The organism is Vibrio sp. ECSMB14106 (genome assembly GCF_000972265.1).
GTDB lineage: Bacteria > Pseudomonadota > Gammaproteobacteria > Enterobacterales > Vibrionaceae > Vibrio > Vibrio kanaloae.
Map to the genome: position 1 here is coordinate 115,343 of NZ_LAUM01000013.1, position 57,671 is coordinate 173,013.

Here is a 57,671-nt window from a genome sequence, read left to right on the forward strand (position 1 = left end):
ACTTTGTTGTTGGTGCCCATTGTGATGCTCCTTTCATTATTTGTAATGAAGAACATCGTTTTATCGCAGCAGAACAAGTACGATCCGCTAATCTTCAACACAGTGGCATTCTGTTAGAGCCCATAGGTAGAAATACTGCGCCAGCTATCGCACTCGCCGCTCTACAAGCATTGAGCAAAAGCTCTGATTGTGCAGAAAAATATCGTGACCCGATCATACTAGTGCTTGCTGCCGACCACCACATAGCCAAAACTTCTCAATTTCAACAAGCCGTTAGCCGTGGTGTCGATTACGCGAAGCAAGGGAAGTTAGTGACATTTGGCATTACACCTAAAGCCCCAGAGACAGGCTATGGTTATGTTAAGCAGGGAAAGCCTCTTCTCCCTAGCACCCAAACGAGTACCATCGCAGAAGAACAGCGAGTCGCTCATGCTTACGCAATTGAGAGCTTCGTTGAGAAGCCTGATAAAAAAACGGCTGAAGACTATATTCGTTCAGGGCAATACTTGTGGAACAGCGGCATGTTCATGTTCACTGCGTCCCGCTATCTTGAAGAACTAGCCGAACATAGCCCAGAGATCTTAACCGCCTGCAAACTCGCACTTGAAAAACAAAATACTGACCTCGACTTTATCCGCATTGACACTGAAGCATTCAAAAACAGCCCGAGCGACTCCATCGACTATGCGGTGATGGAAAAAACTTCACACGCAGCGGTGATCCCTATGGATGTTGGTTGGAATGACATTGGTTCATGGTCTGCGATCTGGGATGTCAGTGATAAGGATGAGCACAACAACGTGATTGAAGGCGATGTGTTGACTGTAGACTCACAACACAACTACATTCATGCTGAAAATAAGCTGGTTGCGACTGTGGGGATCGAAAACCTGATTATTGTCGAAACCAAGGACGCTATATTGGTTGCGAATAAAGACAAAGTTCAGGGCGTGAAATCGATTGTTGAACAGCTTAATCAAGCAGGTCGAACCGAACATATACATCACCGAGAAGTCTTTAGGCCTTGGGGTAAATACGACGTCGTAGATCTTGGAAAGCGTGACAAAGTGAAGCGAATTACAGTAAATGCAGGGCAGAAATTGTCTTTGCAAATGCACCATCACAGAGCCGAACACTGGGTGGTCGTAGCTGGTATCGCGAAGGTGACCAATGATGAGAAAACTTACCTAGTCGAAGAAGACCAATCCACCTACATTCCATTAGGGCATGTTCATAGCTTAGAAAACCCAGGAGAGCTGCCACTCGAAATGATCGAAGTACAAACCGGCAGCCATTTAAGTGAAGACGACATAATACGATATCAAGATAGCTATGGGCGAGGCGTGACATACGAACAATCTGATTCATCTCAAATCAACAAATCGAAATAAAGCAGTGACCATCAAGTGAAATCAACATTAGACCTTAGCTGCTTTAAGAACAACGATGTCCGCGGCATCATTGGTGAACAAATCAATGAACATCTCGCCTTTCTGCTTGGAAAGGCATTTGGCGAACACGTACTTTTTGCTTCACCTGAAACGTCACTCGATGACTCAGCTCAGGTAGTGATTGGCCGTGATAACCGCGAAACTTCCATTTCATTACAAGACGCCATGACAAGAGGCTTAATCGAGTCTGGTATCACCGTCGTAAACTTAGGAGTGACAGGGACTGAAGAAGTCTATTTTGCTACCCGTCATCTTAATGCTATTGGCGGGGTGCAAATTACCGCAAGCCACAACCCAATCAATTACAACGGCATGAAATTGGTAGGAGCTGATGCGAGCCCAATCAGCAAACATAGTGGGTTAAATGCGATCAAACGGAGAGTTGAGGCTTTAGGTAAAACATGTAATAGCAATAACACTGATGGTAATGCACCTAATTACAGGTTCCAGGCTAACCTAGCACCTCAGCACTACACCGGCTCTAAATCGATAAGTATATTAGCTCCCTATGTAGATCACTTGCTCTCTTATATAAATCCTTTCGAACTCACACCAATGAAGATTGTGGTTAATGCAGGTAACGGTGTTGCAGGACATGTTATTGATGCGCTAGAAAGCCGTTTTATAAATCTTGGTGTCCCAATAAAGCTGATCAAGGTTAATCATAAACCAGACGCTAAGTTTCCTAATGGGATCCCTAATCCGTTAATAATTGAGAATCAAAACGCGACAAGAGAAGCGGTTTTAAAGCATGCCGCAGACATTGGTATCGCTTGGGATGGAGATTTCGATCGTTGTTTCTTCTTTGATGAAACAAGTCGCTACATAGAAGGCTATTATATTGTTGGCTTGCTAATCGAAGCATTCTTACTCAAAGAGCCTAATGCAACCGTGTTACACGATATGCGTTTAACATGGAACACGATTGAAGTGGCCAATAAACTTGATGGGAACGCTATCGCTGTTAAAGCTGGACACGCTCTTATCAAAGAAGCAATGCGTAATAAAAATGCGGTTTATGGCGGTGAAATGAGTGCTCATCATTACTTTCGTGACTTTGGATATTGCGACTCAGGCATGATTCCGTGGCTACTTATCATTGAGCTAATATCAAAATCAGGTCGATCTCTCTATCAACTCACCCAAGCAAGTATTAGTAACTTCCCATCGTCGGGTGAAATAAATCGTACAGTCTCAGCTCCAAAACAAGTCATCGAAAACGTGCTCAATCACTACAAGAATAGCGCGTTGACGATCAGTGATATCGATGGCATCAGTGTTGAAATGAGTAACTGGCGTTTCAATTTAAGGATGTCAAACACAGAACCATTAATGCGCTTGAACGTAGAATCCAGAAAGGATCCGAAATTGCTCGCTGAGAAAGTCGATGAATTGTTGTCTTTTCTCGTTTAAAAAAAGCAGATAGCTCAAACTAAAACAGCGTCCAATAAAAAGTAAGCCGCAGTAAAAAGCCCTCGTTTACATTCACGAGGGCTTTGTAATTTTTGGCCTACCTTTTGGCAACGAACCTACTTATTACGGCGAGCTTCCACTGCATCCGCTAACTGGCGAAGTACTGTTTCAGTATCTTCCCAACCGATACACGCATCAGTGATAGACTGACCATATGTCGGAGCTTTGCCGTCCACTAAGTCTTGGCGGCCTTCAACAAGATGAGATTCAATCATCACACCGAAAATTGCTTTGTCACCATTCGCAATTTGTGTGCTTACATCATCAGACACATTAATTTGACGTTGAAACTGCTTAGAGCTGTTCGCATGACTGAAATCGATCATGACCTTCTGTGGAAGACCTGATGCAGCTAGCTCTTCTTTTATTTTACTTACATGCTCAGCACTGTAGTTTGGCTCTTTACCGCCCCGTAAAATAATATGGCAGTCAGGATTGCCTGCCGTTTCAATAATTGCAGAATGACCGTACTTTGTTACTGATAGGAAGTGGTGTGAAGCACTTGCCGAACGAATCGCGTCTGTTGCAATTTTAATATTGCCGTCTGTACCATTTTTGAAACCAACTGGACAAGATAGACCTGAAGCAAGTTCACGGTGAACTTGAGATTCAGTAGTACGTGCACCAATTGCCCCCCAACTTATCAGGTCTGCCACATATTGAGGTGTGATCATGTCAAGAAATTCACTTGCTGTTGGCATACCAAGGTCCGTTAGGTCCAGCAGTAGCTTACGTCCGAGACGAAGACCGTCATTTAGCTTAAAAGTGTCATCCATGTATGGGTCGTTGATTAGGCCTTTCCAACCCACCGTTGTACGTGGTTTTTCAAAGTAAACACGCATCACGATTTCAAGCTTATCGCCAAGTTCGTCACGCAGTACTTTTAGACGCTTACCGTATTCAAGAGCCGCTTCTGGATCATGAATCGAGCATGGGCCAACAATCACCAACAGGCGATCATCACTTTCTTCTAGAATATCGTGAATGGCTTTACGGCTTTCAAAGGTTGTAGAAGAAGCAGTTTCTGTCGCTGGAAACTTCTCTAAAACAGCAACAGGGGGTAATAATTCTTTTACTTTGTTAATTCTTACATCATCAGTCTGAAACATTGCTTACTTCTTCCTATTTTCTATCCTTGAGCTGAATGTACGTCGTCTCACGTAACTTTCCATCAGCACTAATCTTCTTGTTCCCTGTAACTTAACTAGTAAAAACTCTAGTTTCAATCACTAATTAAAAAAAAAGGCAATTTTTTTTGTGTTTTAAATAAACAACACCACGTATAAATTAATTTACACCCTATAAATGACGAAACTTATATCAGGTAGGACCCACTATTTTTCAAACTCCGCCCTAGTCATAGAATATTTTGAAGCTGGATAATAAAAAAGCTCACGTTATTAGCATGAGCTTAGATTTATTCACATTTTTTCAATGGCTTGACGACACTATCAAGTCCTTCGATTTTCAAGGCCAGACACAATTTTAACAAGTCACCCAGCTCACCAGATGGGAAGCCCTTCTTAGCAAACCACAGCAAATATTCGTCAGGCAGGTCAATTAATATACGACCAGCGTATTTACCAAATGGCATTTGTATTCTGGCGAGCTTAATTAGATTCTCTTTCTCTAGCATTACAGGCTCTTTCTATGCTTCATTATGCTCTATAGAGTATCACCTAAACGTCGAACCCAATAGTTAGTGGTGCTTTGCGTCTTTCTGCGCATCAAAAGATCAATACTTGAACTGCTAACCTTGGTGGGTTGTGAAAATCGTCTGCCGATTTAATGCCAGTCGTAGTAAATGCTGGCTAGATTAAGGGAGATAAAGTTTAAAGGTTTTATAGTGCATTAGCTATGAGTGAAAACTCAAACGAGAATGACAAGCAATATAATAAAAGGTTGTAGATAAAGGAGTTAAAATTCGAAGCTAGTTTTAATATTAGTCATGTTGAACAGTGTGTGCATACTCTACGATCACCTGATTTCCTTCTATATAGGCATTTTGAATTTCCCCATCAACACTCATTCTACTTTTTAAATAGACAACTTTAGGCCCTGAATCTATGCCTTCTTTGAGAGAAGGAAACACATTTCTAGGCTCTAAATGCAGCAATCGACAAAAGTGACTGATGAATGACATGGTTAATGGGGTCTCCCCTTTTAGCACTCTTGAGAAATCAAGTTGATTCATTCCCAACTTCTTTGAAAACTCCATCTGGGTAATACGCATTCGAGACTTTTGAGACATCCACGTTTGATACAACGCATCTCTGTCTTGTTCGGTGAATTCCATAGTGACTCCTTTATAATTCATATCAATCAATTGTCCGTCTTTTCACACATAGCATGTCAGGGCTAGGTTAATGGAAACCAAAGGTTTAGTTTGTATAAGCGTACAATTTGGTTATAGGGACAAAGCATGATAGCTATAAAACAATCACTGCAAACAGCACCCCAGTACCAACTAAACGTTGCCCACATAGGCAAACTCTGACATTAAATGAATTGATTTCTAGAGCGCTTGCTTCAAAGATTCCACTTTTAACAGCTAAATATCTATTTTTAACAACTAGGTATATAGATAAAAACGGATGTCTAAGCATCCGTTTTCTTACTCAAAGAATACGTAGACTGGCGTTGTTTAGTGCAAGTAAGCGAAGTACATAATAATCAAAGCAGATAGTGATCAGCTAGAAGAGCAACAAACAAGATCATAAGATGATAGATAGAAAACTTAAAAGTCTTCATTGCCATATTAGGCTTGTCACAATACTTGAGTACCCAAGCGTGATACACAAACCCAATATTCAGTACCAATGAAGCACTTAAATATATCCAGCTACTCATACCGACCAATACTGGCAATACACACACAACGCTAAGCAAAAATGTATAAAGCAAAATAGACGTTTTGGTGTATTCGATCCCATGGGTCACAGGCAACATAGGAATGTTCACTTTGGCATATTCGTCACGACGATGAATCGCCAGTGCCCAAAAGTGCGGAGGTGTCCAAATAAAGATGATCATCACCAACAACCAAGCGTTTGAATGCAACTCATTGGTGACCGCTGTCCACCCCAGCAAAGGTGGCATCGCGCCTGCGATCCCAGCTATAACGATGTTCTGAGGCGTAGCTCGCTTCAAGTACATGGTATAAATCACCGCATAGCCCAATAAACTTGCAAAGGTTAGCCAAGCAGTGAGTTGATTGACCCATAGCACTAATGTAACAAAGCCAAGCAAACCAATACCAGCAGCGAAGCTGAACACACGCATGCTACTGAGCTCACCAGATGGTAAAGGACGTCGGCTTGTTCGAGACATTTGTCCATCGATCTTTTTATCAATCAAGTGATTAAACGCAGCTGCCGAGCCTGCCATCAACCCTATTCCAATCATTCCAAACAAAGTTTGTTGCAAAGGTAATCCATTGGGTACAGCCAAACACATACCTACCAATGCCGTGAGCAACATCAACGCTACCACCTTTGGTTTAGTCAGTGTTAAATAGACCTTCCAAGTGGCGTTGTTTTTCGAGGCCAACTCACTGTTTGAAGCAATTTCATTGTTGGCAGCAATCTCTTGACTTGAAGCTCTCTCTTGAACCACCAATTCATGTCGTGTTGACGTTCTACTGACCATGATTACCTCCTTGTAATACATTGTTCTTCACCAAGTATTCGCTCGGTTTTGGTTGCCAAACCACAAAATTCGTCACAACCATACTGATCAGCAACATCGCCGCTACTAGATTGTGCAAAACCGCGACAAAAATAGGTAGATGAAACCATACGTTGCTGACCCCTAGAGTGATTTGGGTAAACAACACTATCACTACAACCACACTCAGTTTTTGCTGAGGTACTTTGCCGTACTTCCACAGTTGGTACGCCACCATTAGCACGGTTAAAGTCGCGACGATAGCCCCAAACCTGTGCATGACATGTATGGTAAGCCTTGCGGGGTAATCCAACACACCAAACTCATAATTGTCATGACCGTGTTGGGTAAAGTCGAAAGCATTTTTGAAATCGAGATAACTTACCCAGTTCCCTTCACATATCGGTAGTTGCGTACACACCAAAGCGGCATAATTTGACGATGTCCAGCCACCAAGCAGTATCTGTCCCACCACAATTAATAATCCACACAGCGCCCAAGCTTTAAGTGATGATGTATACGTAGCGTCACCAAATCGACTTTGGAGTTGAGACAGACGGCAATAGAGCAAGCAAAGGAGAGATAACAATGTGAAGCCCCCCATCAAGTGCGCCATAACCACAACGGGCATCAACTTGAGCGTCACTGTCCACATGCCTAATAAAGCCTGAAAAATCACAGTGGCAGAAATAAGCAAGGGAAGTTCAACAGAGGTGATATTCTTTTTAATACACCAAGCCACAACGACAAAGATAAGAAGCCCTAAGAAACCAGCAAAGTAGCGATGTATCATCTCTATCCAAGCTTTTTCTGCTTCAAGCGCTCGTTCTGGAAACTGAATATTTGCTTCATTCACTGCTAGTGTATTGGAAGGTACGGTGATTTTTCCATAACAGCCCGGCCAATCCGGGCAACCAAGGCCAGCATCAGATAAACGAGTATAAGCGCCGAGTACGATTACTGTAAGGGTCAGTAAAATAGTCACTCTCATAGCAAACATGAGTAATTTCGGGGCTTTATTATGCATTTTGGTATCTCCCTATACTTAGTCACAGATCCTAGCAGCTAACTTCTGACACCCAGTAGCCAACCTTCCGCACTATCCTACTCGGGACAATTTAAGTAATTTTCTAAGATCATGAATCATGCCTTTAGACTGACCGACTAACTGCGACGGTTCAGAGACGCTTTTATATTCCATGACGAGCTGACCAAAAGGATCGATAATGATGATAGAAGCCGGTGCGAACTCGGTACTCAACTCATCACCACCAGCCATAAATGACAAATCCGATTTATTCAGCGCTGCTGGCAATGAGTTGCCCTCTGAGACAAAAACAACCGCCGTCACTCGCTCTTTATTTTTCCCTAACGCTAAGTAACTTTGATTCATATAGTAAAGCTGTTGTTCACACAAGCCTTCACACTCTGTTGGCGCTATGTACCCCACTAACCAGCCCTTAGCTTCCATCGGAGCCGTTAAGCCTAGGTCCTTTAACGTCATTCTTGGTTCAACTAATTCGCCCGAATTTGTCACACCGGATGTGTACCAGTTTTGCTCCAACACGGTTTTAGCGACAATTGCGGGCAAGGCAAAAATCAAAATCAGTCCAACGAGTACAAGACGACCACGAGATCGACGCTGCTTGAACGCAGCTAAATTAGCATCAGTACGCTCTTTGTTAGTTTGTGCTTGAAACTTATCCATCTTTATTCCCTGTGTTAGGTGCTGCTTCCTTTACGCTGTCGCAATCTCGACTTTCAATGTCTATAGTAGTTTTAAGTGCCTACTTCTGCTTCATGTACCTATATCCAACCAATAACATCAAAAATAGCAGTACCGCTGCCATGACGAACCATTGAAATGAGTAACCAAAGTGTTTCTCTGATTTCATTGCCGACGGTCGCCATAACATTTCATATGGCCATGAACCTAAGCTCTGTGGCTGAAATATAAAGGGCAGCACCTCTTGACCGGTGTACTGTGATAACGCTTGTATATTGATGTTCTGAATTCGTTTCGGTGTTGTGTTTTCTAATCCCAGTTCCTGACTTAGTGGGTTCACTGAACGTACATACAAACGTCCTGACATATTCGTTGGTAGTGTGATGCTTCCTAATTGAGGCAGTTTTCTTCTGTCGTTACTTGCCGCAACAAATCCAAGATCGATCAAGAGCTGCTTTCTTCCGTCCTGAGTTTGAGTTTCGCCCAACATGTAAATCACATACCCCACCATGCCTTGGTTTATCTGATTATCCAGCAAGAGGGTTAATCCACTCGGTTTCGCTAACTCAATATTGACCTTTAAACCATTTAAGGTTTGTGGACTCGATGGTTCTTTCGCTCGTAAATCTGTCCCTCTCCAATCAGAAAGCACAATATCCAATGCCCTAGAAGATTGTTGCGATCTTTCCAATAACTGCTGCTCATAACGTAGTTTCTCGTTACCACGATCGAGTTGCCACAAACCTAACTTGATTAAAGCGCCAACTGAAACCACAGTTAAAACAACCGCTATCCAAAAACCTTTACTGCGGAACTTGTGTTCATCATCAATCAATCGGTTTGGAGTTATCACTATGGCGTCATCTACCTTTGTTCTGTTATTTAAAGTCGTCTTGGTCGCTTTGCTGTTTTTTATCGCTTTCAATTTGATGAAAGGTCTAATCCAAATCGCCTCAGGCAAACACAATGGAAAAAGGCTCAGTCACTTCTTGGGGCGTCGTGTCATGTGGTCAGCCGTTGTCGTGCTACTTTTATTACTTGCTCTGGGATCAGGGGTGATAACTCCCAACCCTCGCCCCTATTAATCCCCTATAGGCTCAATCGTTAAAGCACATAAACAAACACAAACAGGCCTAACCAAACCACATCAACAAAGTGCCAATACCAACTGCCCGCTTGGAACGCAAAGTGGTCTTTCGGAGTGAAGTGGTCTTTCGCAACCCTTGCCAGCAACACAATCAAAAAGATCGTCCCTAAACAGACATGTAAGCCATGAAACCCAGTCAGCAAAAAGAAGGTATTACCGTAGATGCCTGACTGAAGTGTCAGCCCCATCTCTTGATAAGCGTGAAGATACTCTTCAACTTGGAAGAACAGGAAGAAGCCAGCCAGAACAATGGTTATCTCCAACCACACGATCAAAGCCATACGCTTATTTTGTTCAAGACTGATATGTGCCATGTGCAGCGTCACAGAGGAAAGCAGCAGAATAATGGTGTTCTTAAGCGGGATACCTTGCCAAGGCATGGCTTGTGCCGTTACGCCATCAGGTGTCGTCGTTAACGGCCATATTGATTGGAACATCGGCCACAATACTTCATGGGTCATTGCATTGTTGCCCGCACCGCCAATCCAAGGGACAGAAATCATTCGAGCATAGAAAAGCGCGCCAAAGAAAGCGCCAAAGAACATGATTTCGGAAAAAATAAACCAACTCATTCCTTGTTTAAAAGAACGAGAAATCTGCTCAGAATAGAGACCACTCAATGATTCTGTGATCACATTGCTAAACCAACCTGCAAGCATGTAAAGCAGCACAGCAAACCCGACTAACAACACCGCTTTGCCAAATACACCACCAGCGGCGTCGGTGTCCATGTTTTGCACCGTCAAGCCAGCGCCAACCGCGACCAAAAACAGTGCTACAGCACCCACTAATGGCCAGTGACTTTGATGTGGAACGAAATACACTTCCTTTTTAGAACTCATCGCTCAACTCCTTTTGTTGATTCTGGTTCTGTAATGTCTTAGTTACTTGCGAGTGTGCTCGATGTTGATGTGCTCACTTCAGGCTTACTTGCCTCTCCACTCACCTGATTCGTGATGTTAAACAACGTATAAGAGAGCGTAAGCGTATGTATTGATTCTGGGATGTCAGGCTCAATATAAAATATCAAACCCATTTCAGCGCTCTTATACCCGCCTAATGGTTGCTGATTAAAGCAAAAACACTCCATCTTATTGAAGTAGGTAGCCCCCATTCCCGGAGACACCGACGGCACGGCTTGTCCAACCAATGAAGCACCTGATAGGTTTTTAGCAAAATAATTCGTTTGAATGACCTGACCAGGGTGAACCTCTAATACACGCGCTTCGGGGGAAAATTGCCATGGCATATCTGGCTTAATGTGAGACATAAATTCAACTCGAATTGTACGAGAGTAGTCAGGCTGCATTCCTTGCGGTTGAACGGCAGAAACGGTATTGGTTTTGCCATTAATCCCCAAGGCTTCACACATGACATCGTAGAGCGGCACCAAAGCGAAGCCGAAGCCAAACATGCCTATCACGCTCAGTAACAAATAACCCGTCAGCTTCTTGGTTGAACGTCTTGGCTGCTCAGCGTTGCGGTTTTGGTTGCTTTGTCTGTTGTCCATATCTCATCTCCTCAATCTATTTTAGGGGGATGAGTAAAAGTATGGTGAGGGGCAGGACTTGCTACTGTCCATTCTAATCCTTCCGCTCTTTCCCACGGTTTGCTCGGTGCAGGCTCTCCGCCTCTTACACATTTGACGGCTAGCCATAAGAAAATCAACTGGGACAAACCGAATGCAAAGCCACCTATCGACACCACTTGGTTAACATCGGCAAACTGGATGGCGTAGTCTGGAATGCGACGCGGCATGCCTGCTAAACCTAAGAAGTGCATAGGAAAGAAAAGGACATTGACCGATATAACTGAGGTCCAAAAATGCCACAGACTGAGCTTGTGGTCGTACATATGTCCGGTCCATTTAGGCAACCAGTAGTACGCCGCCGCCATTATCGAGAACACGGCCCCCGTCACCAGAACGTAGTGGAAGTGAGCCACTACAAAATAGGTGTCGTGATATTGGAAATCAGCAGGCACGATGGCGAGCATCAGTCCAGATAGCCCACCAATCGTAAATAGAACGATAAAGGCGATAGCAAACAGCATTGGTGTTTCAAAGGTTAAAGCTCCTCGCCACATAGTAGCCACCCAGTTAAAGACTTTCACACCAGTAGGCACCGCAATCAACATGGTGCAGTACATGAAGAACAGTTCTGCAAATACTGGCATACCAGTAGTGAACATGTGATGTGCCCAAACCAAGAATGACAACAGAGCAATACTGCAGGTCGCGTACACCATGGAGTGATAGCCAAATAAGCGTTTACCACTGAATGTAGGAATGATCGCAGAGACAATACCAAACGACGGTAAGATCATAATGTACACTTCGGGGTGACCAAAGAACCAGAAAATGTGCTGGAACATCACCGGATCCCCACCACCAGCGGCGTCAAAGAAGCTCGTCCCAAAGTACTTGTCGGTGAGTACCATAGTTACAGCACCGGCGAGCACGGGCATCACAGCTATCAAAAGGAAAGCCGTGATTAACCAAGTCCATACGAACATAGGAAGCTTGAACCACGTCATACCCGGAGCTCTCATGTTGACGATAGTCACGATGACGTTGATAGCACCCATGATCGAGCTGATCCCCATGATATGAACAGAGAATACAAACAACGCCGTACTATCAGGGCCATAAGTCGTCGAGAGCGGTGCATAAAATGTCCAACCAAAATTTGGGCCGCCTCCCTCTGTAAACAAAGAGCCAATTAATATTAAGAAAGCAAAAGGTAAAATCCAGAAGCTAAGGTTGTTCATCCGCGGCAACGCCATATCCGGCGCACCGATCATCATCGGGATCATCCAGTTAGCTAAACCTGTGAAAGCAGGCATCACAGCACCAAACACCATAATTAAACCGTGGACGGTCGTCATTTGGTTAAAGAAATCCGGTTCAACGAGTTGTAACCCTGGTTGGAACAACTCGGCCCTAATCACCATCGCCATAGCACCACCAATTAAAAACATGGTGAAGCTAAACCACAAATAAAGTGTTCCTATATCTTTGTGGTTAGTCGAATACAACCAGCGAGCCCAACCCTTGGGCGCACCATGTAAATCATGGGCTTTGGCGTCAGCATCAGTACCATTCAATGTCCCTTCGCTAGTATCCAATGTATTTTCACTAGCATGAGAAACCGCCAGTTCTTCTGCAGGAGCCGATTTCACTGACTTATGGATTGGTGAACTCATAACTGCTCCTTAGCATTGTCTTGCACTTCATCCGTTGAGCTTTCAGTGCCACCTGATTGTTTGCTTTTGTAAGCGTTAATATCTGAAGCCTGCACAACATCGCCCGTATCATTACCCCATGCGTTTCTTTGGTAGGTGACGACTGCTGCGATCTCTTTCTCGGTTAACTGGTTATCGAATGCTTGCATTGCCGTGCCGCCACGACCGTAAACGATAGTATCGATATGCACGTCTACATCGCCAAGAGCAACAGGACTGCCTTTAATTGCAGGAAAAGCCCCCGGAATCCCTCCCCCATTGACTTGATGACAAACCGCACATCGATTTTTATAGACTTCTTCACCGAGCGAATTGAGTTCTTCTAAAGAGAGTGACGCATCTAATGCATCTTGTGCTGCTTGCTGTGTGGCTATCGCCAACTCTTTCTGCGTTGCTAGCCATGCATCAAAATCTTCTTCTTCCATAGCATGCACGACTATTGGCATAAACCCATGTGCTCGACCACATAATTCAGCACACTGGCCTCGATAAACACCAGGTTCATCTATTTTTGTCCACGCCTCGTTAATAAACCCAGGAATCGTGTCTTTTTTAACGGCAAAGGCTGGTACCCACCATGAGTGGATAACATCGTCGGAAGTCATTAAAAATCGAACTTTACGATCGATAGGGAGTACTAGCGGATTATCAACTTCCAACAAGTAATGCGCCCCTTTTACTTCGATGCCATCAATCTCTTTATCACTAGTTGCCAAAAGGCTAAAAAACTCAACATCTTCGCCAAAATAGCTGTAATGCCATTTCCATTGTGAACCAGTAATTTTTACGGTGAGGTCTGATTGGGAGGTGTCTTCCATCGCTATCAAGGTCTTAGTAGCTGGGATGGCCATAGCGATGAGAATAATGATTGGAATGATGGTCCAAAGGATTTCAACTTTAGTGCTTTCGTGAAAATGGGCAGCCACCGCTCCCTTCGACTTTCGGTGCCTCAAAATGGAATAAAACATTACACCAAAAACAACAAAGGCGATCGCACAGCAAATGTAGAAGATCAGCATATGAAGTTCATATACCTTACCACTGATCTCGGTGACGCCTTGTGTCATGTTGTATTCACTGCTTGCATTCACCAAAGGTGTTACTAAAACAACAACAAAACCATTCAAAAGCCACGCTAGCCTAACCAGTAATCTTTTCAAAAGATTTCTCCTTATCCTTCCTAGATTGGATACTTGCGACCTAAATATCGCTGTGAGTCGGATCACAGTCGTTGCTATTCCGAATACACATGAAAAGGCTGAACCTCAATCTACAACTCACGTAGCGACCTCCAAAAATCGACTGCTAGATTCTTATCAATCTATGAACTTACACAGCTCATAAGCATCGAAGGTTTTAACGAAAGATTCAAAAACGGCGAATTTGTTAAATTTTGTTATATTTATATGAAAGGCTAGTTAGTGATATCCAATTGTTCAAGATAAGTTTACTTGCATTATCTAAAGAGGCTTAATCTATACGCCTTTCTGTTGCCGTTGGAATTTATTTTATATTTAGTTTTACGATTGCCTTCATGGAAATGATAATCAATATCACTTAATTTAAACCCATAGGAAGTCATGCCGACATTATAAGGTTTAGTAATTATGCAAGATGCGATGAACTGGTTAACGAGAGACCCAGATCCAAGAACTCGTGAAGAGCTGCAACATCTCATCGATGAGGGAATGCACGACGAATTAGATGACCGCTTTACTCAACGCCTAGAATTCGGAACGGCGGGATTGCGGGGCAAAGTAGGATGTGGCCCGAATAGAATGAATCGCTTGGTCATACAAGAAACTGCAACAGGGCTTGGACATTACTTGATTAAACATGTTGCCAATACCGCTATCCGTGGAGTGATAGTTGGCTATGACGGCCGTTTGGATTCAAAGCAATTCGCAATGGATACCGCTTCTGTACTCACAGCTTTAGGTATTAAGGTTTACCTAACCGCTAATGTTGCGGCGACGCCTATCGTTGCTTTTGGTATCAAACATTTCAATGCTGCCGCTGCTGTTGTCGTGACTGCCAGCCACAACCCTCCGGAATATAATGGTTTCAAAGTGTACTGGGAAAATGGCGCTCAAATCATTCCCCCCCACGATGTGGGCATTGCCGCTGAAATCGACATAGCATCGACTAAGCCGATTCCTTTGATTAGCCTAAGTGATGCTGAACAACAAGGTAACTTAGTATGGCTAACCGAAGGCTACTACCAAACGTACCGTGCCGCCATTAGTCAAAGTCCGTATGTGAATAAAGGAATAGAATCGGCGAATACAACCATTGCCTACACTGCAATGCATGGTGTGGGAGCACAAATGGCAGAGGACCTTCTACACGATGCAGGGTTTCACAAAGTGTTCAGCGTAACGGAGCAAAGAGAGCCCGATGGCAACTTCCCGACCGTTAACTTCCCAAACCCAGAAGAAAAAGGGGCAATGGATCTTGTGGTCAACTTAGCGAAAAGTGTCGATGCCGACATTGCTTGCGCCAACGATCCAGATGCAGATCGGTTCGCCGTTGCTGTCCGAACTGAAGATGCCTCATACAAGATGCTAACGGGCGACCAAGTGGGTGTGTTATTCGCGCATTATTTGTTATCGAAGCCACACACAAAAAACCAGTTGGTTGGTAACAGTATCGTATCTTCAACCTTACTTGAAAAAGTAGCGCAATCTCATGGTGCTAGCTACTTCCAAACACTGACAGGCTTCAAATGGTTGGCCAATATTGGTATGCAGTTAGAAGATAAACAGAATGAGTTCTTATTCGCTTATGAAGAGGCTCTAGGTTACACAATTGGTACTCAAGTACGTGATAAAGATGGGCTGTCTGCTATCGTCATCTTTGCTCAATTGGTTGAGGAGCTAAAGTCTCAAGGTCGAACCGTTTGGGATCTTCTTGCGCAAATTTCGTTTGAACATGGCGTCTATACCAACGCACAACGAAGTATCGCGCTCGACCCAGATTCACCGTCCATTGGGTCTAAACTCCGAGCGGCACAACCTAAAGCCATCAACGGTGTTGCTATCTCTGTGATTGAAGATCTACAGTCGTCTTTGCGTTTTGTCATGGGTGGTCAGACCGAAGCGATTAACCTGCCTTCAAGTGATGTACTCATCTATCACCTTGAAGATGGCTCGCGCATTATCGTACGACCTTCAGGAACCGAGCCTAAAGTTAAGGTTTACTATGAAACGGTGACAAAGCTTGAAGGAACAGAAACGTACGATGACACTCGTCTGCGCGGTGAGGAATATATGAATAGACTGATTGAACGACACCAGCAAGAACTGAATTCTTAACTATTGGTATGTTCAACATATGACGGATAAAAACAAAAGATGGACGCTCTAAGCGTCCATCTTTCTCAGCGGTCAACCGCGATAATATGTTTGAGTTGGATGTTTACGAAGTAAAGAAAGAAGACAGCATCCACATGGCCAACACAATGAAAACTCCGCCCATCACTTTTTGTTGATAGTTACGAAACTGTGCGTTTTCCAAAAGAGATTTACCTATTGTCCCCACTAAAGCGACCAATAAAAAATTGAAGGTTAAGCCTAAAATATTCAACAACAAACCCAGTATGAGCATCTGTTCGCCCGAGGTAGCTTCAATATTCGTAGAGACAAATTGAGGTAAAAACATAACAAAGAAAACTAACGCTTTGGGATTAAGCAAATTGCTGATAAGTGCTCTTTGGTAATACGACTTGGCGGCAGAGTTATTGCTTAACTCAGGTGCATTCCCCTGCTCTGTTCGAAGGCAATCCCACCCCATTTTTAATAAGTAAGTACCACCTAACAAGTGCAGTACTTTCAAAGCTATTGGGCTCATTGCGATCAACGCAGAGACCCCCATAGCAGCTAATACGGTAAGAATAATTCCAGACGTCGCATTACCTAGGCTCGCGAACAAACCAACTTTACGTCCATAACTCATACTCGAGCTTGCGATAAGCAACATATCAGGGCCGGGCAAAAGCAGGAGGGCGACAACGGCTGTCAAGTAAACAGGTAAGATGGCTAAGTCGATCATGAGTTCTAATATTGATAAAAAATGGAGTCGAATTTTATATCAATTGCCAACACCCTTCCAGATCTAATCCATTGAGATCCTTCAGCTAGCTCGAATTAAAAACCAGGTTTTGGTCATTATGCAAATTTTACAACTAATTAAATATAACTGTTTAGTCCAATTAACAAAGTACCGCTTATGTTTAACTCGTTATCTGCTAGGAGACTCTGCCGTAAAACTTTAGCATCAACTTGCAACCCATTCGATCTCAATCAGAGTAGTTTCACCACACTTTAGACGGCCGAGGAATATATCATCTCGGTGCACTTCTCCGACACCTTTCGGTGTTCCTGTCATCACAACATCACCATCTAGCAAAGTTGTATAAGAAGATAACTCTTCAAGAATGGTCTGTGGGGAGTAAAGCATTTGCTCCACATGTCCTTTTTGCACGCGGACACAATTAATAAACAGCTCTAGATTTAAGTCAGACAAATCTAAATGTTCAGTTGGCACAAAACGACTCAACACAGCAGAGCCATCGAAGGCTTTGGCTCGTTCCCACGGTAAGCCTTTCGCTTTTAAGTTACTTTGTAACTCTCGTTTAGTCAGGTCTAATCCAAGTCCTACAGCAGAATACTGACCATTTTCAACAATAAAGCAGATTTCAGCTTCGTAATGCAACGCTTCTTGATGAAAAGAACATAAAGAAGAAGTCACGCTGGTACTCGGCTTGTTAAAAACCACCATTGCGTCAGGGATAGTATTGTTGAGCTCTTCAATGTGATCGACATAGTTACGCCCTACACACAAGACTTTAGTGGGTATTGCTGTTCGTTTCGAGTTCATCAATTGCTCCTGATTTATAACGCTGCTCATAGTTTATCCCTGAACTATTCTTGGGATACAAAGTTTACCGTATCAGAAGAAGAGAATCTTCGACAAGATGGTTACCAGTCTCTAAATTCTGATCTTTAACTCAATTCAATGATTTGAAATCTTTTATGCGGAGATCGCAGCAATGCGAAATAACAGTTCAAAACAGAAACCCAAAACAAAAGTTCAAAACGAAAAAAGCCCTCTCGAACCAGAAGGCTGAGAGGGCTTAGCATGGTGTCTAGGACAGTATCCTAAAAGGTAAACCTAAGGAGTAAACACTATGCTAAATAAGTCTGCGACTTATAGGTAGTAACGAGCACCAAGAAGCCATTGGTCGTCAGCTTTTTCTTTGTAAACGCCAGAACCTTGTAGGTCGAATTGGTAGCCAGCAAAGCCTACGAACTGAGACGTAAAGTTGTATTCAGCTTGTAGAGCAGTAGTAGCAAACACAGTTTCGCTCATCTTGTCGTCTTCTACTGCTTCGTAGTTGACACTTAGGTTAAGACTGTTAGATAGCGCGTAAGATGCCAGTAATTCCACAGCTACCGTTTCTTCAAGAGCAACACCAGCGCTTGAGTTCATGTAGTTGTTCATAGCGTAAACACCAGCTAAGAATAGACCTTCTGAACCATAAGAACCGTAAGTAGCACTTACTACATTTGAATCAGCAGTTTTAGAACCGCCGCCGATGTTACCAAACGTAACATCACCAGTGTTGTATGCGTAGTTTGCTGTGAAATCAGAGATAGCGTAGTTCAATGCGATTTGAGCACGGTTGCAATATTTATTCGAATCAGCGACTTTACGACCTTGCCATGCAACCCCTACGTTTAGAGAACCAGCGTTACCAAAATCGATAGCGTTACCGTAGCTAACCATCTCTTCACCACGACCAGTACCTAGGTTACCGTGATCGTCGTAGGATGAAATCATTCGCGAATGCGATTGGCATATCTGCAACACCAACAACGTTATAGTATGGTGCCCATTGAGTACTCACAACACCACGACCGAAGTCTTCATGAGTTAGACCTACGTAACCTAAACGTGTTGCGAATGATTCATCACCACCGTCTAACATATTTAGCGCCCACTCACCTTTGGCATCTGCTGTGAAGCCATTGCCAAGCTCATGAGTAGCATTGAAGTTAATACGTGGAGAAACAGCCTCTACGCCAATATCGTCTTCGCTGATACGGTCATCGCTATTTACATCACCAACTGCAACTGAAACATGGCCGCCAACTGAGAATGTTGTGCCATCTTCATTGTAAAGTTCTACTGCAACTGCCTGTGTACCAAATACCGCACCAGAAATCGCTAGCGCCAAAAGTTTCTTATTCATTGTCATATCCATTTGTAACTGGGTGAATTATTCACTAACAACCTCACATTGATAAGAGAAGTTGTTAACTACATTTAACAAGTAGGCAAACACTAATCGATGAATGACAAAAAGTTGCATTAAAATATATAAAATAAAAACAAATCTGCCATGAATAGAGAGGCTCTTTCTAGGAAACATTCTGTAATATTTAGAATCTTTTAATCGAAGGCAAAATCACAGAACCCGAAGCAAGCAATACATCGATATACCGCTGTTTATTGACAAAAGCGTTAGACATAAAAAAGGGCAACCAGTCGAAGACCAATTACCCTATCTGTCAGCTACATTGTTACTTCAAGCCCTTTCATAGCTAAACGGCTTAATCTACTATTTAAAACAAACTTCAGCCCAACGAGCCAAACCTGCAGTTACAGAACCGAAGTAGTTTCCACTTACAATAGGCACATTAGGCACTGCTTGTTGTACTGCTTCGCGAAGTATCGGTGAACGCGCTGAACCACCTGTCATGTAAATTACATCGGGCTTCTTCTGACCTTGTTGTATCGCCTCTGTCACCAACTCAATCATTTTTGATTTTGGTGTTTCAATGGCAGCAATCATCTGTGCAACAGAGATATCCACTTCAACCAGTTCAGACGCTACATTAATCGCTGCTCGATATTGAGAAGATTCTGCTAGTGCAATTTTGGCTTCTTCAGCTCTGCGTACAATGCCGTAACCTAAAGTATCGTGATAAACCTTCATCAAACGGTCTAGCTTTTGAGGCTCTGAAGCTTCTTTACGAAGTAACTTCAAGGCCGCCAGATTTTCGCGAGAATAGAAGTTCTTTTGAGCTTCGACATTATTAATCGCAATAGGGTTCCAGAATTGAGTCAAAGGCATATCAATGCCCGTTGTACCTTTGCTACCCATCCCAAAAGGTGACATTAACTGTTTAAACGCAAGGTAAATATCAAGGTCATTACCACCTACCCTTTGTCCACTGTGAGCTAATAAACTTTGAGTACGATCCGCTTTATTAGACCAACTTGGTCCCATTTCCAGCAATGAGCAATCCGTAGTACCACCACCAATATCGACAACCAATACGGTTTGATTTTCAGTCAAGGTACTTTCGTAATCAAGGCCCGCCGCCACAGGCTCAAATTGGAAAGCGATATCATGAAAACCTGCACGCTTCGCGGCACGAGCTAGTATATCTTCGGCTTGTCTATTTGCCTCTTCGCCACCTCGACCATGAAAGTTAATCGGTCTGCCGATAACGGCTTGTTTAATCTGTTCTTGAATCGTTAGTTCAGCTTGATTTTTAATATTCGCCATCATGGCGCACACTAAATCTTCGAAAAAACTCACCTGAACATCATGCAATCCACTCGCTCCAAGGAAAGACTTAGGAGATTTAACGTAGTAAACATCACGAGGGTCTTCCAAATATAGATCTAATGCAGCCTGACCAAATGCCATGTCTTCCGGCACCAAATCGATACTTTCTTCTCGGTTAAATGCAATAGCGCGTCGTAACACCTGCTCACCAACGGCATCGCTAGGCTTAATATTTAAATGGCGAAAGAGATGCTCGGAAACACTTTCACGAGTTGGAGCAAACACGGTTGAGGGAATATAGTGGTTTTTACCTTCTAGCGGTAATAGACTTGGCTCCCCATTTACCATTGCCGCAACAGAACAGTTCGCAGTCCCATAATCAAATCCGATAAACATAATATCCCCCACTCGACAAAAGGGACGAGATGCTACATGAAAATCCTCAAAATTACGAGGTCATTTGTTGATTTTACTAGGTCACTTCTTGGTTTATAAGGCTCTGCAAAGGAAAACAAATATGCTACATTTCAGCACAAATGAATCACGGGTCAAATAAATGAAAACACCTTGCCGAGCGGCTTGTAAAAATAATGGCGGTATATGCAGTGGGTGCCATCGAACAATGGATGAGATTATAGGCTGGAAAGGGTTATCTGAAGGCGAAAGAGAGTTGGTGATGAATAATCTGAGTGGCATTAACTCTACTCACCAATGCCCAGCATGCAATGAACCAGCACAATGCGATATCAGTGCAGGTAAAGAAACCTGTTGGTGCTTTGAGCTAGAAAAACGTGATACCGGCAATATCCCAAAGGCTGGAGTTTGCATGTGCCGTAAGTGTCTATCTGCCTTACCTATTCAGTAGTTTTTGTTCCTATGAACTTCCACTAGAACGCGAAGAGAAGCGAGATACCATTACCTCGCTTCAAGACACAATTAACTAAATGAGTGATTACTTAGCTTTTACAACCAGTGCTGGCTGAGAGAACTCTACTCCACTCCAACCATAAATCATGAAGTTTCGAATATTTTGATGGTCGGCATTATCAGGAAAACCTAGCACATCATTTCGATAAAACTGCCCAAAACAAGCCAATGTTTGCTCTGCTGAAAGTCCTAACGCTAGACCAAAGGCAAAAATCTTACATGAACCATTGTTCTGCCCTGCCGCATTGACCACATCGCCATTACTGAATTCAGTTACAGAGAAGTCATAATACCTGTCTATCACTTGCATTGTATCTTCAAATTGAACGCTTTCAGGTGCTTGTTGCAGTATGTCTAAGAAAGTTTCCAGTTCCATTTACTTATTCTCCATTAAGTACATAACAGACAATAGTTTATATTGTTTTACGGTAAGAGTAAGCCCTACAGTTTACTCTGAAAAGTGATTCATCTTTTCACTCAACACCTGCAATCACCTTAATGAAACTAATGACATAGTATTATCATGACGTTATATTATTTCATTAAATGATTAACATTGTTCAATAACGAATATGCATAAAGATAAAAACGTAGAACTGTTTAGATACCTTAAGCCAGGTACAAAAACAGCGGGTGTGTTGGAATTTGGCCCTGATGACTCAATCCAAATTAGTACACTCTATATAGGGCACAAAGAAGATCAGTATCTGATCTTAGATCTCTCACAAAAAGCGACTGAAGCACTAACACTTAGAAAGCTTATCAACGTTGATATTATTGTTCGTGCGATTACTGATACTGAGTTAGGACATATTATTGCGTTTAAAACCAATGTACTCGCTCATATAACCTCACCAGCACATCTTCTCTTTCTTCGCCCACCTTCCAATTTTGCTACCAAACCGATCCGCGAACATGAAAGATACAAAGTATGCCTCGATTGTGAAGTCAACTTTGATACTCTGTCGCTTGACGCAACACTAGTGGATTTTTCTGCCTCTGGTTGTGGTGTCTATATCGCGCAACCAACAGATATAGATATTGGCTGGAAAATCAAAGTAAACTCAATCCTAAGTGAATATTTGGATGACGAACTTATCCATAAAGTAGTGAGTAAGAAAAGACAAGGCCAAGGTTGGTTACTAGGAATTCAATTCCCAGATCACCTAAATATTAGTGATGAATTGAAAACACGGCTTTTAGAGCAAGCTTTTGTGGCCGGTTCTTCATGATTTTCTAATATTGAAATTGTGAGATACAGTAATAAAGAGCGATTAAACCAAGAGCTTTATAGCAAAAAAATGGTGAGCCAAACCGTTCTTTGACCACCGAATACCGGTTCATCGATACTGATTGAGCAGTACTAAGCCGCTAAAACTAATGCTTAAGAACTAATGCTTATAAAACTAATGATTAATCTCATTCCAGTAAGAGTGTTTAAAATGAACAAAAGCTTGGTGTAGTGTATCTTCCTTGATCGGCTTTACAATCACGTAATTTGCCCCCGCGCCAAAAAAACGGTCTCGGGTCGACTTTTGAGCATCAGCGGTGCACGCATAAATAGGAGTCCGTATACCAATCTCACTTCTCAATTGTTGAGTCGTTTCAACCCCACCTAAGTTTGGAAGTTGGTTGTCCATTAAAATGAGGTCAAACTTATTCGCCTTTGCCATCTCCAAAGCTTCTAAACCATCTTTTGCCCAAGTAACTACCATTCCATACTTTTTACAAAAAGCTTGAGCGATAAACGCGTTGGTATGATTGTCTTCCACGAGTAAAACTTCCAAAGACCGATTAAATAGTGTCTGAGGCTCCATCTTTGTATGTTGTTTTGAATCCAACGAGGGTTCTGAATGCAACTCAATAGGGATCTCTATTATGAATTCTGACCCTTGTCCTTTGATACTACGGACGTGAATATCTCCTTCAAGCATATCGACAAGGTTTTTTACAATCGTTAATCCCAAGCCTGTACCACCATATTCACGAGTCGTCGTTTCTTCAGCTTGAACAAACGGTTCAAAAACAGCCTCAATTTTACTGTCATCAATACCAATGCCGCTATCTTTCACTCGAACAATTAAGCTGGCTTTATCGGAGTTAAAAATACTATCGATCTCAAAACTGACAGAAATACCACCTTGATGAGTAAACTTAAGGGCATTGCTCAATAGATTAAACATAATCTGGTTCAGTCGAACTTGGTCAGTGTAGATCTCAATATCATCTACCAAGTGATTCACAATACTAAAAGCGACCGATTTATTTTCACAAAGCGGACGATAGATACTATCCACAGTATTGACCAACTCACCCAAGCGGAAATTTTTCTTTTGTATATTAAACTGACCTTGTTCTATTTTAGAGAAATCCAAGATATCGTTAAGTACTGCCAGTAAATGTTCGGCACTGTTACAAAGTACATCTACCCGATCTCGGTTGTCTTCATTCTGGATAGACCGTTTGAGCAGCTGAGATACACCTAAAATACCGTTTAACGGCGTACGAATCTCATGGCTCATTTTAGCTAAAAAGTCTGCACGAAGGTTTGCAAGCTGCTCAGCTTCTTCTCTAGCTCGATCTGCCTGTCTCTCCGCTTCAATGAGCTTGGTGATATCTTGCCCTTGTACGACAACACCCGTAATACCGTGCTCAACACTAATTGCAGACATGTTCCAGCGAAACACTTTATCCCCAATTGGAACGTTAATGCCCGTCAGCTTTGACCCTTGAACCACCATTTGAATATTAGGCAACATTCGTTGCTCAAACTCATCAGCCATCGCGCCATAGTTGTCATCATCATCAAATAATGCCATACGAGCTGCTGGGTTCATCTGAATCAGGTCACCTTTTTCAGACCAAACCAAAATAGGAGAATGGGCAAAATTGAAGAGATCTTGAAATTTTTGGTTCTGTTCAGATAAGCGGTCGAAGGTGTCTTCTAGTGTGCAGCCAATATGGTGGAACTCGAAAATATTAGAACCATCAAACTTACTGTATTCTTCGCCACCGCTTGCTGAACGAGTGAAGTCCATCAACTTGTCTAATTCTGCAGCCACTCTTTTTTGAATCCAAGCGCGGGCAAAGAAAGACATAAGTACGATCAACACCATCACAACAATGGTGGCTCGCTCATAGTTTTCTTCCAACGCGATAAAATTTGTGTTCTTTTGTACCGCACGAATAGTGAGGGGAGTTTCCACGGCATTTATCTTAATCGTCGCGATGGTAACGAAATGGCGAGGTAGTTGATCGTACATTTTATAATTAAGGATACTTGCTATCGTATAGCTTTCATCACCCTTGAATGTAGAAGCGACAGGCGTGCCATGCGCTTCAATAACGATATTCTCGCAATTACTGCCTCTCTGGATGGATTCCGCAAGAGAGAAGTTATTATCTAGTACAATCGCGATATACAACTGGCCAAGAACTTCTCCTGTCTTATCGTCGACAATAGGTGTTCGACGAGCCAACAAGTGACGGTTACCAATATCCGTCATAAGCTTTAAAAAGTGCCAATTACTACTGAACGCAACTTTATCAGAAATATGTTCTAAGCTGGTTGCATCCAAACCATAAAATTGACCATTACCATCCTCCCAAGCCAAACCATCATGAGTAGAGAGAAAACGTAAATCAGGGGCATGGTTCGGCTCACGTTGATCAATACCAAAAAAAAAGTAACTCAGCGCTTTATCATTATGAGTATCAAAATACTCTCTTAAGTTTTCGCTGTGTGAATTATTGTCTTGATGGATTTGCAGCACCGATAAACGATAATCAAACATGTTTTGGATCAGGCTTGAGGTCTGCTGAACAGTTCGGTTCGTCTCTTGTTTTACGATACTACTGCTACTTTCATAGTTGTGAATCAGCACACCAAGTGCCATCACCCCTATGACTAAAATAATAATACGGGTAATTAATTTGGCTAAGGTGTTCCTTGGTGTACAAGCGTAGCTTTTCTTCATTATTGACCTGAGTACCTAAATGCGCGCTTCTTAAGCTCAGAAATACGTTCTGGGGAATCTTCGCTGGTCACCACTTCAAACTCACCGGAGTAAACGGTAGGAACTTTCAAGCCACTGAGATCCCATTTGATTGCCTCTGCCATCGCAATCCCAGTATCGTCATTCATACGCATAACTGTCACATCTAGGTCCCCACTTTCGATTGCTTCGAGTTCTGCCGATCCGCCTCCCCAACCATTGACTAAGATATCCCTACCAGACTCACGAATCGCTTCAGCGGCTCCCAAAGCAACATCTGTTGAACATGCATAGATAAAGTCTAGGTTTTTATCGTTCTCTATGCTGATTTTAGCCGCTTGGTAACTGCTCTCTTTATCAGACTTGGTGTAAAACGAAGACTTAAGTGCAAAATTTGTATCGGAGTTCACTTCACGAATAAAGGTATCTCCACGAGCATCACTTATATAACCTTCTGAACGATAAAGAACAGAGTACTGACTGTCTGGTTGACTCACTTCTTTAAAATAGTCCGCCAATTTCAAACTCCCTGTCGCATGATCAAAACCTACATACATAAACGGCTGTCTATCAGCCCACGCACGCACAGGAGTGGTAATATTTTGCAAGATCAGTTTGGTATCCGTATAACTCAGCACATGTTCAATAAATTTACGGTGTCGCGTCGTATCTAACGTAAAAATTAAATAATCAGTTTTATTTTCAACCGCTTCTTGTAGAGAAATACTCTGTTGATTGATATCAGCATTAACACGTGTAAAAACCTGATTGATCTGGTAGTTGATTCTCAATTTATCGAGGCGCTTTTCAAACGCTTGAATATTACGCACCCAGTAGTCAGAAATCTGTTGACCAGGGTACACGACTGAAATAGTAATAGGCCTATCTTGAACTAACCTCAATGGCACGGGGTGGTTTTGAACAGCTTCGACCATTTTATCGGTCAATATTTTTTGCTTTGGAAACTTAGAGAGGTAATCTTGATATTCCCAATATCCATTGAGAGCGTGGGAAAGAGCGGACGTAGAAAATACGGTAATTCCAAACAACATAAGTAAACGTTTCATATATTTCTCGTTTTCTATGAGCTACTTTGGCTCATTTTTAACCTAGCATGACACCATATCTTTGTATGGATAGAATATATTATGTAGTACAGCGGTAAGAAATGATAGCGTCCAAGCCTAATTAGAACGATATTCTAAATGAGCAATTCATTAATCTTGAAATAACATTGATATTGACGATTTATTGCCCATAAAAGGATCATAGAACCTATAATGGTTAACCTTTATATTCAATATGTTAAGTTGGTTTCATCAACAGTTATCGATCATGAAAGCTGATTACGAGTGGACATTTAAGCTATTAATTATGAAATTTTGATATATTGAATTTTCTCTTCTTCCCACTCAATGATTAGCTCGAGTGATACCAACTTTTCTTTGTGGGATTTGGGGAGTTGTTTGATTGCGTATTCGGTTTTTAATGCCTGGCTTTTTGAGTCGACATTAAAACTCCACACTAGTGACAGTGGCCCTTTTCCTTTCAGCGCTTTTGCCCCTTTACCTTGTTGATGCAGCTCAAAGCGACGTTCCAAATTATTAGTAACACCACAATAGAGCGCATTGTGTCTGTTACGGATCAGGTAGACTACCCAACCCGCATCTTTATTAAAAACTGACATCTATAACAGTGATTCAATTAACTCTTTTAACTCTGCAACTTCTGCGCGCAGGCTTGCAACCTCTAACTCGAGTTCTTCAAGCTTTTCGTTAGTCGCCGGTGGAGTAGCCGTGCCCACTGGTGCCGTCGCAAACGCATCAACATCCACTTCACCGCTTAACAAATGTTGATAGCGTGATTCACGCTTACCAGCTTCACGAGGTAGCTTAACGACTAACGCACCCGTTTCTCGTGCAGCTAGCTTCTCTAGAGTCGCTTCCACCTCTTTCACGTCAACGAAATTCGCTAGGCGACCAGTTCGAGTGCGAAGCTCACCCGGTGTCTGCGCGCCACGAAGCAGCATACAACAAATGATCGCACGTTCTTGCTCTGTGAATTGCAAATCACCAAATTCGGTATTGCAGAAGCGATGTTGATACTTGTTTACACGACTATTGAAGCTGCTTTCATCACTCACCATACGACGCGAGATCAAACCATCAACCGCATCCAAAACGTCTGATTCTGACATCGAAAGAACCGGATCACGGTTACTCTTTTGATTACAAGCCGTAGTTAAGCTATTCAACGTGAGTGGATAGTGATCAGGAGTCGTGACTTCTTTCTCGATCAAACACCCAATGATTCTTGCTTCAATTGGGGAAAGTACTGTGTTCATCGTTTTTCCTTTTTATTATTTTTGATAATTCCATCTCTACGCCTAACCATTCAGTCACTGAAGATTAGTGCTCAGACAGAATAGGTACTCTTTTCTTTCTACCTTGCTCATCAATCAATATGATTTTAGAACGGTTTAACTCTATTTCCACGACTTCCAAGTAAGTACGCTCTTGTACGTACGCATCACGAAGCTTGTTTTGCTCTGCTGAAAATTCAGTGACATTGTCATCCAAATCTTCGTTTTCCAATTGTTGTTGATTCATTTCACATTTCGTATCAATGCAGTGTCTACAGGGATACTAACTTGAACGGTGAGATAAAAACAATCACACATCAGCGAGAGTGTCGAATAATTATACAACCTTACTTTTGCTTTGATCTAAAGACTGTTACAACATCAATTGATATGCTTTAATCAGAACCAGACAATGTATTTGACGATTAGGAAAAGGAATCTATGAGCAGCGTATTTGAAATTGTTAACCAAGCACGACGTAAGAACAAACTTAAGCGTGAACTTTTAGACAACGAAAAGAAAGTTCGTGACAACCGCAAGCGTGTCGACCTTCTTGATAACCTACTTGATTACATCAAGCCAGAGATGACTCATGACGAAATCCTAGGCATTATCAAAAACATGAAAGCTGACTACGAAGACCGCGTTGATGACCACATCATTAAGAGCGCAGAAATTTCTAAAGCTCGTCGTGACATCAGTCGCCGTATCCGCGAACTAACAGAAGAAGATAAGCAAACTCAAGGTAAAAAGTAATTTAACCTAGTTAATGGATTTGCAATAATGTCAGTAACCCACTTAATACTCCGTATAAGTGGGTTTTTTGTACGTAAAGCACAAAATATGACATCGCTAGACGATATCTAAGCTACTGAAAAGGTCGTACAGTTGATGAGATTTATAAGGCTTCGCCAGATAAGCATTCATACCGGCTTCAAAGCAGTCTTTAATGTCCTCTTCTAATACGCTAGCAGTTAAGGCAATAATTGGTAAAGGTATCGCTTCTTGGTCGACTTCCCACTCTCTAATCGCCTTGGTCGCTGTTATCCCATCCATGACGGGCATCATGCAATCCATTAGAATTGCATCAAACTGGGCACCTTGAGTTATCACATCCAACGCTTCTTGCCCATTGCTGGCAATCAAGTATTCATAGCCCGCTTGCTCAAGGAAGAAGCTCGCTATTTTCTGATTCATCAAGTTGTCTTCCACAATCAAAATGCGTCTATTCAAAGAACGAACTTCTTTATCGTTTGGTTCAACTTGCCGTACTTGTTCTCCACCGATATCAATAGATCGTAAACTGTTTAAGAATCGCTGACCCAAGAATGGTAATGTGTGAGTTGAGTGAACCGACTCTGTTATTAGGTTCGTTTTAAATAGATGGTGCTGACATACAATGACGCGAGTAAGAGGGTATAACGCTTTCAACTCTGCAAGATCATTCTCCATAGAGTGATACAACGTATGACAATAAAGGATAAAGTCGCTTTCTTTGAGGCTGTCATCAAGGGCCGACATGGATGAAACTACATTTGGGCGAATATTTAATCGTTCACACTCTTTGACAAGTTGATCTAGGTAATTGAAAGAGTTCGATATAATAGTCGCGCGGCTTAAATTATCGAAGGTTTGAACGTGAGTATCGACAATGTCGACATACAGACAAAAAGTGAACGTCGCCCCTTCTCCTTTAACCGAACGCGCAGTAATGTACCCGTCCATCAAATCAACAAGCTGTCGACAAATAGCAAGGCCTAGACCTGTACCACCGAATTGTCGAGTAATACTGCCATCTTCTTGGGTAAACGGTTCAAAAATGGACTCCAGCTTCTCCGGCTCAATCCCGACCCCTGTATCAGTTACACTGCATTCAACCTTTCCTCTATCCAAAGACACCTGTGTATAAACGATGTCCGTGGTGATCGTTCCCTTTGAAGTAAACTTGATGGCGTTAGACAACAAATTGGTCAGTACTTGCTTAACACGGTATTCATCAAAAAACAGTTTTGATGGAATGTGAGAATCAATATTGATGTCGAGTTCAATATCTTTACTTATCGCTTTCGACAAAACCACACTCACGGAGTCATAAACCGATTCTCGTAGATCTGCATTATGTGGCGACAACATTAAGTTGCCCGACTCTATTTTAGAGAGATCGAGAATCTCATTAAGTAGCACCAATAGTGAATGTGAAGACGACTCGATATCTCCTAACACTTCTTGCTGATTCGAATTCAACTGACTTTGAGATAAAATCTCAGTCATACCGATAATCCCGTTGAGCGGTGTACGTATTTCATGGGACATGTTCGCTAAGAATGCGCTTTTCGCTTTATTTGCTGAAATAGCATCTTCTTTTGCTTCTATCAATTCCTTGTTGTGTTGATAATTGCGTTCCATCACTCGATTTAAGGTTTCAGTGAACTGAGCTAATTCATCATTCCCTTCAATTTGAATAACCTTGGGCTTACCATAGCTATCAGCACACTCAGATCCCCCTTTTAGGATAAGCGATAGGTTTTTATTTAAACGTATAGACGTCGCTATACCCAACCATAACAAAACACCTGAAACGACGAGAATCAAGGATGTCATAATCAGCGTTTGCCTTTGCTGCAGAGTGATATTTTTTGTTAGTTCAGATTGAAGTTGTTCAGTAAAAGCACCAACCGCTTTTGAAATGGTCTGCTCCTTTAACTCTAAACTTTTGATATGATCATATATTTCCGGCGAGGAGAAGGTTCCTTCCAGGATCCGTGCGGTGAAATTGTCCTGAACGTTCTCTTTGTAGAAAGCGTTCAACAATTTCTCAGTTTCCGTTGCATGACTCCCTGATCGAAAAAGTGTGTCTAATAACTGCTGCTGCCTTTCCAAAGTACCAACATAGCTCAGAAAATATTGGCTTTTCTGATTTGGGGATCGATATAAGCGATAACTTAACCATGTTTCTTTCTGAATCCAAAACACGTAGTTAGTAAGATTGACAAACATCGCATCAGTATCACTGATCTTTTCATCCACTAAAGCGATACGATATTTAGAGAGATCCATTAACACGCCTTGCAGCAAGCTAAAGACACGCTCTGTCAGTAGTAACCTTTCTTCGTCACTTTGCTTTGCTCCTACTTCTACTCCTACTCCTACTCCTACTCCTACTCCTACTCCTACTCCTACAAGGTTACCTAACGCACTCTTAAGTTCAATCAACTGAGGTTCGTCACTCCAATTGGTATCAAACCGTTGAAGTTGCTTTTCGTACTCAGCTAGCTGATCCAGTTCAGTGTTGAGCTTGTCGAGCAACTGGCCTTTTTCAGGAGTCTCATTAGACAAAACTATCCATTGATAAGCATCACCTGAAATAGCGTTAAAAGATCGGAGCGCCTCTACTCTCATACGTGTTGCTTCAAGATGAGCCACCGTCTTGTCGCTCTTTAACAGCTCATTAACTGCAAACCCAAACATGATGAATACAGAAACCGTAGAAAGAAAAATAAGACGCCATCTAATTGACATGTTTATCATTTATATAACTACTCCCTTCCCGAAAGTAATTTACCGGACCCAAGTTAAGAGTAGGACATTACTAGGAGTTATTGATCAAATTGGATACAAACAAACGATACTCTGACTCCATAATGGCAAATTATAGTCACCTAGCCCCCATAATAGGGCTTTAAAGTAGAAGGTTTTACGTTAAATAAAGAGGTCTAAAAACCAAAACGGTTGAAATAAATGAGGCCTAGGCACGAAAGAGCTACAAAAATGAGGTTTAAACAAGGGAGGCTTATCAAGTTATTATCACCCGAATAACAAGTGAGCAAACGAGCTTCTCAGCTCAACTAGGCTGTTAGTTATGACTCTATACACCAACAAAGCCGATGATTAGGTTAAATTTGTGACATCTAATAGTTCGTATTATGTACTTTTCATATTCAACGTCAGCTTATTCAAAGGTAGAACAAGAAAACTCGTTAATGACCTTATTTATCGTTTACTATTTGCGTGTAACTTGAGTCAATGATCACATGTTTAGTGAACAAGATAACCTGTATTACATAAATAATTTTGATTTGAGTATTTTTTGTCGAAAAATAAGTTCTACAGATTTTTAAAGTCAATAGTACGTCCTCTCGCAAAAGCCATGTTTATGGCTACATTTATATGAATTTACAGCCAATCTATCTGCATTTATTTTTCCTAGCAGAATAACCCGTCGTGACTTACAATCCTGCCACATAAAAATTACAAATACAGACAAGGTATATCAAGCATATTTAAGTGGCATTAAAAGACCACAGCCTGATGCCTCAATCCCCTATGCTGATTGGCCTCCCTACAACCGCCATGAATGCAGAAACTTAACGTGAAAGGTCCCGAGTAAAGATGAGTCCCGAAAAGCACCTCCTAGATTGGCAAACTAGTCAAACCATTGCTGAATCCATCGCTCCAACTTTAGGTCAGTTATACCGTCAAAAAGGCGTAGAAGTTATCCTCTTTGGTAAGACACTAGTTAACGCGACAACTATCGACATCATCAAAGCTCACCGCATCGCAAAACGTTACACTGGTTCTCCTCTTACAGCAGAACAAACTCAACCAATCATTCAACACCTTCTCTCTATGGACCTGTCTCCATGTCGTATTGATGTTGGTCGCCTTGCACATTCATTCTGGCAAGATCGCGAAGACACACAGGGATTGAATGATTTCCTACAAACTGCCCTTTTAGAATCGCTTGAAGGCGATGCGATGACAGAACCTCGCGACGTTGTTCTTTATGGTTTTGGTCGTATCGGTCGCCTACTGACTCGCCTATTGATCGAGAAAAGCGGCCCGGGCTACCCACTACGTTTACGTGCTATTGTTGTTCGTGGCGGTAAAGATGGTGACCTAGAAAAACGCGCAAGCCTGTTACGTCGTGACTCTGTTCATGGCCAGTTCAACGGCAGTATCGTAGTTGACCAAGAACGCAAAGCGATCATCGTTAACGGTAACTTCATCCAAGTTATCTATGCAAACAAGCCTGAAGAAGTGGATTACACCGCTTATGGTATCGAGAATGCACTTGTTGTTGATAACACAGGTGTATGGCGTGACGCTGAAGGCCTAAGCCAACATGTAGCATGTAACGGTGCTAAGAAGGTTCTACTGACTGCGCCAGGTAAAGGCGACATCAAGAACGTCGTATTTGGTGTGAATGAAAATGTTATTCAACCAGAAGATACGATTATCTCTGCAGCAAGCTGTACCACCAACGCAATCACTCCAGTATTGAAAGCGGTTCACGATAAGTTTGGTGTTCTATCGGGTCACATCGAAACTGTGCACTCATTTACCAATGATCAAAACCTAATCGACAATTTCCACTCAGGTGATCGTCGTGGTCGTGCTGCTTCATTGAACATGGTACTGACATCAACAGGTGCAGCAAAAGCAGTATCAAAAGCGATGCCAGAAATGGAAGGTAAGTTAACAGGTAATGCGATTCGCGTACCGACACCAAACGTTTCAATGGCAGTCGCAAACCTAAACCTTGAGAAAGGCACAAACAAAGAAGAATTGAACGAATACTTGCGTGAAATGGCGCTATCTTCTGTTTTGTCTGCACAAATTGATTACACAGATTCGACTGAGATTGTATCTACCGACTTGGTTGGTTCTCGTCACCCAGGTGTGGTTGACGGTGTGGCAACTATCGCGCAAGACAACCGCGCAGTTCTGTACATTTGGTACGACAACGAATTTGGCTACAGCTGCCAAGTTGTTCACTGTATGGAACAAATGATGGGAGTTCGCTACAAGACTTACCCTGAAGTTTAAACAACTTCGAGCTTGTAACTAATTCTGCGCAACCAGCTCCACAACATAATAACTATATCTGCGAGGCTTATTATGGGCTTCGCAACCCCTTTTGTTTTACTCCCCCGTATAAACAAGAGGGTTGCCACTTAGATCTGGTCTCTCTAACGATCTAAGTGGCCTTTTTATATCTGTCACACGTTATATCTGCCACATGGACAAAACCTCGTTCCAATCGTGTTTCATTATTGCCAGCATGAGATAGCTACAACTCAACCTCAACATCGGATTGAATCTTGCTGGAACACGCCAATACATACCCCTGCTCTATCTGCTCTGACGTCAATGTCTCTTGACTGCTCGATTCCACAGAACCTTTGGTTACTTTGCATTTACACGAGCCACAAATACCACTGCGACACGCAATGATGATTGGAACGCCTGCTTTTTCTAATGAATCCGCCAATGGCGTGCCCACGTCGGCTTCCACTTCTTTACCAAATGCAGGAACAAACACCTTAACAGCACCATTTGAATCCGTAGACGCTTCTGCCTGTAATTCTTCTGATGAAGTGTTGTTCTGGATCGCTGGCGTGAAGCTTTCTTGATAGAAATTATCCATATTGAATTCAAGCTCTTTCAGGTAGTTTTCTATGTCTTGCATAAAAACAACAGGGCCACAAAGGTAGACGGTTCTGTCTAGGATGTCTGGGCTCAGTTTCACCAACCAGTTCTTATCTAATCGGCCTTGAGGCGCGGTTGTTCCTTGATTATCTTTCAACAGTAGTTTTAGGTTGAAATTAGCATAGGCTTTATCGAGCTGGTGAAGCTCTTCAAAATAGATAGTCTCAAGCTTGTTGCGCGCCATATGGACGAAATCTATCTCCATCTCACTATCTTGAGACAACCAATATTTCACCATTGCCATGACAGGTGTAATACCACAACCTGCGCTGACTAGCGTTACCTTCTTAGCCGCAGTAGGCATGCAATCAATACAGTTAAAGCCACCAGCAGGTTTTAAAACGGAAACCTCATCGCCTTCATCAAGCTCGTCGACAATAAAGTTAGACACCAAGCCACCTTCAACACGCTTAACTGTCAGCTTTAAACGATTATCTTCAGGACAAGAAGCCACCGAGTAAGCGCGATAATCGGTTTTTGTTGGCATATCCAAGCCCAAAGTGATGAACTGGCCCGGCTTAAAATTGAAATGTAGGTCTTGTGGAATACTGCCAAGCTCAACGCTGACCGTATCTGGCGTCTCGTGCCATTTCTTTAAACACACTAAATTGATTGAATCGCTATCCGACCATGCATACATAGTTCACATACCTTACTGATACTAAAGAATTAAATCTAAAAAGCCCCGTAGCTGCACGTTCAAAGAAAACAGCAACAACAGGGCTTAGAAGCTGGCTTATATTAAGCCGCTAAGATTGTTTTAAGATCTTGCTCTGGCGTTGAGATTGAACGCATATCGAACTCGTCTTGAATAATCTTTAGTAAGTTTTCAGTTAGAAATGCAGGCGCTGTTGGACCTGTGTAAATACCTTTCACACCCAGAGCGAACAGAGTTAGCAAGATAACGATCGCTTTTTGCTCGAACCAAGATAAAACCAGCGTTAACGGAAGTTCGTTAATGCCACAATCAAACTCTTTAGACAGTGCTAGTGCCAGCTGAATCGCTGAGTAAGCATCGTTACATTGACCTACATCGAGCAGACGTGGAATACCGTTAATGTCGCCGAATTGGTTTTTGTTGAAACGGAACTTACCACACGCTAGCGTTAAGATGACTGAATCTTCTGGCGCTTGAGCGGTGAAATCTGTGTAGTAACTACGCTCAGATTTATCACCATCACAACCACCCACAAGGAAGAAGTGTTTGATGTTGCCTTCTTTCACTTGCTCAACAACCGCAGGTGCTGCTTCCATCAGTGCGTTACGACCAAATCCGACAGTGATCATTTGCTCGATCTCGTCATGCTTAAAGCCTTCTTGCGCAAGAGCACAATCGATCACTGCACTGAAATCGTCACCTTCAAGATGAGCAACACCCGGCCAGCCTACGATGCTACGCGTAAATAGGCGGTCAGCGTACGAGCCCACATCAGGGTTAAGCAAGCAGTTAGATGTCATTACGATCGCACCTGGGAAGTTCGCAAATTCTTTTTGCTGGTTCTGCCAAGCGCTGCCGTAGTTACCCGCAAGGTGTGGGAACTTGTTCAGTTCAGGGTAGCCGTGCGCGGGTAGCATCTCACCGTTGGTGTAAACGTTAATGCCTTTGTCTTCCGTTTGTTGAAGGATCTTTTCTAGATCATGCAGGTCGTGACCAGAAACAAGGATACAGTGACCTTTCTTCGTCTTCACATTCACGGTTGTTGGTTGAGGGTGACCAAATGTATCTGTCTCGCCTTTATCCAACATTTCCATGACCTTGTAGTTCATTAAGCCAATCTGCATAGACGTATCTAACAGTTGTTTTAGGTCTGATGGATCCGTACCCAAGAAAGCCATGATTTCATGGTATTCAGCAAAGATAGCATTGTCAGTTTGACCAAGAACACGTGCGTGCTCCATGTAGGCTGCCGCACCTTTTAGCCCGTAAAGACAAAGAAGGCGAAGACCAATCACATCTTCGTGTTGAGAGTCGTGACCACGGTTTACCGCCGCTTGAGGGGCTAGTGCCAATAACTCTGAAGAGTCCGTTGGAAGGTCGAATTGAGCAGCAGCGGAAAGCGCTGGGATCTCAAAACCAATCAATGTCGCTGCCGCGCGAACCTGTTGTTCTAAACGCTGCTTAAACTCATGAGATTGCTGTGCAAATTCAATGATACGAGCAGGATCGAAGTTAACGTTGGTTAATGTTGCGAAAAACGCTTTTGGCGCCCACTCGTCGATTTCAGTATCAATAACATCACAAGCACGGCCTAAATTGGCCCAAAAAGAAACACCTTGAAGAGAATGCACCAACACGTCTTGAAGGTCGGATACTTCCGAAGTTTTACCACACATACCTTGTGCGAAAGAACAGCCTTTTACGGTTGGGGTTTGAATGGTTTGTTCACATTGAATACAGAACATATAAGGGCTCCAGTAATTTTTTTATTAGCTGTAAGTACTTTGCTTACAGTGACTTATTCCAAACCCTATAGAGCATCAAGCGTGCCAACTTTTAAGTGATTGATTTTAAAAGACTAAAACGAATTTCATATTTTTAATGCGTGATTATGACTACATATAAACCCTAAATCTACACACACCTGTGTCATAGTGACTCTCTGAGATTAATTAACGGTGTTCATGTTTCGTTCAGAATAGAAGCGATATAGTAACAACATAGAGAAAAGAGGAATGAATATGAAAAATATATTAGTTACGATTGCTGCACTGTTTACTGGCCTTTTGGCGCTATTTACAAGCTTGATTCTTGCTATTCCTTTGGCTATTGCAGCTTTAATTACTGGCAAGCGCATTCAGAATCAAATGAAGAAACAAGGTTTCGCAGCTCATATGAACACTCGTCAGTCATCAAATAATGATGCTGGTATTATTGAAGGTGAATACGAAGATCTTTCGAGAAAAAAGTAATTTGAGCTTTTGTATTATCATCGTGAAAATTCTAAAGACAACATCACACAATGCATAGAAAGACCATTGTTACACTACTTACTTTAACGATTTTAGGCCTTATTGGTTGCTCCAACGAGGCCATTAAACCCGCTTACGAAGCCTCACCAAACTTACCCGAATATCAGCAAGATACTTTTCACGCATACATCTGTGACACTCAAAATTGGTTGCTAAAGAACCGTGTGTTCATGACAGAAAACAAGCAGCTTGAGATTCAACTCAATTCTCCAACAGAATATAAACCGGCTTCTCCAAATGGAAAGGCGGTGTTATTAGTTCATGGACTAGGTGACTCCCCTTACTCATTTAATGACATTGCTACGCATTTATCAGAACAAGGTTACCTAGTGAGAACGGTATTACTTCCGGGCCACGGTAGTCGCGTAGGCGACTTAATGCAGCCAAGCTTAGAAGATTGGCAAGGTGTCGTAGCTCACCATACTAAGTTACTTGAACAAGAATATGATTCCGTTTGGCTTGGCGGTTATTCAACAGGCGCGAATCTAGTGACTTCACAGGCGATGAATGATCCCAAAGTTTCAGGGTTACTGCTGTTCTCTCCTGCGTTTCAACCGAACTCATCAGCCGTGCAATACGCAAGTCTAGCAAGTTATTTTATTACTTGGGCGGATCAAGATCCTGAAGACAACATACTGCGTTATAACTCATTGCCCATGAACGGTGCCGCCGTTTACTACGAGACCTCAGAAGCGGTTCGCGAAGCTCTACAAAAGAAGCACTTCAACAAGCCCGTGTTTATTATGATGAGTGAAGGCGACAGTGTGATTGACACCAACTTTGTCCAGCAGGCGTTTATTCAGTCGATGCCAAATCCAAACAATGTGCTAATTTGGCTAGGGGAAACCACACTTGAAGATCCTCGCGCTATTCAATACAGCATGAAGATCCCAGAGCAGCGTATTTCCAATGGTTCCCACATGGGGTTACTGTTCTCACCCAATAACCCGTACTACGGAATCAATGGTAGTGAGAAGATTTGTTCTAACGGGCAAGCTGAGGGCTTTGAACAGCAGTGTATCGACAATAGTGAAGTCTGGTATTCAGCGTGGGGATATATTGAGGATGGAAAAAACCATGCTCGCCTAACCTACAATCCTTACTTTGCGGATTCAATGGATAAGCTTGATACAGTGTTGGATTCTGAAGGCTAAAAAGCCCCTCGACAAGGAATACGAAAGGCTCACTAGATAACATCTAGTGAGCCTTTTTAATGGGTATCGTTTTCTTTCCAACATATACCTTAGCGCTATATAGTCCACACCACACGAGCTGCCAGCAAGACTAAAACGACTCCTGACAATCGATCGATCAACTGTGCTTTTGCTCGAATGCGCTCTACGATAAGCGGGCTAGATAACACCAAAGTAATGAAAGTGTACCAAAGGCCATCAACAATCAGCGGTGTTGAGACAATGATAACTTGATTGCTGAGTTCATTACCTAACGCCACGAATTGGCTAAATAGAGCAATAAAGAACAGCGCGATCTTTGGGCTCAAGATAGAAATTAAGAAAGCCTCACGCGCAGACTGCATGTAGCTCATCTGTTCGCCTGCTTCCAATTTCGCTGCAACGCCACCTTTTGAACGTAACGCATTCACACCTAAATAAAACAGGTACGCTGCCCCCGCCAAACTGATCCCTTTAAACAGTATTGGCGATTGTTCAAGTAACACCGCCAAGCCGACAATGGTTGCGAACGCGTAAATACCTATGCCAGCCGCGTGTGACCAAGCGGCAATCAGGCCATTAATACGGCCACCAGCCAAACTGTGCTTAGCGATCATCGCCAAGCTTGGGCCCGGAGACATTGCACCCAACAAGCAGATAGCTAATAAAGAAAACCAAATTGTTACTGTCATCATTCCATTCCTAGTAAAACAAAGCGCTCCAACTGAACGCTCTATACTTGATACTTACCATAATTCGCAGAAGGTATTATTTGAAATCAAAGATTATCATCATACTTATGACTTTAAATCATACTGATATTGTAGCTCGACTTCTGCATGGCTTGGAATGCCTTTTCTCGCGCCCATTTATGAGCAGAATCGTTGTCATACTTAGGGTGCCACATTAACCAATAAGTGTGCATTTCCGTATCAAACGGCAAAGAAAAGTAAGTCGTGTCGAGGTGCCTACCTAGGTTGTAGGCTATATGTTCCGGAACAATCATCAGATAGTCATCTTGCATCAATACCGTACCAGCCGATGAAAAGAACGGAACCTGAAGTGCTATTTTTCGCTTCAGTCCTTGCTTCTTCAATGCTATGTCCGCGTAGCTATCTTTGTCTCCGCCACCGGTAACCTTTATGTGCGAATACTTAACGATATCTGCTGAGCTTATGGCCAATTGCTTAGCCAACGGATGGGAAGCTCTCATCAAGCACACCGACTTATCTTCACCAAGCTTGATACTTGATACATGATCCGGTTTTTGAGGAAACATACTTGATGCCAAGTGAATACCTGATTCGCTCAGTGTTTCTAGGTAGGTTGGTTGCCACAAACGGTAAGCCAACTTAATCTTCGGCGCTTCAGCCGATACTTCTGAGACAATGACAGGAAGAATATACTGAGCAACATAATCGCTTGAAGACAACACCAATTCACCCTGCCAGTCTTGCGGCTCGAAGGGTTTATCATCTAATAGGTGATCAAACTCACTCAGAAGATCATCGAGCTTGCCTTTAAGCAACAGAGCTCGGTTGGTAGGAACTAGCTTATTACCATCACGAACGAGCAAAGGGTCACCACACAAATCTCTCAGCTGCGCAAGTTGGCGACTCACAGCTGACTGTGTAATGTGCAGGCGCTGGGCGGCTCGGCTTACATGGCACTCTTCAAGAAGCACATGCAGCGAGCGCAACAAATTTAGATTGATATTACCTAACATGGACAACCTTAACGCACGACTTAACGTTGACTTTCGATAGATTAAAAGACAAATTTTGCTTATTAAAAAACTCAGTTAAAACCGTATAAGTCATCAAGTGACGAAGGTCTGAGTAGCCCTGAAACTGATCGCGAATTTGATTCAAACGTTCCATGCTTGTGATGACTTCCATTGTCGTTCTATTTATCCCTACTAATTTGACACAATTTCCCTCGATAGAACAGCAGACACTTTAACGCTTAACTGGATAAATACCGTTAAAATGGCAGTATCTTAAGACGTTTTGCTAGCTGCATTATTAGTAGCGACACTGTATGCTTTCAATCACAATTAGGAATAAGCACTGAACGCACCTTTTTTTTGCATAACCCTCTCTTAGCAAAAGAAATGTCGTATCAGCAAGGAAAGCGAATGGCGCAACTCAAACAAGAAATCACGCTCACTTCAGGAATCGGGCAACTCTCGACGACATTATTAGGCACAGGGCTATTCATGATCCCCGCTATTGCTGCAGGTATAGCGGGTCAGTTATCACTACTAGCATGGTTAGTGCTGTTTATCGCCATTTGCCCGGTCGCCCTAACCTTCGCCGCATTGGGAAAACGCTACCCTAATGCAGGAGGCACCGCCTACTTTGTACGCCAAGCGTTCAGCGAGCGATTGGAAACAAGCGTGGCATGGTTGTTTGTGAGTGTTATTCCTGTTGGCATTCCAGCTGCAATTGCATTAGCGGGAGGCTTCGCTCAACAGCTGTTACCCGTACCTTTCGACACACCGCTTGGTGCTCAGTCCTTAACTGTAGCTCTGCTTATTGCCGTCAACTTGATGGGCAGTAAGTCTTCTGGTCGTCTGCAAACGGTTATTGCCTTGTCGATCTTTACGTTAGTTAGCGCTTTTGTTTGGAAAGCTGATATCACAATTGCAGATGTCACGATTCCCGCTATCTCATACGATTCTATGTGGTCTATTGGGGCTGCATTAGCGGTTATGTTTTGGTGTTTTGTGGGGATAGAAGCTTTTGCTCACATGGGAGAGGAGTTTAAGAATCCACAGCGCGACTTTCCAATCGCCATCATTGCAGGGTGTTTCGTCGCAGGCTTGGTGTATTGGGCTTGTTCAGTGGTTATTCTCAAGCTTGGGGCGTATGGTTCTTCTGAATTTGATGCCGCTTCTATCCCTTGGGTAACTGAACAACTGTTTGGCAATGGCTTCAAAACGGTCATCAGCGTGCTTGGTTTCTTTGCTTGTTTTGCGAGCCTAAACCTTTATACCCAAAGCTTGTCTCGCATGATCTGGGCCCAAGCCCGCCAACATAGCCCAACCCGTAAAATGGCCCAGCTCAACAACCGTGGTGTACCACTCTACCCAACTTTAGCGATTGGCTTCATCGCGCTTGTTTCGTGTGTAATTGGTGAGCTGTCTAGCTTGGATCTCGAATTCTTTCTCAAACTCGCCAATAGTATTTTTGTTCTGGTTTATATGCTCGCGATGTTAGCGGCTTGTCGCTTATTAACCGGAACATCGAGATACACGGCCATGGTTGCTCTCGTTATTTGCACCCTGGTTTTTATCTGCTTAGGTTGGTCAATGCTCTATGCGATTATTATTTTCGTGACACTGTCACTCCCATGGCGCAAATGGTCAGGCAAACCAAGGGTTTCTATCGACAAGTTGTAAGATAAAGCCCGCAACAACTCTTGGTAAAGCCGAGCTACGACCCATCAAATTCACAGCACTAATGCTCAAAACCAGAGACTATTGATAAAAATGCCGAGCGATCACTTTGATCTTCGGCTTTATGTCAGCCAAACGTATATTTCCAAACCCCAGCACCGCCCCACTCCAATCACGATCATCACTTGATCCATATTCATAAAAATCAAACGGGCGAATGATGATATTTTCAAGCTCTGCTCTGCGACTCCACTCATGTTCAGATATACCTTGATACCACTTCACGGTCACATGTAACCCCGCCGCTTGACTGATCACTTCAAGATCGCCATGAAATTCACTTTCAATCGCTTCTATCACCTCTTCATACTTAAGTTTGTATGACCGACGCATCTTTCTGATATGACGTAGTAAGTCACCCTCTTGGACAAAGTCAGCCAGTGCTTCTTGTGTATGGGACGCCGTGTCTCCAGTGAGCGCGTCTTTAATTTCAAGACACTGCGCCACCAGACTTTCTGGCACCACTAAATAACCTAATCGAAGGCCATTGAACATCACCTTACTCAGGGAACCGACATAGATGATACGATCATCGAACCCCAACTTACCCGCTAAACCTTGCATGCTGGTATAAGGGCGATGAGCAAACTGAAACTCACTGTCGTAGTCATCTTCAATAATCCATGACTGATGTTGATTGGCCCAATCGATCAGTTTAAGGCGTTGCTCAGTATTTAAAGTCGTGCCCATTGGGTATTGGTTACTCGGCGTGACATACAGAGCCTTAGCATTACTGGACAATACTTTTTCAATATCTAGCCCAACCTTTTCACGCACACTCACACCATCCAGCTCTAGTCTCAACAGATCGATAATTTTATGCACTTGTCGATAACCGGGTTCTTCCACAAGGATTTTGTCGCCCATCGCTAACGTCGCCATTAATCCGATTGAGATGGCTTGCTGCGCACCTGCGGTAATGATGATTCTGTCTGCACTACATTTAACCGAGCGACTGCTTGCAAGATACCCGCTCAACGCTTCCCTCAAGGCTAAGCTTCCCTGAACCTCTTGATTGCCCGCAATGTTCTGACGTGTAGAGTGGCGTTGCAGCAACCTCTGCCATTTCGCAAAAGGGAACGCATCTAAGTCAGGAACTCCGGGGGCAAAGCTGCGGTTAATGTCGTTAGGTGTCGCTATGTTTGTACTCGGTTGACTGACTGTTTGTTTGACCTTCGGATCCTGAACACTGTTTGACTTAGACAAACTTAGAAAGTGTTCTGGTTGTTCAACCGAGACATAAAACCCTGAGCCTTGCTTACTCTCGATATAGCCTTCAGTGACCAGTTGTTCATACGCATAGATCACAGTATTCCGACTCACCGATAACTCGAAGGCCAACTTACGTGTTGAAGGTAACTTACAACCCTTGCTCCATAAATCGTGAACGATCTTCTCTCTTATCGCGTGGAACAAGGCGGTTTGACGCGTGTCGTGTTGTTCGTCTAACTGTAGATCACCAACATCGATAGGCTGCATAACTGGATCCAAATAGTGTTTAAAAGTGGCTCTATTTAATAGACCAGTTAATCGCTACATTAATCAAAAAGCAATGATTAAGGAGCGATTATGTTATCTAACACGAAAAGAACCACGATTAAAAAAGGGGCTCACAAAGCCGTATTTGAACAAGAGAAGCTGCACCAAATTATTGATGAGAGCTTAATCGCACACATTGCATTGCAAGGCGAACAAGGCCCAATGGTTATCCCGATGCTCGCATGGCGAGTGGATGACATGGTCTACATTCATGGGGCTAAAAACAGTCGCCTACTAAAAGGGTTAAAGAAAAGAGAACCAACCTGCTTAACGTTCACTTTATTTGATGGTTGGGTGTTGGCTCGTTCGGCATTTCATCACAGTGCACATTATCGTTCTGCAGTGGTATTGGGGTCGTTTTCAGTCATCGATGACAACCAAGAAAAAGATCGCTTGTTGAACATCTTCATTGAGCAGATTGCACCGGGTAGAACCAATGAAGTTAGGCTGAGTAATGAAAAAGAACTCACAGCAACCGAGTTGTTGGCGATACCGTTAACCGAAGCATCGGTAAAAATTGGTAAGCACGGTGTGAATGATGACAGCACCGATATGGATATCCCCGTTTGGGCGGGTGTATTGCCCTACCGAACCGTTGTCGGCCCACTAGAAACAGTGCCAGAACAGGAAGGACTCATTGAAAAGCCAGATTACCAACAAGCCTATGGTGAACGTTGGTATCAGGATGCTCCCTCACGATAGTGAACTTAACAACATGACATATAGCTAATGTCATAAAATGGGTTGTGCAGACATATAACATGACTGAAAATTAGTTGCTTTACAGGCCGATTTTTAAGCGCTCGACAGATTGCTTAGGTGTTAGGCCACGATGCTTTTTAAACATTCGACTCACAAAATTTATCAAACGAAACAAAGCTCGTGTGTGATATCAATTCATCCGGGCTTTGTCGTATGTAGCTATTGAACTTCTTAGCTTCACGACTTCTCGGGCCTGGCTCTATTATTTTAGCCTCAGGAAAAGTCAACACAAGCCAGATCACTCAAACACTTTATATAACTTCCCTTTTTCACTCTTCCTAATCATCAAACCACTATAAATTCGCAAATCGCAATTGCAAAATACAAGTACAAAATCCTAAAACGCGAATTAAACGCCTAAATACGCACCGAATTGCTATTAAACAACCTATATTCGAGGTTTTAAAAGTTGGCACGCTACCTGCAAAGTATTTATTGACCCTTCTTAAGCCGAGGGTCACCTAGCCAACTGACGTTGTTAGTGAACCTATTCTTGTTCACAAAATATATAAGCCAATCGCGGTTATTGCGATTGGCTATTTTTTTGCCTGTCTTTTGGCTAGCCACACACCTCTCGATACAGACACCCATTCAATCGCATAATAATCAACATTCATGACTACTTCAGTATCGAAGAAGGTAAGCTAGGTAACCTACTGATTCTTCCCGCTGATAATGGTTTTGATGCTGTGCATCGCCAAGCGCCAGCTCAAGACTCAGTGCGGCATGGCAAAGCGCTCGCAGAGAATCAACTAGCTAAAACAAAAATTAACTTATCTCAAACGGAAGATATAAACTTTAAACGCTAACATCGTCTATAATAAATTATGAAAGGAGGCTGAGATCCTTCCTTCTGTTATGTTAAGCGAATTGACAAAGCCATCACTAAATTAGTGTATACGTTCGACTGCGCACGATATGACAAAAAACACGGATTTTTCAATCAATGAGTGTACATCTCGAAAGACTGTGTTAACATGCACTCGCCCTGTTATACGGAGTTATTTAAGTTAGATGAAAGTAAAATTAACAAGTAAAATCGTCACCCGTTTTTGTAAGTAGTTTTTCCTTATTTCTTAGCAACATTAAATAATTCAATTATCAGCGCATTGCAGTAATGCAATCAACAATTTAGAAAATTTATGAATAAGGGACAAATTATGTCTAACACAAATACTGGCACTGTAAAATGGTTTAACGAAGAGAAAGGTTTCGGCTTCATTTCTCAAGACAACGGCGGCGCTGACGTATTCGTACACTTCCGTGCTATCGTTTCTGAAGGCTTCAAAACTCTGAAAGAAGGCCAAAAGGTTTCTTTCGAAGTTGAAAACGGTCAAAAAGGCCTACAAGCAGCAAACGTTGTTGCTCAATAATAAGCTTTTAGCTTAAAAGAATTCTAAAGCGCTGATTTTTATCGGCGCTTTTTACTATCTACCCAAAAACATTTTCCTACCCTACTCTAGATCTTACACTTAAGTCAGAGTAAACCAATCACAGATCTGCTTTCAATTTACCCTTACTAGTATGTAAATCTATTCTGTTACTCCAGTTTCAACACCATTCATTTTTACTGAAAAACTTCATACCAAAACCAATCTTTGTTACAAAATAAGTAACCAAAAATATGGTTAAAGAACAATCCATTAGATGACCTTTATCAATACTCAACCGATATTCATAATAAAAAGTAGTGATTTATCCAACCCTCATCTATTAATCATATAATTTTTGCAGCAAAAATCTTCGAAATCCGCTAACCTTGTCCACAAGTGGCTTTAGTTGGTTTGGTATCTGCAGTAAAAATAATGAAAAAAGATGAATTTCAGAAATCCACCGCTAATCTAAAAAAAGCGGTGCCTCTTATGATGAAGAATAGGGTGTCTACAACACCTGCAAATTATGCACTTTGGTACACCTATGTTGACAACGCGATCCCGCAGTTGAATCAAGATATGGATGGTATTTTAGAACACTACGGTATTTGTCCTCCAGCTGTTGGTGAGCAGCTTTACAACAGCTATGTTGCGAGAAAATCCGAAACTAATATCAGTGACCTACGAGCTAACTTAGAACTGTTAGTTTCTGAAGTTTCGAACTCGATGAACGATACTTTAACTGATACCTCTGCGTTCTCTGACATGATTGATAAAAGCTTCGAAGATTTGGCTCGCGTTGATAATGAAAGCTTATCTATTGATGAAGTCATGTCTTTGGTTCGCCAGCTTGTTTCTGAGTCTCGTCATATTCGTCACTCGACCCAGTTTCTAAACTCTCAGCTGAATTCTGCAACGTCAGAGATTACCAAGCTAAAAACCCAACTGGTAGAAGTACAAAAAGACGCACTCTTTGATAGCACAACGACTCTGTATAACCGCCGCTCTTTCGACCGTGATATGGAAACCTTGTGTGAAGCCAACCAATCTCTGTGTTTGATTCTTCTCGACATCGACCACTTTAAAAATTTCAACGATACCTATGGCCACTTATTTGGTGATATGGTTCTAAAAGGGATTGCTCGTAAACTGAAGTTAAGCTGTCGAGAGGGCATTTCTGCCTATCGTTTTGGTGGTGAAGAGTTCGCACTCATTGTGCCAAACAAATCTTTACGTATTACTCGTCAACTTGCTGATACTATCCGTCGCTCTCTAGAAAAGATGTCGATTAAAGATCGTCGCAGTGGTGAGCAAGTCGGTAATATCACCGCATCGTTTGGTGTTGCTGAACTTGAACTTGGTGAATCCTCTCAGTCACTGATCGAACGTACTGATAAGCTACTTTACGAAGCGAAATCACTTGGCCGTAACCGAGTCATGCCTGTGTAAGGTTTCACTTGCTCTACACAAACTAGAACAAGTGAAGGATTAAGCGAAATGCGTTCGAAAAAGCCTCAAAGACTATCTAACACGTTAATTCTTTGAGGTTTTTTCTTAGGCTATATGTATTGTTCTCTATGCTTAGAGTGTGCCATTAGATTTGAAAGCAGTAATTCAGGCAGTAGTCTTCACCACTCTTTGCTCTGAACTCTTTATCTTCGCTGCATGCCTTTGGCTTACCTTTTGCGTCACCTTGAATCAAACTGATCCAATGACGCATTGCTGCAATAGTCTCTTCGCACATTGTGGTCGTTGCTTCCATTGACGAGTGACCGAACGTGGTACATGATTCCAACTGAATATCATCGATTTCCACCAATTCAATACAACCTGTTCCTTTATGACATCCAAACATTACCTCTAGGTGGCTTCCACTGCCATCTCGGAACAAAATAGAGTCCGGGTCATTCTTCTCACCCATATACGCTACAAATTGTTTAGGGTGCTTTAGGCCGCTGTGCTGACCGTCTTTAAAGTAAGCCATGATATGACGGTAGTCGACTACATAGCTGGTTACGTCTTGATGTGAGCCCTTCTCTAGTGGGAATAGTCGATCAAGCAGCTGCTTTGCTCTCACTTGCTTCTCAGTTTGCTGGTTTGCACTGATTGTCTCCACGGCAAAGACAGCTTCAGCGATAAATGGCTTTGATTGTTTTTGGATTTCTGTTTTATCGAATGTAAGCATATTCATAGTCTTTCCCTCTTGACCAGTCCGGTGATAACCACCGATTCCTAACGCAAAAATGTGTCCTAGAGCAATTATTCAAAACTAACGTTTAATTTATTTGTCATTTTGTGAATTGCTTAGTTTGTAGACTAGCGCTTTTTTACATACAATTTCACAACAAAAATTTTACAATGTGAATTTTACAAATATGGCCTTGTCAAAAAGTTTAGTTCGTCAGTCACATTTCCTAGGTACAAAAATACGTAACCTAAGAAAACGTAACCATTTAACGATGGAAGACCTGTCTGCGCGTTGTATTAGAATCAACCCAGAATACGCCCCTTCCGTTTCTTATCTGTCAATGATTGAACGTGGAAAGCGGGTGCCAAGTATCGACATGCTGGAAGTGATCGCTCAGGTCTTCCAGAAGAACCCTACGTGGTTTCTCGACGACGAATCAGAGCAACAAGCCATAGCACCAGATAAGGGGAATCGTGGTGGGATAAGTGGTATGGCGCTTGAGCCTAGTTTCCTTTTTTCCAACGACATTCTACAAATTGCAATACCTGAGATGCTGTCACAAACAGGGATCTCAGGACGCCAGTTTGCACACCTATTGATTCGAGCACACCAAGAAAGCAACCAGAATCATTTCCCAGACCTTGAGCGTGCGGCAGAGGAAGTTGGCTTAAAGCGCCTTAACCTGAGCGTAGAAGACTTGATAGACATCGCAAGAAGCCTTGGAATCAACATCCGCTGGGTTACGCGCACACCGCAAGACGTAGTCGATGAGCTCGGCATAAATGCCAAACAACTGGTCACCTCTTTTTTTGAACCTCCAGGTACTATCTTCTTAAACGAGATTCTTAAAGAGTATCCAACTCGACTGAAATACGACCTCTCGGTATATATCGGCCATTGCATTCTGCATAGCAAGGAAGGTCTTAAGAGTGTGTTGTCGGTTGGTAACAACAACACATGGGACGACAATCAGGTATCAGGATCTTCACAGCTCAACTCCCAAGATATTCTTCAAGCATGGCGAGACTTTGAATCCAGCTTCTTTGCTGGCGCGCTGCTGTGTCCGAAAGTCCCGTTTAGACAGTTACTCGACCGCACGGGTTACGAAATCGACGTTCACAAAAGAGCAGGGGTTTCCCCCTCTGTGGCGATGCGCCGAATGACGGTAGTATCGCCCTACCCTCACTGGCACTACTTTGATGCTTATGGGCCGGGGAAACTCAAAGCGGTATACCGCGGGAACGGGATTCCACTGCCTTGGGGAAATATGAGAACGGTCGCAGATCCATGTCAACATTGGGCCGTGTTCCGTAGATTATCAGAGCCTCGAGCAGGGAGTTCGGCTCAAATCTCTATTTTAAACGTAGGCGATGAACCAAGAATCTACTGCTGTGAATCCATCAATATGACGGATCCTGCGGGTAACAATCGTGTGTTGTGTGCAGGCATTGACCTCAACCCTGCGATTGATGCTCAAGGCGGTAATTCAAGAGAGATAGCAGAGCAACTTAAAACTTCATGCGTCAACAATGGCGGCTCTGTGACTATCCCACGTAACATCAAAAAAGATCTCACGACAATAGCCAAGATTCTAAATATAAATTGGATTGAACGCGGGATCGAGGCGGAGGCTAGGCTTATTTGTTCCCGAGGTGGAGAGTGCCCTCGCCAACCAAGTTGTTATTCGAAATGTGGTGAGTGATAGCAGTACGAGAACTATAGGTAATTTGTCTTGCTCTGCTTAAAGTAGATTAACTTAGCTTAGTAGCGACGATGAATAAAAATCAGGCCCCAAGCCGAACCTAAAATTCAGGCAAAAAAAAACCAATCACAAAAGGGTGATTGGTCATATATTTTGTGTGAACAATAAAGGTTCACTAACAACGTCAGTTGGCTAGGTGACCCTCGGCTTAAGAAGGGTCACTAATATTAATGCAGTATGTGTGCCAACTTTAAAACCATGCATTTTCTACGCATCTGAACACGTATTAACCGTAATTCACTGTTCGTTTTGCAAGCTGGGATTGCAAATTGCAAATAACAACAAAACGCTAGTGACTTCGTTATTAATAGACAAAAATTAACATGATATTAATACTTTCGATTTCAGATTAAATATGTTTTTAACCTAGTAATTCTTGAATATAGCCATATGACGCCCACAAAAAACGCGAATATTGAAATTCAATATTCGCGCTTCATTAGGTTGGTTACAAGCTTGCTATATCAAAAAAGTGGCGTTCTTAAAACACCCTTCCTGTATTCAGCTCAACTCGAATTTATTTTTGAGTCGGAATCTATTTTTGAGCCGATGGCTTAGAGCGATTTATAGATGGCTTGCTACCAGACGGTTTATTCACTGACGACTTAGAAGTTGGTTTATTTGATGAACGTCCAGAACCATAGCTCGCACCATCACCTGATTTCTTAGGTTTAACAGCACCGTTTTGAGTGCTTGAGTTAGTATTTTTCTCAGAGCTTCTGCCAGCATTACCACGCTTAAAGTTATTGCCATTGTTTCTTACTGATTTATCATTAGCTGCAGTCGCTGAGTTACTATCTAGCGCTTTCTTAGCTGTGTTTGGCTTACGCTTTGGCGCAGATCCAGAACCCGGCACGTGGCGCTTGTTTTTGCTCGCTGGCTTATGTCCACGAGCATTCTCACCAGAACGTTGACCATCAGAGTGTTCACGAGGCTTCTTCGGTTTCTTAGGCTTGATAGGGCGCGCATCTAATCGAGATTCAGGTAACTTGTTTACAGGCGAGAAGCCTTCAAGTTCACGACGCTCTAGCACTTGCTGAATAAGACGCTCAATACCGAACAGTTCGCCCACTTCATCTGCACAAACGAGTGAAATAGCTTTACCTACTTCACCAGCACGGCCAGTACGACCGATACGGTGTACATAGTCTTCAGATACATGTGGAAGATCGAAGTTAACGACTTGAGGAAGTTGCGGGATATCAATACCTCGCGCCGCGATATCAGTCGCGACTAATACCCGTACCTTGCCAGTTTTAAAGTTTTCTAAGGCTTTAGTACGAGCACCCTGGCTCTTATTACCATGGATAGGAGCCGCTGTAATGTCCTGTTCTTCTAAAAAGCGAGCCAGTTTGTTGGCACCGTGCTTAGTTTTGCTAAATACCAACACTTGGCGCCAATCATTATCCTTGATTAGCTTCGCTAGCATTGGGCCTTTCTTCTTTTTATCTACTGGGTAAATACTTTGCTCAACGGTTTTCGCGGTTGAGTTCGCAGGGCTTACCGAAATTTCAACTGGGTTATTTACTAAGCCTTTAGCCAAGCCACGAATATCGTCAGAGAACGTTGCTGAGAACAGTAGGTTCTGACGTTTCTTAGGCAAGAAAGCTAAGATCTTACGGATATCTCGAATGAAACCCATGTCTAGCATGCGGTCAGCTTCATCTAACACAAGAATCTCTAACTGATCAAAGCGCACTGCATTTTGGTTATATAAATCAAGCAGACGCCCCGGTGTTGCCACCAGCACATCACTGCCTTTACGCAGTTTTTGCATCTGAGGGTTGATTTTTACGCCACCAAATACAACGGTAGAAGTAAGAGGTAAGTTAATACCATACTTAACTACGCTGCCATTCACTTGTGCAGCAAGTTCACGAGTTGGCGTTAGCACGAGCGCACGAACTTGGTTCTGACGAACGCGTTGACCTTTTGATAGAATTTCAAGAATAGGTAGCGTGAAGCCAGCAGTTTTACCTGTACCTGTTTGAGCAGCGGCCATTACATCTTTGCCCTTTAGGACAGCTGGTATCGCTTTCTCTTGGATTGGTGATGGCTTATCGTAACCTTGTGCTTCAATTGCTTTAAGAATCGGTTCAGAAAGGCCAAGGGAGGTAAAACTCATAGATTATTTTCTCAGTTGAATAACATTTAATATGAGCAACGTAATAGAAAGAAATCGTTGCTACAGCTTTTGCTTATCAATTAGATTGATAGAAGCAAAACGCGGTATTCTGAGGCTTTTCCCCACATTCAGCAACTAAATTCTAATAACAGCTCAGATTCAACCTAGATAACTTGTCGCTTCTGCTCATACATTTTTTCATCAGCCGCTTTCAAAAGAGCATCGACATCATTGTAGTTACTATTATGAATAACCCAACCTACGCTGATCCGAAGATAAATAGAGTGCGTCTCATAGATGACAGGAGGCGTACAAATTGCCCTTCGAAGCTTTGTAACAATCGACGAAACGTGTTCATCATCGATAATACGCGGTAGCAAAACTAAGAACTCATCCCCGCCGATCCTTGCGACAATGTCTGAGACACGTAATTCACTTTTGATACGCTTAGCACACTCGATCAATACCTGATCGCCTGCCGCGTGACCATAAGTGTCGTTGATTGCTTTAAACCCATCGAGGTCGATATTTACAACAGCAAAGGTTCTTGCTCTCTGTTTTTGAGTGGTTTTGAAGGCCTGCTTGAGGCTATACATGAAGTATCGACGATTCGGTAACATCGTTAACTCATCATGCATAGAGCGGCTATCTGCAATGCGGTAAAGGCGATAAATAGTAAAGAAGGCAAACGCCAGCACTAATATTATGGAGTAACCCACCAGCCTTACCGCTTGAACTCGATACCAAGGCACGTCCATCAATACATGCTCACTACCGGAGAGAGCAAGGTACCAACCACCGTAAGGAAAGCTCACCTGCTCGGTGGCAAACGCATTATCGAACACATCCTGGGTACCATAAAAGACTGGGCCATCTTTCCCCGAACTGTTAGCACCGCGAATCGCGAGTTCGTACTTGTTCTCGATTTTCCCAATTCCGACATCTTCAAACAGCTCATCTAAGCCAATAACAGCACTGGATACACCCCAATAGTCTTGATTAAAAGGTGGATCTCGAAAGATCGGAGTTCGCGTAATGAGGGCTTGACCACCTTGAAACAATTCAAAAGGCCCAGCAATAAAAGTGTTACCGAGATTACGGGCTATCTCAACAGACTCCCATTGGTTGGGATAATCGCGATAATTAATACCAAGAATCTGCTCATTGCCTTCCATAGGGTAAACAAAGTTTAGAATGTCGTCTTTGGCGAGCCCAATAAGTCGAATATGGAAGCCATCTTGAATGATATTCTCAGCAATCTTGTCCCAATTCTTCACCTCACCATCAGGGTTGATGGTCACTAAGGTCGAGAAATTGTTGAGGATATACATATCTGACACGATCGCGGCTTCGATCCGAGAACGAATAATGGATAATTGTTTTTTTCCCTCAGAATACGATTCATTTTTAAGAAAAGTTAATTGCTTAGCGTGAAAGAACTCAATCGCGCTCACTATCGCAAGGAAAAAAAGAAAAGATACAACCTTAGCAGACCACTGCTTGCTAGAACCACTTGGCATTTACGAACCTCTAACACTTTTGTTCTATATACTGCCTTATAACGGCTCATTTCTGGCTTATTGCTCCAGTATGCCGCTAAGTCACTAAAAATCTATACTAACGTCTACTATCTATCAAATATTGTGCCATTCATCACTTCAGGTCTGTTGGTTATACTAATTGCTTAATCAAAAAGGGGTAGTGAACCTTATAAAGCTTACATTGTATTGACTCAAACCTTACATTAAAGGATTCATCGATGTTATTTTACATAGACTATTAATCAGCTTGGTACCTCACGACATGAAGCTAAAAACGATTACACTGTGCACATTACTATCGGCCTCAGTTACGGTCGCGGTTCACGCACAAGAGAACGCTCTGGCAACAAATGTACCGAGTATTCAAACCCAAGCAGATTCTCTCAACTCTCATGAACAAGCTTTCAAACAATCTGCAGACCTCATTCGTACGACCTACGAAAGCCAGCTTTACACTCTGCCTGCATTCAAAGAAGGTCATTACGGGCTGCGCATGTATCGCCAAACATTAGACGATAAGTATTCTGCTGCGGTATGGAGTGACATGGCGCGAGTGGCAAGCAAGCTCAGTACCCTGTCTAATGACGTTCATACCATGGAACAAATCGTACTTTACTCAGAGAAGCGCGTTGCTTCTTATGTTGGCGATAACGATGAGCGCAGTGTTCGACGTTACAACGTAACCCAACATATGCCCGAGTACCTATATCTTGGTGTGGACCTTCTCGGCTCTATGGCACGTGCAAATGAGTACGGTTTAGAACACAAAAACGATGCCAAGCTGCGCGAAATCATTCGTCGCTATGACTTCTCACGATACGTGACCAATGAAGACATGGTGAAAGCGTGGGCTGCTCAATTAGCGAATCAGGTTTACTGGTTGCGTCAACTGGGTGAGCAGGATGTCGTTGATAAATTCGTCGACACGTTCAAAAAAGCGTACCCAGACGACAAAGACAAGAAGCTTTCAAGCCAGCAATACGGTAATAAGATCTATGGTATGACACACGTCATCTTTGGTGACTCCGAGTACTATCAGCATCAAGTAAGCGAACAAGATCATCAATGGATCTACGATTACTTCAGAGAAAACATCGATACGATTCTGCTGCGTGCGAAAGAAGATGTGATTGCTGAGGTTGGATTAACCTTCTTATTAGCAGGTTTAGAAGATGACCCAGTTGTAGAGAAAACTCGACTCGCGATTCAAGCTTCAATCGATGAGAAACAAGGCATGATCCCTTCAATTACCGGCGATTTTGACCTTGAGTACGGTGAACACCGCAACGTGCTAGCAATCATGCTACTCGATTGGCAGCAAGTGAATGAAGCGCCGACCTATGAAGGCAACCCTAAGGTGTTTACTACGATTCCGTATGGGTTAGTAGAAAGCAGCCATTAAGTAAATAGAAACTCCAAGGTTTATCTACAGAATCTAAAAAGCCGCATACCTTTCGAGGCCTGCGGCTTATTTGTGTCTGTTGCATCAACATAGAATAAAAACCAAGAATAGCCGTTTATCGGGCTTCAGAGGCGACTTTGTTTATCACTATCGTGAAATCCCCTTCGGCATAGCCTTCTATCAAGGAAACATCATCACACAGCGTTTTACAGAAGCGATAGACACCTTGAGGGTGATAACTCATCAGGGTATTGCGCGAAGGATATTGGCTTGAATTGAGCAGATTAAAAATCACGGTCTGATTCGCTAGCCCAAACATACGAGTAATCATATTCGTCAGATAGTCGGAATCGCGAGAGATATAATTCAATGAGCCACTGGCGATAACCACATCGTGCGCTTCTAGGTTCATCTTACTCATGTCACCCGCGATGAACTGACAGCAAGCTTCGGTGTAATTTTGCTTAGCCTTTTTAAGAAAATCGGCGTGTTGGTCAACGCCTGTGTACGATTGGATACGATAGATATTGTTGAGCAGTTCAAACAACTCCCCATAACCACAACCCATATCCAAAACACTCTTCTTATCAAAGTCGGCCGAGCGTGCGATGACTTCGAAGCGACATAATTGGCTCTCTTCACTCGTCCAGCCTAAGGACTTTGCCTTGTCCCCTTGCCAACGATTGGTTTGCTTTCGGTGATACCAGTACACCTTAAAACGGTCGCGCCAGTGCATTCAAATCAGTCCCACGTCAGTGAACATCCGCATACCTTAATGATATTAAGCTTTAGAACTTGAAAAGAAGAGTCCACCGATTTTATAACCAATTGCATAGCAAACCACGGCAATAGTCACAAACACCAATGCCGAGAAAAAATACGCCACCGACGCCGCAACGCCAATGCCCCACACGACGCTAAACACCAAACCGAGATAAGCCTCTTGCGGCCACTGAGAAATAGGAAACTGAGTACCACCGGCAATGAGATAAACCATCGCAAACAAGCCGATAAAGGCGGTGATAAGACCAATGAGAACGCGCATGTTCATGGGAAGACCTTTGATTTATTGAACCTGGTTGCCATTATTCTTCGTCGAAAGCGGATCTGCTTAGTCGAAACCGAATGATATTCAAGTATATAGGATAAGAGAGACTTGCTCTATTACTCTTCCGAGTGAACCTTATACACTGCAGAGCAATGAAAGTGGTAGTTTGAATCTGAATCAACTTAACGAGCAGGCACAAAAAAGCGGACACTCTTCTTACGTTAACTCCGTTAGCAAGGTATCCGCTTTTACTGAATCTAGCTTAAAGCAGGATGAAAATACCCGCTAAACATGCACTCATCAGGTTTGCTAGCGTACCAGCAACTACCGCTTTCAAACCTAGATTAGCTACTTCAGCACGACGCTCTGGCGCCATCACACCGATAGAACCCAGCTGAATCGCGATAGAGCCAATGTTAGCGAAGCCACACAGAGCAAATGTCACAATCACTTGGCTGTGTTCAGATAACAGCGCTTTGTTCTCAATGAAGTCGATGAAAGCAACAAACTCGTTCATTACGACCTTCTGACCGATGTAAGAGCCCGCCATCAACACTTCATCACTCGGGATACCAATCAGCCATGCTAATGGAGAGAACAGGTAGCCGAAGATAGCTTGTAGAGTAATGCCCGCAAAACCGAACGTTTCACCTAGACTCTCTAGGCCAGTGTTTACCATGGCAATCACACTAACGAATGCAATCAACATAGTACCAACAGCCACTGCGACTTTCATACCATTCATCGCGCCGCTTGCCAATGCATCAATCACGTTGCTTTGGTCAGCTTTATCTAGCTCAATATGCTCGTAGTCACTGGGAATGTCGCGTTCAGGTACAATGATCTTCGCCATTAACAAACTGCCTGGAGCCGCCATAAAGCTTGCTGCGATAAGGTACTTAAGTTCAACGCCAAGGCCAGCGTAACCACCGAGAACACTACCCGCTACCGACGCCATACCGCCCGCCATAACAGCAAACAGCTCGGAACGAGTCATAGATTTTAAAAAAGGACGAATAAGAAGAGGAGACTCACCCTGAGAAAGGAAGATATTACCGGTTGCAACCAAAGATTCGGCTTTACTTGTGCCCAGCAGTTTTTGCACCGCTCCGCCCAAGATTTGAATCACTTTTTGCATGACGCCTAAGTAATAAAGTGCAGAGATTAAAGCACTAAAGAAAATGATGATTGGAAGTACGCGAACTGCGAAAATGAAGCCATCAGTAGCAAGGTCACCGAAAAGGAAAGCAATACCAGCGTCTGCAAAACCAAGTAGGCTTGAAACGCCATTACTTAGGCTTGTTAGCGCCAACTGTCCCCACGGAAAATACAATACTAAGGCAGCGAAACCGATTTGAAGTAACAATGCACGAGAGACCGTTTTCCAGTTAATCGCAGAACGACTTTCAGATAACAAGCACGCACAAGCAATCAGTGCAATCACACCGACAAAACCAAATAGAATATTCATAATGTGTCCTAGTAATCCTTATAGAGATAGCATGAGCCAAGCAAATGACATCAAAGGAGCAGGACAAAGAACCGCAAGCAACACGCTACGCGATGAAGGAGCTAACAGAGTTAGCGAATGTAACAACGAGTTGTTCATGTAAGAATCACCTTATACAAGCAGTGGAACGCAGCTGGTCCGGTCCGTGGGGTCATTCACATATCCATGTGACGGCTTGTATTGGCTAAGCACCGGCTTAAAACCGGAAGAGAAGTATAAACAGTTAAGTGAGACTTTCATCACATTTTTTAACGCAAACGTTCGCGCGGTTAAGAATCGTGCAAAACGGAGTGCTTATCGGAGAGATCTACCGGGACAGTTAAAAATAAGTTAACTAGATTTATGATTTAGCTAAAAAGCCACAGGACGTGGCTTTTCTAGAATAGGAGCGCCAGTAACTAGTTTAGTAAAGCACTTTTTACTTCAACATCTTGGAAGATTTCTTCAAAACGCTGTTTGTAGATAAGCTGCATCTCATTGATAATCGCGCCGCCATCCGGAACATCATTCTCACCTTGAAAGTTTTTACTCAGTAACTTCTTACCGGCTTCATCATAAATAATCACATTGACGTTGTACCAAGAGTTATCTGTGAACGCGTGGAAATCATACTTCCATTCATTCAAGACGAACATCATAGACTTATTGTCGAACGCTTTCATCTGCTCAACAACTTTAGTTATGTCTTCGTTTGGTGTCGTCTCGACTGAGTCCACCGTCACTTGCTGCTTCTTTAAGCCTGCAACGAGCCTATCCGTCAA

The 57,671-nt window shown here is 42.8% G+C and carries 48 protein-coding genes and 4 pseudogenes (2 of these 52 running past the window's edge); 17 read left to right on the plus strand and 35 right to left on the minus strand.

What is annotated here, in order from left to right; translation table 11 throughout:
* A protein-coding gene (locus WR49_RS10815; RefSeq protein ID WP_046223999.1) for a mannose-1-phosphate guanylyltransferase/mannose-6-phosphate isomerase crosses the window boundary here: on the plus strand, positions 1-1,391 show its 3' portion. The gene continues 145 nt to the left of window position 1, outside the view; the window shows 1,391 of its 1,536 coding nt (coding positions 146-1,536); the start codon falls outside the window, past its left edge; its stop codon occupies positions 1,389-1,391.
* Positions 1,392-1,406: 15 nt separating this feature from the next.
* Positions 1,407-2,864, plus strand: a complete 1,458-nt coding sequence (locus WR49_RS10820; protein ID WP_046224000.1) for a phosphomannomutase/phosphoglucomutase — start codon at positions 1,407-1,409, stop codon at positions 2,862-2,864.
* A 116-nt stretch (positions 2,865-2,980) separates the two neighbouring features.
* Here the strand turns inward: WR49_RS10820 and aroG are convergent, their stop codons facing one another.
* The 7 genes from aroG to WR49_RS10855 form a co-directional block, all read right to left on the minus strand.
* Positions 2,981-4,033, minus strand: a complete 1,053-nt coding sequence (aroG, locus tag WR49_RS10825; protein WP_046224001.1) for a 3-deoxy-7-phosphoheptulonate synthase AroG — start codon at positions 4,031-4,033, stop codon at positions 2,981-2,983.
* 308 nt (positions 4,034-4,341) lie between these two features.
* Complete coding sequence (locus WR49_RS10830; protein ID WP_046224002.1) at positions 4,342-4,560, minus strand: DUF3820 family protein; 219 nt, start codon at positions 4,558-4,560, stop codon at positions 4,342-4,344.
* 306 nt (positions 4,561-4,866) lie between these two features.
* Entirely contained in the window at positions 4,867-5,220 is a 354-nt protein-coding gene (locus WR49_RS10835) for a hypothetical protein (RefSeq protein WP_017058656.1), read from the minus strand.
* 377 nt (positions 5,221-5,597) lie between these two features.
* The gene (cyoE, locus tag WR49_RS10840) at positions 5,598-6,572 is read right to left on the minus strand and encodes a heme o synthase (protein WP_046224003.1); all 975 of its coding nucleotides are present in this window, start codon (positions 6,570-6,572) and stop codon (positions 5,598-5,600) included.
* The gene (locus WR49_RS10845; protein ID WP_046224004.1) at positions 6,562-7,617 is read right to left on the minus strand and encodes a COX15/CtaA family protein; all 1,056 of its coding nucleotides are present in this window, start codon (positions 7,615-7,617) and stop codon (positions 6,562-6,564) included. Before WR49_RS10845 ends, cyoE begins: the two co-directional genes overlap by 11 nt.
* 72 nt (positions 7,618-7,689) lie before the next feature.
* Positions 7,690-8,298, minus strand: coding sequence for a hypothetical protein (locus tag WR49_RS10850; protein WP_046224005.1), 609 nt, complete (start codon positions 8,296-8,298; stop codon positions 7,690-7,692).
* 79 nt (positions 8,299-8,377) lie between these two features.
* Complete coding sequence (locus tag WR49_RS10855) at positions 8,378-9,283, minus strand: SURF1 family protein (protein ID WP_082082760.1); 906 nt, start codon at positions 9,281-9,283, stop codon at positions 8,378-8,380.
* Between WR49_RS10855 and WR49_RS10860 the strand changes: the two genes are divergently transcribed.
* A complete protein-coding gene (locus WR49_RS10860) occupies positions 9,171-9,401 on the plus strand; it encodes a DUF2909 family protein (RefSeq protein WP_017064837.1) in 231 nt (76 codons plus the stop codon). The genes WR49_RS10855 and WR49_RS10860 overlap by 113 nt on opposite strands.
* Positions 9,402-9,420: 19 nt before the next feature.
* Here WR49_RS10860 and WR49_RS10865 read toward each other — a convergent pair whose 3' ends face one another.
* Genes WR49_RS10865 through coxB form a run of 4 tightly spaced genes read right to left on the minus strand, consistent with a single transcriptional unit; the run spans position 9,421 to position 13,866 of the window.
* Complete coding sequence (locus WR49_RS10865; protein ID WP_046224007.1) at positions 9,421-10,305, minus strand: cytochrome c oxidase subunit 3; 885 nt, start codon at positions 10,303-10,305, stop codon at positions 9,421-9,423.
* 38 nt (positions 10,306-10,343) lie between these two features.
* Complete coding sequence (locus tag WR49_RS10870) at positions 10,344-10,973, minus strand: cytochrome c oxidase assembly protein (protein WP_017058663.1); 630 nt, start codon at positions 10,971-10,973, stop codon at positions 10,344-10,346.
* An 11-nt stretch (positions 10,974-10,984) separates the two neighbouring features.
* Positions 10,985-12,667: a cytochrome c oxidase subunit I gene (ctaD, locus tag WR49_RS10875; RefSeq protein ID WP_046224008.1), complete on the minus strand. Its 1,683-nt coding sequence runs from the start codon at positions 12,665-12,667 to the stop codon at positions 10,985-10,987.
* Positions 12,664-13,866 carry a cytochrome c oxidase subunit II gene (gene coxB, locus WR49_RS10880; protein ID WP_046224009.1) on the minus strand — a complete coding sequence of 401 codons (1,203 nt, stop codon included), beginning with the start codon at positions 13,864-13,866 and terminating at the stop codon, positions 12,664-12,666. Before coxB ends, ctaD begins: the two co-directional genes overlap by 4 nt.
* A 447-nt stretch (positions 13,867-14,313) precedes the next feature.
* On the opposite strand from coxB, the gene WR49_RS10885 reads away from it, so the two are divergent.
* Positions 14,314-16,020, plus strand: coding sequence for a phospho-sugar mutase (locus WR49_RS10885; protein WP_046224010.1), 1,707 nt, complete (start codon positions 14,314-14,316; stop codon positions 16,018-16,020).
* A gap of 103 nt (positions 16,021-16,123) precedes the next feature.
* Here WR49_RS10885 and WR49_RS10890 read toward each other — a convergent pair whose 3' ends face one another.
* From WR49_RS10890 to yegD, 4 genes and pseudogenes are all read right to left on the minus strand, one after another.
* Positions 16,124-16,756: a LysE family translocator gene (locus WR49_RS10890; RefSeq protein WP_017058667.1), complete on the minus strand. Its 633-nt coding sequence runs from the start codon at positions 16,754-16,756 to the stop codon at positions 16,124-16,126.
* 225 nt (positions 16,757-16,981) lie between these two features.
* Complete coding sequence (locus tag WR49_RS10895; RefSeq protein ID WP_046224011.1) at positions 16,982-17,614, minus strand: fumarylacetoacetate hydrolase family protein; 633 nt, start codon at positions 17,612-17,614, stop codon at positions 16,982-16,984.
* A gap of 300 nt (positions 17,615-17,914) precedes the next feature.
* A pseudogene (locus tag WR49_RS10900) lies at positions 17,915-18,959 on the minus strand (porin).
* A 369-nt stretch (positions 18,960-19,328) separates the two neighbouring features.
* Complete coding sequence (gene yegD, locus WR49_RS10905; protein WP_046224012.1) at positions 19,329-20,681, minus strand: molecular chaperone; 1,353 nt, start codon at positions 20,679-20,681, stop codon at positions 19,329-19,331.
* A 160-nt stretch (positions 20,682-20,841) separates the two neighbouring features.
* Between yegD and WR49_RS10910 the strand changes: the two genes are divergently transcribed.
* Positions 20,842-21,150, plus strand: coding sequence for a DUF1289 domain-containing protein (locus WR49_RS10910; RefSeq protein ID WP_077681677.1), 309 nt, complete (start codon positions 20,842-20,844; stop codon positions 21,148-21,150).
* Positions 21,151-21,237: 87 nt separating this feature from the next.
* Here the strand turns inward: WR49_RS10910 and WR49_RS10915 are convergent, their stop codons facing one another.
* On the minus strand, positions 21,238-21,588 hold the full coding sequence (locus tag WR49_RS10915) for a HopJ type III effector protein (RefSeq protein WP_046224013.1): 351 nt from the start codon (positions 21,586-21,588) through the stop codon (positions 21,238-21,240).
* Between the two features lie 196 nt (positions 21,589-21,784).
* Between WR49_RS10915 and WR49_RS10920 the strand changes: the two genes are divergently transcribed.
* Complete coding sequence (locus WR49_RS10920; protein WP_017058673.1) at positions 21,785-22,444, plus strand: PilZ domain-containing protein; 660 nt, start codon at positions 21,785-21,787, stop codon at positions 22,442-22,444.
* Between the two features lie 174 nt (positions 22,445-22,618).
* On the opposite strand, the gene luxQ is transcribed toward WR49_RS10920, so the two are convergent.
* The 5 genes from luxQ to WR49_RS10945 all read right to left on the minus strand — a co-directional run bounded on the left by luxQ (position 22,619) and on the right by WR49_RS10945 (position 27,816).
* Positions 22,619-25,189, minus strand: a complete 2,571-nt coding sequence (gene luxQ / locus WR49_RS10925) for a quorum-sensing autoinducer 2 sensor kinase/phosphatase LuxQ (protein WP_046224014.1) — start codon at positions 25,187-25,189, stop codon at positions 22,619-22,621.
* Positions 25,189-26,274 carry an autoinducer 2-binding periplasmic protein LuxP gene (locus WR49_RS10930; protein ID WP_017058675.1) on the minus strand — a complete coding sequence of 362 codons (1,086 nt, stop codon included), beginning with the start codon at positions 26,272-26,274 and terminating at the stop codon, positions 25,189-25,191. Before WR49_RS10930 ends, luxQ begins: the two co-directional genes overlap by 1 nt.
* A 305-nt stretch (positions 26,275-26,579) precedes the next feature.
* On the minus strand, positions 26,580-26,894 hold the full coding sequence (locus tag WR49_RS10935; protein WP_017058676.1) for a GIY-YIG nuclease family protein: 315 nt from the start codon (positions 26,892-26,894) through the stop codon (positions 26,580-26,582).
* Positions 26,895-27,551 carry a YceH family protein gene (locus WR49_RS10940; protein WP_017058677.1) on the minus strand — a complete coding sequence of 219 codons (657 nt, stop codon included), beginning with the start codon at positions 27,549-27,551 and terminating at the stop codon, positions 26,895-26,897.
* A 64-nt stretch (positions 27,552-27,615) separates the two neighbouring features.
* Positions 27,616-27,816, minus strand: coding sequence for a hypothetical protein (locus WR49_RS10945; RefSeq protein ID WP_017058678.1), 201 nt, complete (start codon positions 27,814-27,816; stop codon positions 27,616-27,618).
* Positions 27,817-28,010: 194 nt separating this feature from the next.
* Between WR49_RS10945 and WR49_RS10950 the strand changes: the two genes are divergently transcribed.
* The gene (locus tag WR49_RS10950) at positions 28,011-28,325 is read left to right on the plus strand and encodes a DUF496 family protein (protein ID WP_004730049.1); all 315 of its coding nucleotides are present in this window, start codon (positions 28,011-28,013) and stop codon (positions 28,323-28,325) included.
* 96 nt (positions 28,326-28,421) lie between these two features.
* Here WR49_RS10950 and WR49_RS10955 read toward each other — a convergent pair.
* Positions 28,422-30,668, minus strand: a pseudogene (locus tag WR49_RS10955) (ATP-binding protein); the annotation flags it as partial.
* A 90-nt stretch (positions 30,669-30,758) separates the two neighbouring features.
* Positions 30,759-31,037 (minus strand): annotated as a pseudogene (locus WR49_RS21790) (ATP-binding protein); the annotation flags it as partial.
* Between the two features lie 921 nt (positions 31,038-31,958).
* Here WR49_RS21790 and WR49_RS10960 point away from each other — a divergent pair.
* Complete coding sequence (locus tag WR49_RS10960) at positions 31,959-33,395, plus strand: glyceraldehyde-3-phosphate dehydrogenase (RefSeq protein ID WP_017058680.1); 1,437 nt, start codon at positions 31,959-31,961, stop codon at positions 33,393-33,395.
* A 244-nt stretch (positions 33,396-33,639) separates the two neighbouring features.
* On the opposite strand, the gene WR49_RS10965 is transcribed toward WR49_RS10960, so the two are convergent.
* Positions 33,640-34,698, minus strand: a complete 1,059-nt coding sequence (locus tag WR49_RS10965) for a hybrid-cluster NAD(P)-dependent oxidoreductase (RefSeq protein ID WP_046224015.1) — start codon at positions 34,696-34,698, stop codon at positions 33,640-33,642.
* Between the two features lie 101 nt (positions 34,699-34,799).
* Positions 34,800-36,461 carry a hydroxylamine reductase gene (gene hcp, locus WR49_RS10970; protein WP_046224016.1) on the minus strand — a complete coding sequence of 554 codons (1,662 nt, stop codon included), beginning with the start codon at positions 36,459-36,461 and terminating at the stop codon, positions 34,800-34,802.
* Between the two features lie 276 nt (positions 36,462-36,737).
* Between hcp and WR49_RS10975 the strand changes: the two genes are divergently transcribed.
* Both WR49_RS10975 and WR49_RS10980 read left to right on the plus strand, forming a co-directional pair.
* Positions 36,738-36,968 carry a hypothetical protein gene (locus WR49_RS10975; protein ID WP_017058683.1) on the plus strand — a complete coding sequence of 77 codons (231 nt, stop codon included), beginning with the start codon at positions 36,738-36,740 and terminating at the stop codon, positions 36,966-36,968.
* 50 nt (positions 36,969-37,018) lie between these two features.
* Positions 37,019-38,182, plus strand: a complete 1,164-nt coding sequence (locus tag WR49_RS10980) for an alpha/beta hydrolase (RefSeq protein ID WP_046224017.1) — start codon at positions 37,019-37,021, stop codon at positions 38,180-38,182.
* A 95-nt stretch (positions 38,183-38,277) separates the two neighbouring features.
* Here the strand turns inward: WR49_RS10980 and WR49_RS10985 are convergent, their stop codons facing one another.
* Positions 38,278-38,892 (minus strand): LysE family translocator, encoded by a 615-nt coding sequence (locus tag WR49_RS10985; protein WP_046224018.1) that lies wholly within the window; start codon positions 38,890-38,892, stop codon positions 38,278-38,280.
* A gap of 113 nt (positions 38,893-39,005) precedes the next feature.
* Positions 39,006-39,926 (minus strand): LysR family transcriptional regulator, encoded by a 921-nt coding sequence (locus WR49_RS10990; RefSeq protein WP_046224019.1) that lies wholly within the window; start codon positions 39,924-39,926, stop codon positions 39,006-39,008.
* A gap of 411 nt (positions 39,927-40,337) precedes the next feature.
* Here WR49_RS10990 and yjeH point away from each other — a divergent pair, with 411 nt between their 5' ends.
* Entirely contained in the window at positions 40,338-41,603 is a 1,266-nt protein-coding gene (yjeH, locus tag WR49_RS11000) for an L-methionine/branched-chain amino acid transporter (protein WP_046224021.1), read from the plus strand.
* 78 nt (positions 41,604-41,681) lie between these two features.
* On the opposite strand, the gene pdxR is transcribed toward yjeH, so the two are convergent.
* Complete coding sequence (gene pdxR / locus WR49_RS11005) at positions 41,682-43,139, minus strand: MocR-like pyridoxine biosynthesis transcription factor PdxR (RefSeq protein ID WP_046224022.1); 1,458 nt, start codon at positions 43,137-43,139, stop codon at positions 41,682-41,684.
* Between the two features lie 90 nt (positions 43,140-43,229).
* On the opposite strand from pdxR, the gene WR49_RS11010 reads away from it, so the two are divergent.
* The 4 genes and pseudogenes from WR49_RS11010 (at position 43,230) to WR49_RS11020 (ending at position 46,783) form a co-directional block, all read left to right on the plus strand.
* Positions 43,230-43,901: a pyridoxamine 5'-phosphate oxidase family protein gene (locus WR49_RS11010; RefSeq protein WP_046224023.1), complete on the plus strand. Its 672-nt coding sequence runs from the start codon at positions 43,230-43,232 to the stop codon at positions 43,899-43,901.
* 665 nt (positions 43,902-44,566) lie between these two features.
* A pseudogene (locus WR49_RS21005) lies at positions 44,567-44,770 on the plus strand (cytosine deaminase); the annotation flags it as partial.
* 351 nt (positions 44,771-45,121) lie between these two features.
* Positions 45,122-45,334, plus strand: coding sequence for a transcription antiterminator/RNA stability regulator CspE (cspE, locus tag WR49_RS11015; protein ID WP_004740083.1), 213 nt, complete (start codon positions 45,122-45,124; stop codon positions 45,332-45,334).
* 432 nt (positions 45,335-45,766) lie between these two features.
* A complete protein-coding gene (locus WR49_RS11020) occupies positions 45,767-46,783 on the plus strand; it encodes a GGDEF domain-containing protein (protein ID WP_046224024.1) in 1,017 nt (338 codons plus the stop codon).
* Positions 46,784-46,928: 145 nt separating this feature from the next.
* Here the strand turns inward: WR49_RS11020 and WR49_RS11025 are convergent, their stop codons facing one another.
* The gene (locus tag WR49_RS11025; RefSeq protein WP_017058692.1) at positions 46,929-47,525 is read right to left on the minus strand and encodes a malate synthase; all 597 of its coding nucleotides are present in this window, start codon (positions 47,523-47,525) and stop codon (positions 46,929-46,931) included.
* Positions 47,526-47,694: 169 nt separating this feature from the next.
* On the opposite strand from WR49_RS11025, the gene WR49_RS11030 reads away from it, so the two are divergent.
* Positions 47,695-49,224, plus strand: a complete 1,530-nt coding sequence (locus WR49_RS11030) for a DUF3612 domain-containing protein (RefSeq protein ID WP_082082761.1) — start codon at positions 47,695-47,697, stop codon at positions 49,222-49,224.
* 595 nt (positions 49,225-49,819) lie between these two features.
* Here the strand turns inward: WR49_RS11030 and WR49_RS11035 are convergent.
* The gene (locus tag WR49_RS11035; protein ID WP_046224025.1) at positions 49,820-51,409 is read right to left on the minus strand and encodes a DEAD/DEAH box helicase; all 1,590 of its coding nucleotides are present in this window, start codon (positions 51,407-51,409) and stop codon (positions 49,820-49,822) included.
* Between the two features lie 164 nt (positions 51,410-51,573).
* Positions 51,574-52,929 (minus strand): diguanylate cyclase, encoded by a 1,356-nt coding sequence (locus tag WR49_RS11040; protein WP_046224026.1) that lies wholly within the window; start codon positions 52,927-52,929, stop codon positions 51,574-51,576.
* A 283-nt stretch (positions 52,930-53,212) separates the two neighbouring features.
* Here WR49_RS11040 and WR49_RS11045 point away from each other — a divergent pair, with 283 nt between their 5' ends.
* Entirely contained in the window at positions 53,213-54,352 is a 1,140-nt protein-coding gene (locus tag WR49_RS11045; protein WP_046224027.1) for a DUF3541 domain-containing protein, read from the plus strand.
* 115 nt (positions 54,353-54,467) lie between these two features.
* Here the strand turns inward: WR49_RS11045 and WR49_RS11050 are convergent, their stop codons facing one another.
* From WR49_RS11050 to WR49_RS11065, 4 genes are all read right to left on the minus strand, one after another.
* Positions 54,468-55,088 carry a class I SAM-dependent methyltransferase gene (locus tag WR49_RS11050; RefSeq protein ID WP_046224028.1) on the minus strand — a complete coding sequence of 207 codons (621 nt, stop codon included), beginning with the start codon at positions 55,086-55,088 and terminating at the stop codon, positions 54,468-54,470.
* Positions 55,089-55,133: 45 nt separating this feature from the next.
* Entirely contained in the window at positions 55,134-55,403 is a 270-nt protein-coding gene (locus WR49_RS11055; RefSeq protein ID WP_046224029.1) for a hypothetical protein, read from the minus strand.
* Between the two features lie 259 nt (positions 55,404-55,662).
* Positions 55,663-56,871 carry a NupC/NupG family nucleoside CNT transporter gene (locus WR49_RS11060; protein WP_046224030.1) on the minus strand — a complete coding sequence of 403 codons (1,209 nt, stop codon included), beginning with the start codon at positions 56,869-56,871 and terminating at the stop codon, positions 55,663-55,665.
* A gap of 437 nt (positions 56,872-57,308) precedes the next feature.
* Positions 57,309-57,671, minus strand: partial view of a hypothetical protein gene (locus tag WR49_RS11065; RefSeq protein WP_046224031.1) — the 3' portion only. It continues 258 nt past the right edge of the window; 363 of the gene's 621 nt are visible here — the last part of the coding sequence; its start codon lies beyond the right edge, outside the window; it ends in the stop codon at positions 57,309-57,311.

Bases quoted from the DNA above. Each gene is read 5' to 3' on its own strand.
- WR49_RS10980 (WP_046224017.1), top strand. From the start codon at position 37,019: ATGCATAGAAAGACCATTGTTACACTACTTACTTTAACGATTTTAGGC.
- yjeH (WP_046224021.1), top strand. From the start codon at position 40,338: ATGGCGCAACTCAAACAAGAAATCACGCTCACTTCAGGAATCGGGCAA.
- WR49_RS10940 (WP_017058677.1), bottom strand. From the start codon at position 27,551: ATGAACACAGTACTTTCCCCAATTGAAGCAAGAATCATTGGGTGTTTG.
- WR49_RS10885 (WP_046224010.1), top strand. From the start codon at position 14,314: ATGCAAGATGCGATGAACTGGTTAACGAGAGACCCAGATCCAAGAACT.
- pdxR (WP_046224022.1), bottom strand. From the start codon at position 43,139: ATGCAGCCTATCGATGTTGGTGATCTACAGTTAGACGAACAACACGAC.
- WR49_RS11050 (WP_046224028.1), bottom strand. From the start codon at position 55,088: ATGCACTGGCGCGACCGTTTTAAGGTGTACTGGTATCACCGAAAGCAA.
- cyoE (WP_046224003.1), bottom strand. From the start codon at position 6,572: ATGGTCAGTAGAACGTCAACACGACATGAATTGGTGGTTCAAGAGAGA.
- WR49_RS11035 (WP_046224025.1), bottom strand. From the start codon at position 51,409: ATGAGTTTTACCTCCCTTGGCCTTTCTGAACCGATTCTTAAAGCAATT.
- WR49_RS11060 (WP_046224030.1), bottom strand. From the start codon at position 56,871: ATGAATATTCTATTTGGTTTTGTCGGTGTGATTGCACTGATTGCTTGT.
- WR49_RS10985 (WP_046224018.1), bottom strand. From the start codon at position 38,892: ATGACAGTAACAATTTGGTTTTCTTTATTAGCTATCTGCTTGTTGGGT.
- WR49_RS10860 (WP_017064837.1), top strand. From the start codon at position 9,171: ATGGCGTCATCTACCTTTGTTCTGTTATTTAAAGTCGTCTTGGTCGCT.
- WR49_RS11010 (WP_046224023.1), top strand. From the start codon at position 43,230: ATGTTATCTAACACGAAAAGAACCACGATTAAAAAAGGGGCTCACAAA.
- WR49_RS10830 (WP_046224002.1), bottom strand. From the start codon at position 4,560: ATGCTAGAGAAAGAGAATCTAATTAAGCTCGCCAGAATACAAATGCCA.
- WR49_RS10850 (WP_046224005.1), bottom strand. From the start codon at position 8,298: ATGGATAAGTTTCAAGCACAAACTAACAAAGAGCGTACTGATGCTAAT.
- WR49_RS11055 (WP_046224029.1), bottom strand. From the start codon at position 55,403: ATGAACATGCGCGTTCTCATTGGTCTTATCACCGCCTTTATCGGCTTG.
- WR49_RS10935 (WP_017058676.1), bottom strand. From the start codon at position 26,894: ATGTCAGTTTTTAATAAAGATGCGGGTTGGGTAGTCTACCTGATCCGT.
- WR49_RS10930 (WP_017058675.1), bottom strand. From the start codon at position 26,274: ATGAAACGTTTACTTATGTTGTTTGGAATTACCGTATTTTCTACGTCC.
- WR49_RS10915 (WP_046224013.1), bottom strand. From the start codon at position 21,588: ATGGAACTGGAAACTTTCTTAGACATACTGCAACAAGCACCTGAAAGC.
- WR49_RS10870 (WP_017058663.1), bottom strand. From the start codon at position 10,973: ATGGACAACAGACAAAGCAACCAAAACCGCAACGCTGAGCAGCCAAGA.
- WR49_RS11020 (WP_046224024.1), top strand. From the start codon at position 45,767: ATGAAAAAAGATGAATTTCAGAAATCCACCGCTAATCTAAAAAAAGCG.
- ctaD (WP_046224008.1), bottom strand. From the start codon at position 12,667: ATGAGTTCACCAATCCATAAGTCAGTGAAATCGGCTCCTGCAGAAGAA.
- WR49_RS10845 (WP_046224004.1), bottom strand. From the start codon at position 7,617: ATGCATAATAAAGCCCCGAAATTACTCATGTTTGCTATGAGAGTGACT.
- WR49_RS10960 (WP_017058680.1), top strand. From the start codon at position 31,959: ATGAGTCCCGAAAAGCACCTCCTAGATTGGCAAACTAGTCAAACCATT.
- WR49_RS10965 (WP_046224015.1), bottom strand. From the start codon at position 34,698: ATGTATGCATGGTCGGATAGCGATTCAATCAATTTAGTGTGTTTAAAG.
- WR49_RS10865 (WP_046224007.1), bottom strand. From the start codon at position 10,305: ATGAGTTCTAAAAAGGAAGTGTATTTCGTTCCACATCAAAGTCACTGG.
- WR49_RS10975 (WP_017058683.1), top strand. From the start codon at position 36,738: ATGAAAAATATATTAGTTACGATTGCTGCACTGTTTACTGGCCTTTTG.
- WR49_RS10990 (WP_046224019.1), bottom strand. From the start codon at position 39,926: ATGTTAGGTAATATCAATCTAAATTTGTTGCGCTCGCTGCATGTGCTT.
- aroG (WP_046224001.1), bottom strand. From the start codon at position 4,033: ATGTTTCAGACTGATGATGTAAGAATTAACAAAGTAAAAGAATTATTA.
- WR49_RS10895 (WP_046224011.1), bottom strand. From the start codon at position 17,614: ATGAGCAGCGTTATAAATCAGGAGCAATTGATGAACTCGAAACGAACA.
- WR49_RS11025 (WP_017058692.1), bottom strand. From the start codon at position 47,525: ATGAATATGCTTACATTCGATAAAACAGAAATCCAAAAACAATCAAAG.
- WR49_RS11040 (WP_046224026.1), bottom strand. From the start codon at position 52,929: ATGCCAAGTGGTTCTAGCAAGCAGTGGTCTGCTAAGGTTGTATCTTTT.
- WR49_RS10945 (WP_017058678.1), bottom strand. From the start codon at position 27,816: ATGAATCAACAACAATTGGAAAACGAAGATTTGGATGACAATGTCACT.
- WR49_RS10835 (WP_017058656.1), bottom strand. From the start codon at position 5,220: ATGGAATTCACCGAACAAGACAGAGATGCGTTGTATCAAACGTGGATG.
- hcp (WP_046224016.1), bottom strand. From the start codon at position 36,461: ATGTTCTGTATTCAATGTGAACAAACCATTCAAACCCCAACCGTAAAA.
- WR49_RS10910 (WP_077681677.1), top strand. From the start codon at position 20,842: ATGAAAACACCTTGCCGAGCGGCTTGTAAAAATAATGGCGGTATATGC.
- yegD (WP_046224012.1), bottom strand. From the start codon at position 20,681: ATGTTTATCGGATTTGATTATGGGACTGCGAACTGTTCTGTTGCGGCA.
- WR49_RS11045 (WP_046224027.1), top strand. From the start codon at position 53,213: ATGAAGCTAAAAACGATTACACTGTGCACATTACTATCGGCCTCAGTT.
- cspE (WP_004740083.1), top strand. From the start codon at position 45,122: ATGTCTAACACAAATACTGGCACTGTAAAATGGTTTAACGAAGAGAAA.
- WR49_RS10920 (WP_017058673.1), top strand. From the start codon at position 21,785: ATGCATAAAGATAAAAACGTAGAACTGTTTAGATACCTTAAGCCAGGT.
- WR49_RS10950 (WP_004730049.1), top strand. From the start codon at position 28,011: ATGAGCAGCGTATTTGAAATTGTTAACCAAGCACGACGTAAGAACAAA.
- luxQ (WP_046224014.1), bottom strand. From the start codon at position 25,189: ATGAAGAAAAGCTACGCTTGTACACCAAGGAACACCTTAGCCAAATTA.
- WR49_RS10890 (WP_017058667.1), bottom strand. From the start codon at position 16,756: ATGATCGACTTAGCCATCTTACCTGTTTACTTGACAGCCGTTGTCGCC.